General features: G+C 66.2%; 40 protein-coding genes and 2 pseudogenes. 23 read left to right on the plus strand and 19 right to left on the minus strand.

The genetic code is table 11. The features are described 5' to 3' along the window. Positions 1-143: 143 nt before the first annotated feature. From QH196_RS03210 to QH196_RS03225, 4 genes and pseudogenes are all read right to left on the minus strand, one after another. Positions 144-836: pseudogene (locus QH196_RS03210) on the minus strand (TetR/AcrR family transcriptional regulator); the annotation flags it as partial. Positions 837-863: 27 nt separating this feature from the next. Then, positions 864-1,709 carry an enoyl-CoA hydratase/isomerase family protein gene (locus tag QH196_RS03215; RefSeq protein ID WP_280414237.1) on the minus strand — a complete coding sequence of 282 codons (846 nt, stop codon included), beginning with the start codon at positions 1,707-1,709 and terminating at the stop codon, positions 864-866. Beyond that, complete coding sequence (locus QH196_RS03220; RefSeq protein ID WP_280414238.1) at positions 1,696-2,907, minus strand: cytochrome P450; 1,212 nt, start codon at positions 2,905-2,907, stop codon at positions 1,696-1,698. The genes QH196_RS03215 and QH196_RS03220 overlap by 14 nt, the downstream gene beginning before the upstream one ends. A gap of 190 nt (positions 2,908-3,097) precedes the next feature. After that, a complete protein-coding gene (locus QH196_RS03225) occupies positions 3,098-3,883 on the minus strand; it encodes a coniferyl-alcohol dehydrogenase (RefSeq protein WP_280414239.1) in 786 nt (261 codons plus the stop codon). A 157-nt stretch (positions 3,884-4,040) separates the two neighbouring features. Between QH196_RS03225 and QH196_RS03230 the strand changes: the two genes are divergently transcribed. Beyond that, positions 4,041-5,276 carry a cytochrome P450 gene (locus QH196_RS03230; protein WP_280414240.1) on the plus strand — a complete coding sequence of 412 codons (1,236 nt, stop codon included), beginning with the start codon at positions 4,041-4,043 and terminating at the stop codon, positions 5,274-5,276. A 181-nt stretch (positions 5,277-5,457) separates the two neighbouring features. Here QH196_RS03230 and QH196_RS03235 read toward each other — a convergent pair whose 3' ends face one another. The 4 genes from QH196_RS03235 to QH196_RS03250 all read right to left on the minus strand — a co-directional run bounded on the left by QH196_RS03235 (position 5,458) and on the right by QH196_RS03250 (position 9,655). After that, entirely contained in the window at positions 5,458-5,853 is a 396-nt protein-coding gene (locus QH196_RS03235; RefSeq protein ID WP_280414241.1) for a peptidoglycan-binding domain-containing protein, read from the minus strand. A 112-nt stretch (positions 5,854-5,965) separates the two neighbouring features. Beyond that, positions 5,966-7,102 (minus strand): BTAD domain-containing putative transcriptional regulator, encoded by a 1,137-nt coding sequence (locus QH196_RS03240; RefSeq protein WP_280414242.1) that lies wholly within the window; start codon positions 7,100-7,102, stop codon positions 5,966-5,968. Next, the gene (locus QH196_RS03245) at positions 7,084-8,568 is read right to left on the minus strand and encodes a serine/threonine-protein kinase (protein WP_280414243.1); all 1,485 of its coding nucleotides are present in this window, start codon (positions 8,566-8,568) and stop codon (positions 7,084-7,086) included. Before QH196_RS03245 ends, QH196_RS03240 begins: the two co-directional genes overlap by 19 nt. A gap of 268 nt (positions 8,569-8,836) precedes the next feature. After that, positions 8,837-9,655, minus strand: a complete 819-nt coding sequence (locus tag QH196_RS03250; protein WP_432279425.1) for an enoyl-CoA hydratase/isomerase family protein — start codon at positions 9,653-9,655, stop codon at positions 8,837-8,839. 387 nt (positions 9,656-10,042) lie between these two features. Between QH196_RS03250 and QH196_RS03255 the strand changes: the two genes are divergently transcribed. From QH196_RS03255 to QH196_RS03275, 5 genes are all read left to right on the plus strand, one after another. Then, positions 10,043-11,665, plus strand: coding sequence for an AMP-binding protein (locus QH196_RS03255; RefSeq protein ID WP_280414244.1), 1,623 nt, complete (start codon positions 10,043-10,045; stop codon positions 11,663-11,665). A gap of 4 nt (positions 11,666-11,669) precedes the next feature. Continuing rightward, positions 11,670-12,503: an amidohydrolase family protein gene (locus tag QH196_RS03260; RefSeq protein WP_280414245.1), complete on the plus strand. Its 834-nt coding sequence runs from the start codon at positions 11,670-11,672 to the stop codon at positions 12,501-12,503. A 28-nt stretch (positions 12,504-12,531) separates the two neighbouring features. Further along, positions 12,532-13,578, plus strand: coding sequence for an acyl-CoA dehydrogenase family protein (locus QH196_RS03265; RefSeq protein WP_280414246.1), 1,047 nt, complete (start codon positions 12,532-12,534; stop codon positions 13,576-13,578). Between the two features lie 15 nt (positions 13,579-13,593). Then, a complete protein-coding gene (locus tag QH196_RS03270; RefSeq protein WP_280414247.1) occupies positions 13,594-14,787 on the plus strand; it encodes an acyl-CoA dehydrogenase family protein in 1,194 nt (397 codons plus the stop codon). 128 nt (positions 14,788-14,915) lie between these two features. Then, positions 14,916-15,926: an aromatic ring-hydroxylating oxygenase subunit alpha gene (locus tag QH196_RS03275; RefSeq protein ID WP_280414248.1), complete on the plus strand. Its 1,011-nt coding sequence runs from the start codon at positions 14,916-14,918 to the stop codon at positions 15,924-15,926. Positions 15,927-16,045: 119 nt separating this feature from the next. Here QH196_RS03275 and QH196_RS03280 read toward each other — a convergent pair whose 3' ends face one another. After that, complete coding sequence (locus QH196_RS03280) at positions 16,046-16,198, minus strand: hypothetical protein (protein WP_280414249.1); 153 nt, start codon at positions 16,196-16,198, stop codon at positions 16,046-16,048. A 28-nt stretch (positions 16,199-16,226) separates the two neighbouring features. Then, entirely contained in the window at positions 16,227-17,447 is a 1,221-nt protein-coding gene (locus tag QH196_RS03285) for a CaiB/BaiF CoA transferase family protein (RefSeq protein WP_280414250.1), read from the minus strand. Between the two features lie 128 nt (positions 17,448-17,575). On the opposite strand from QH196_RS03285, the gene QH196_RS03290 reads away from it, so the two are divergent. Beyond that, on the plus strand, positions 17,576-18,757 hold the full coding sequence (locus QH196_RS03290; protein ID WP_280414251.1) for a thiolase family protein: 1,182 nt from the start codon (positions 17,576-17,578) through the stop codon (positions 18,755-18,757). Between the two features lie 65 nt (positions 18,758-18,822). Further along, positions 18,823-19,137, plus strand: coding sequence for a hypothetical protein (locus QH196_RS03295; RefSeq protein WP_432279426.1), 315 nt, complete (start codon positions 18,823-18,825; stop codon positions 19,135-19,137). 224 nt (positions 19,138-19,361) lie between these two features. Here QH196_RS03295 and QH196_RS03300 read toward each other — a convergent pair whose 3' ends face one another. Beyond that, positions 19,362-20,156, minus strand: coding sequence for a TetR/AcrR family transcriptional regulator C-terminal domain-containing protein (locus QH196_RS03300; RefSeq protein ID WP_280414252.1), 795 nt, complete (start codon positions 20,154-20,156; stop codon positions 19,362-19,364). A gap of 285 nt (positions 20,157-20,441) precedes the next feature. On the opposite strand from QH196_RS03300, the gene QH196_RS03305 reads away from it, so the two are divergent. Then, on the plus strand, positions 20,442-21,440 hold the full coding sequence (locus QH196_RS03305; RefSeq protein WP_062978262.1) for an MBL fold metallo-hydrolase: 999 nt from the start codon (positions 20,442-20,444) through the stop codon (positions 21,438-21,440). Positions 21,441-21,663: 223 nt separating this feature from the next. Here QH196_RS03305 and QH196_RS03310 read toward each other — a convergent pair whose 3' ends face one another. Continuing rightward, complete coding sequence (locus QH196_RS03310) at positions 21,664-22,308, minus strand: CoA transferase subunit B (protein ID WP_280414253.1); 645 nt, start codon at positions 22,306-22,308, stop codon at positions 21,664-21,666. Then, a complete protein-coding gene (locus QH196_RS03315) occupies positions 22,305-23,066 on the minus strand; it encodes a CoA transferase subunit A (protein ID WP_280414254.1) in 762 nt (253 codons plus the stop codon). The genes QH196_RS03310 and QH196_RS03315 overlap by 4 nt, the downstream gene beginning before the upstream one ends. A gap of 175 nt (positions 23,067-23,241) precedes the next feature. Here QH196_RS03315 and QH196_RS03320 point away from each other — a divergent pair, with 175 nt between their 5' ends. The 3 genes and pseudogenes from QH196_RS03320 (at position 23,242) to QH196_RS03330 (ending at position 25,362) form a co-directional block, all read left to right on the plus strand. Next, positions 23,242-24,027, plus strand: coding sequence for an IclR family transcriptional regulator (locus QH196_RS03320; RefSeq protein WP_280414255.1), 786 nt, complete (start codon positions 23,242-23,244; stop codon positions 24,025-24,027). Between the two features lie 42 nt (positions 24,028-24,069). Beyond that, positions 24,070-24,283: pseudogene (locus tag QH196_RS03325) on the plus strand (SDR family oxidoreductase); the annotation flags it as partial. A 152-nt stretch (positions 24,284-24,435) separates the two neighbouring features. Beyond that, entirely contained in the window at positions 24,436-25,362 is a 927-nt protein-coding gene (locus tag QH196_RS03330) for a siderophore-interacting protein (protein WP_280414256.1), read from the plus strand. Positions 25,363-25,647: 285 nt separating this feature from the next. Here the strand turns inward: QH196_RS03330 and QH196_RS03335 are convergent, their stop codons facing one another. Continuing rightward, on the minus strand, positions 25,648-26,688 hold the full coding sequence (locus QH196_RS03335) for a LacI family DNA-binding transcriptional regulator (RefSeq protein ID WP_280414257.1): 1,041 nt from the start codon (positions 26,686-26,688) through the stop codon (positions 25,648-25,650). A 206-nt stretch (positions 26,689-26,894) separates the two neighbouring features. Between QH196_RS03335 and QH196_RS03340 the strand changes: the two genes are divergently transcribed. The 8 genes from QH196_RS03340 (at position 26,895) to QH196_RS03375 (ending at position 34,438) form a co-directional block, all read left to right on the plus strand. Then, positions 26,895-28,109: a CaiB/BaiF CoA transferase family protein gene (locus QH196_RS03340; protein WP_280414258.1), complete on the plus strand. Its 1,215-nt coding sequence runs from the start codon at positions 26,895-26,897 to the stop codon at positions 28,107-28,109. Positions 28,110-28,134: 25 nt separating this feature from the next. Continuing rightward, positions 28,135-29,484, plus strand: coding sequence for an MFS transporter (locus QH196_RS03345; RefSeq protein ID WP_280414259.1), 1,350 nt, complete (start codon positions 28,135-28,137; stop codon positions 29,482-29,484). Beyond that, positions 29,481-29,948, plus strand: a complete 468-nt coding sequence (locus tag QH196_RS03350) for a MaoC family dehydratase (RefSeq protein ID WP_280414260.1) — start codon at positions 29,481-29,483, stop codon at positions 29,946-29,948. The genes QH196_RS03345 and QH196_RS03350 overlap by 4 nt, the downstream gene beginning before the upstream one ends. Next, positions 29,945-31,333 (plus strand): aldehyde dehydrogenase (NADP(+)), encoded by a 1,389-nt coding sequence (locus QH196_RS03355; RefSeq protein ID WP_280414261.1) that lies wholly within the window; start codon positions 29,945-29,947, stop codon positions 31,331-31,333. Before QH196_RS03350 ends, QH196_RS03355 begins: the two co-directional genes overlap by 4 nt. Beyond that, positions 31,330-32,457, plus strand: a complete 1,128-nt coding sequence (locus tag QH196_RS03360) for an extracellular solute-binding protein (protein WP_280414262.1) — start codon at positions 31,330-31,332, stop codon at positions 32,455-32,457. Before QH196_RS03355 ends, QH196_RS03360 begins: the two co-directional genes overlap by 4 nt. Next, a complete protein-coding gene (locus tag QH196_RS03365; protein ID WP_280414263.1) occupies positions 32,454-33,629 on the plus strand; it encodes a fumarylacetoacetate hydrolase family protein in 1,176 nt (391 codons plus the stop codon). Before QH196_RS03360 ends, QH196_RS03365 begins: the two co-directional genes overlap by 4 nt. A gap of 105 nt (positions 33,630-33,734) precedes the next feature. Next, positions 33,735-33,995, plus strand: coding sequence for a hypothetical protein (locus QH196_RS03370; RefSeq protein ID WP_280414264.1), 261 nt, complete (start codon positions 33,735-33,737; stop codon positions 33,993-33,995). A gap of 155 nt (positions 33,996-34,150) precedes the next feature. After that, the gene (locus tag QH196_RS03375; protein ID WP_280414265.1) at positions 34,151-34,438 is read left to right on the plus strand and encodes a hypothetical protein; all 288 of its coding nucleotides are present in this window, start codon (positions 34,151-34,153) and stop codon (positions 34,436-34,438) included. Between the two features lie 113 nt (positions 34,439-34,551). Here QH196_RS03375 and QH196_RS03380 read toward each other — a convergent pair whose 3' ends face one another. From QH196_RS03380 to QH196_RS03400, 5 genes are all read right to left on the minus strand, one after another. Further along, positions 34,552-35,709, minus strand: coding sequence for a glycerate kinase (locus QH196_RS03380; protein WP_280414266.1), 1,158 nt, complete (start codon positions 35,707-35,709; stop codon positions 34,552-34,554). 41 nt (positions 35,710-35,750) lie between these two features. Then, positions 35,751-36,554 (minus strand): ABC transporter ATP-binding protein, encoded by an 804-nt coding sequence (locus QH196_RS03385; RefSeq protein WP_280414267.1) that lies wholly within the window; start codon positions 36,552-36,554, stop codon positions 35,751-35,753. Between the two features lie 17 nt (positions 36,555-36,571). After that, positions 36,572-37,612: an ABC transporter substrate-binding protein gene (locus QH196_RS03390; protein WP_280414268.1), complete on the minus strand. Its 1,041-nt coding sequence runs from the start codon at positions 37,610-37,612 to the stop codon at positions 36,572-36,574. A 43-nt stretch (positions 37,613-37,655) separates the two neighbouring features. Next, a complete protein-coding gene (locus QH196_RS03395) occupies positions 37,656-38,432 on the minus strand; it encodes an ABC transporter permease (RefSeq protein WP_280414269.1) in 777 nt (258 codons plus the stop codon). Positions 38,433-38,654: 222 nt separating this feature from the next. Continuing rightward, positions 38,655-39,695 carry a LacI family DNA-binding transcriptional regulator gene (locus QH196_RS03400; RefSeq protein WP_280414270.1) on the minus strand — a complete coding sequence of 347 codons (1,041 nt, stop codon included), beginning with the start codon at positions 39,693-39,695 and terminating at the stop codon, positions 38,655-38,657. Positions 39,696-39,868: 173 nt separating this feature from the next. On the opposite strand from QH196_RS03400, the gene QH196_RS03405 reads away from it, so the two are divergent. From QH196_RS03405 to QH196_RS03415, 3 genes are all read left to right on the plus strand, one after another. Next, positions 39,869-41,032 carry a Gfo/Idh/MocA family protein gene (locus QH196_RS03405; protein ID WP_280414271.1) on the plus strand — a complete coding sequence of 388 codons (1,164 nt, stop codon included), beginning with the start codon at positions 39,869-39,871 and terminating at the stop codon, positions 41,030-41,032. Beyond that, positions 41,029-42,219 carry a dihydrodipicolinate synthase family protein gene (locus QH196_RS03410; RefSeq protein WP_280414272.1) on the plus strand — a complete coding sequence of 397 codons (1,191 nt, stop codon included), beginning with the start codon at positions 41,029-41,031 and terminating at the stop codon, positions 42,217-42,219. The genes QH196_RS03405 and QH196_RS03410 overlap by 4 nt, the downstream gene beginning before the upstream one ends. Then, positions 42,216-42,921, plus strand: a 706-nt coding sequence (locus QH196_RS03415; RefSeq protein ID WP_280414273.1) for a sugar phosphate isomerase/epimerase family protein, incomplete at its 3' end; no start/stop codon positions are given. The genes QH196_RS03410 and QH196_RS03415, both read left to right, overlap by 4 nt.

Raw genomic sequence — 42,921 nt, forward strand, 5'->3', positions numbered from 1 at the left:
GCAGCCACAATAGCCTCCCGACGCCGGCACTGTCCTGCCGCATCAAGGAGGCTCTCCGACGATGACAGTGCCTCGGCTGCGACGGGTATCAGGCCGGTCAACTCGGGCCCTTCGCAAACTGCGGCTCCTGGTCAGCGCTCGCCGTCGATCAGGCGGGCGACGTGGTCGAGGATGCACTGCAGGCCGTATTCGAAGTTGTGCTCGTCCGGTGCGCCCGATTTGCGGCCCTTCGACATCGCCTGGGACAGCAGCGGAGTCTTCTCCGGATCGATCCGGATCTCCTCGTAACAGGCGCGGGCCGAATCGCCCAGTTCGGAGTTCTTGTCGTACAGCCGTTGCAGGACCACCGAACCCCGGATGTGCAGGTTCACTGCCGAATAGGTGTCGAAAGCCTGATCGACGGTCAGCCCCGCCTGTACCAGCGCCGCCACCGCACGTTCCATCCCGCGGGCGCCGAGGCGGGCGGCGGGCGGGCTCAGTGCGGACCGGATGAGCACCAGATCGCACAGGATCGGGTTGCCGAGGAAGGCGTAGCGCATGGTGCGGGCGTGGTGGGTCAGCGAGTCGCGCCAGTCGGCCGGGTCGATGAATGGGGTGCCGAAGACGTGCCGGCTCAGTGCGCGGTCGGTCATGGCGTTGAGCAGATCGTCCTTCTTACGGAAATACCAGTAGATACTGGTGACTCCCACATCGAGGTGCTTACCGAGCATCGGCATGCTCAACCCGTCGATCGAGACCTGCTCGGCGAGTTCGAAGGCACCGTTGATGATATCCTCCGGGTTCAGCGAGCCACGCTCCCGCCGCCGGCGTTTCACACCGGTCGCTCTCCTGTTCACAGCGGCACCTCGTTTCTTACTTCCGGGTCACGCACCCGCACCGGGCGTGGTGGTGTACACCGGATCGCGTTTCTCGCTGAACGCCGCGAACGCCTCGAGGACATCGGGGCAGGTCAAGTTGATTCGCTGGGCGTGACCCTCGCCGAGCAGCGCTTCGCGCATGGTGCGGTCGGCGCCGCCGTTCAGCAGGGACTTGGTTTGGGCGAGGGCGGTGGGCGGGCCCGCTGCCAGACGTGCCGCTGTCTCGTCGACGAATTCGTCGATGGTGTCCTCGGGTCGTATCCAGGTGACCAGTCCGAGTGACCGGGCTTCCGTCGCATCGATGGTGTCGGCGAACATCGCGAGCCGCTTGGCCTGCTGGAGCCCGATCAGTTTGGGCAGCAGCCAGGAACCGCCGCAGTCCAGTGAGAGGGCGCGGCGGGTGAAGATCTGGCAGAACGTGGCTTCCGGTGTCGCGACAACGAAATCGCAGCCGAGTGCGAGGTTCCAACCGGCGCCGACCGCGACACCGCGCACCTTCGCGATCGTGGGCACCGGCAAATCGTGCAATTGCAGCACCGCCTCGTTGATCGCGCGGATCTCCGTGGCGGGATCGGGGAATTCGTCCATCCCGGAGGCATCCGCGATATCGGCGCCGGAACAGAAGGAGCCGCCGGCGCCGGTGAGAACGACGGCACCCACCTCACCGCCATAGGTGACGTCGCGGAGTTCGTCGCGCAGGGCCGACCACATCGCGCGAGAGATGGCGTTCTTGCGATGCGGCCGGTGGAACGTCAGCGTTCGCACGCGCCCGGTCTGTTGACTGAGCAGTACGGGATCATCGGTCACGATCTGGTCCTTTCCACTACCGCTGCGTGATTCACGCGACGACATCGAAGGTCACCGGGAGCGCATTCGGCGAGCGGAACGGCTGGCCGAAAATATGCGGATCACCCTCATCTTTCAGTTCGAAACCGGTCAGGCGGGTGAGCAGGCGGTCCAGTGCGACCCGGGTCTCCATCCGCGCCAGGTGCAGGCCGAGGCAGGTATGGGCGCCCGCGGTGAAACTGATGTGCGGGATGCGGCGGCGGTGGATATCGAATTCCTCCGGGCGGTCCCAGCGGTTCTCGTCCCGGTTGGCCGAGCCCAGGCACAGGTCGAGCACCGCGCCTCGGGGGATCGCGACGCCGTCGAGTTCGGTGTCCTCGGTGACATACCGTTGCACCAGGGTGAGCGGGGTTTCGTAGCGCAGCCCCTCTTCGATTGCCGGCGTGAGCAGTCGGCGATCGGCCTGGACGGCCGCGAATTGGTCCGGATGCTTCAGCAGCAGGTAGAGCAGATTGCCGGAAGACCGGTAGGTGGTTTCCAGGCCGGCCGGCAGCAACAGCCGCAGGAAGGAGTAGATCGCCTCATCGGAGAGTTTCTCGCCGTCGATCTCGGCGGTCACCAGATCGCTGATGATATCGCCGGTGGGATTGCTGCGGCGCTGTTCGATATGCCCGAGGAAATACTCCTGCAGGTCCTTCGACGCCTCCAGTGCGTGCCCCACGTTCCCGGCGTAGCTGATGATGGCCACCGCCGCCTTGCGGAAGAACGGCAGATCCTCTTCGGGCAGGCCGAGGAGCCGGGCGATCACGCGGGTCGGGAATTCGAAGGTGAACTCGCGGACCAGATCGGCATCACCGCGTTCGGCGAATTCGTCGATGAGCGCATCGCAGATCGGCCGGACGATTTCGGGCTCCCAGGTGAGCAGCGATTGCGGTTTGAACGCCGCCGAGACCAGGCCCCGGTGCGCTTTGTGCCGGGCGCCGTTCATCGCCAGAATGGTCGGCCCCATGAACACGCCGATCGTGGAATCGTAGAGCGCGGTGCTGAACACCTGACTGTTGCGCAGGGCGGCATTGACCGCGTCGTAGGAGAACGCCGAATAGCTGTCCTTGGGGCGCAGCGATTCCGGGGTTCTCGAATAGTCCATCACCGTCCCGTGCGAAACCCCGCTCTCGGCGCGCCGGGCGGCGAAGTACGGGTAGGGGTCACGTAGGTCGAGGGCGTCCCCGGCCGGTGTCCATTCGTCCTGAACAGGGCTGTTCACAGCTCCACCTCTAGCGTCGTCGGGACCTTGTGATATCTGCGATTCTTCACTTACTGTAATGCATACAGTAAACCGATTTATCAGTAACAGCAATCTTCGGCGGTGTGGTGGACATCCTCGGTGGCCCGTTGCGGAACCCGGAAACCGCCGATGTCGAATCGGTTCCGCGGCGGCGGATCCCGGGGGTGTATCAGAGTTGGATCGGCGCCCCCGCCGCCATCGGTGCCACGAAGCCGCCGTCCACGTGTACGTCCTGGCCGTTGATCCAGCGCGCGGCCGGTGAGGCCAGGAAGATGATCACAGGAACGATATCGTCGACGCTCGCGTGCCGGCCCACCGTGGCCTTGACCATGTCGAGTACATCTTTGCCCATGCTGGTCTCGAAATCGGTGAGGATCGGTGTCTCCGTGGGCTCGGGGCTCACTGTGTTGATTCGCACCGCGTACTTCTGCCATGCCGCCGGAGCCAGGCGCTTGGCGTGGATGATCGCGGCCTGTTTCGATGTGCTGTACACCGGATAGGCGGGATCCTGGGCGTCCTGCCAGGCGCGGACCGTCTCCGGATCCGTCGCATCGAGGAGGCCGGCGAGTTCCTCGACCCGCTGCTGCCAGCCCAGTGCGGCCACCGATGCCACGGTGACGATCGCGCCGCCCTCGCGCAGGCGCGGGAGCATTCCTTCCGTCGTCAGCCGCATGCCGAGGTAGTTCACCGCCAGTACATCGTGGGCCGGCGCGGTACCGGGCACGCCTGCGACGTAGGCAAGGACGTCCCAGCCGTGGCCGATTCGTTCCAGTAGCCCGTCGATCGCCGCGGCATCGCGCAGATCGCACTGTTCATGCCGGGAGGCCGGGGTGTCGTTCGGGCGGAGATCCACCGCCAGGACGAAATCGCCCTGTCGATGGTAGTGCTCGGCGGTCGCCGCGCCGATACCCGATCCGGCGCCGACGACGACGATCTTGCGTTGTTCAGAGGACATGACTACCACCGCTCCAATGCCCGGTACGACTTATAGAATGCTTGACAGTAAGCCGGACTATAAATCACTCTGGTGGGCGACACAACGCGCCGGGCCGGCCCCTGGGCGACGGGTCCGACCAGGAGTAACACGAAGATACGGAACGGAAGAACCGCATATGAGCATGCCGATCGTCGACGATGCCGCGAAGGTACTTGCGGACCCGGCCGCCTACGCCGATGAGGCGCGATTGCACGCCGCACTGAGCTCGCTGCGAGCGAACGCACCGGTGTCGCTGGTGGACGTGCCCTCCTACAAACCGTTCTGGGCGATCACCAAACACGCCGACGTGATGGCCGTCGAACGGGCGAACCAGGTGTTCACGAACTGGCCGCGGCCGGTGCTGATGCCCGCCGCCTCCGACGAGATGCAGGCCGCGGTCGGCATCAAGACGTTGATCCACATGGACGACCCCCAGCATCGGATCGTGCGGGCGATCGCCGCGGACTGGTTCAGCCCGAAATCCATGCGCGCCATGGGGGAGCGGATCGAACAGCTCGCCGTGCGCTACGTCGACCAGATGCGTGACGCGGGCGGGGAATGCGATTTCGTCCAAGAGGTCGCGGTCAACTACCCGCTGTACGTGATCATGTCGCTGCTGGGTGTTCCCGAAGCCGATTTCCCGCTGATGCTCGAGCTCACGCAGGAACTGATCGGTAGCGACGACGACGAGTACAAGCGCACGATGTCGGAAACCGAGACGATGACGGCGCTGGCGGAAATGTTCGCCTACTTCAAGACATTGACCGATTCCCGGCGCGCGAACCCGACCGACGATCTCGCCTCGGCCATCGCCAACGCGACCATCGACGGTGAACCGCTCTCGGATATCGAGACCATGTCCTACTACGCGATCATCGCCACCGCCGGGCACGACACCACCAGCGCCACGATCGCCGGCGGAATGCGGGCTCTTATCGAACATCCCGCACAGCGCGAAGAACTGGCCGCCGACCTGGGTCTGATGCCCCGGGCCACCGAGGAGATGATCCGCTGGGTCACGCCGGTGAAAGCGTTCATGCGCACGGCGGCGCAGGACGCGGAGGTCAACGGCGTGCCGATCGCGGAAGGCGAGTCGCTGCTGCTGTCCTATGCGTCGGCAAATCGCGACGAAGACATTTTCGACGACCCATTCCGCTTCGATATCCACCGCGAACCCAACAAGCATGTGGCCTTCGGGTTCGGCGTCCATTTCTGTCTGGGTGCGGCGCTGGCGCGGATGGAGGTCGGGAAATTCTTCGCCGAATTACTGCCGCGGCTGGAATCGGCGGAGTTGGCCGGTGAGCCCGAATTGATCGCGACGACATTCGTCGGCGGACTCAAACACCTGCCGATCCGCTACTCGCTCACCTGAGCGACCACTCCGATCAGCACGCTGATCAGCTTTCCGCCACCTCCGATTATCGCGCAGCGCTCACCGATGGAAAGGGATTCCAGCCCCGCCTGGTCCCGTCTCGGGAAATGCGATACCGGACTTCAGCCGGCCGCCGGCTGCCACGGATTCGGCGAGCCGACGGCCGGAGTGACCGTCCGGTTCAGAAACCGGGGAGCGCCGAGTCGTCGATGAGTGCGGCCCAGGTGCCGCCTCCGACGATGCCGTCGGCCTCGAGCCCTGTCGATTCCTGGTACGACTGCACGGCCTGTTCGGTGATGGGACCGTAGATGCCGTCCAGCGGCGTGCCACGGAAACCTCTGTTGTAGAGGGCCAGTTGCACGATATAGACGCAGTCGCCGGTCGAACCGCGCGACAGCGTAGGTCGCGTGTTCGCGCATTCCTCGGCGATCTGCGCGTCGGTGGCGGATTTCGCATTCCCCGGCCCGGCCTGAGCGAGCGCGCTCGAACCGCACGCGATGCTCAGCGCGATACCCGCGACCACGAGTGCTCGAACCCCGCGGCCGGCCGGGTGCATGGTGGATATCTTGTTGTTCATTCGAACTCCGTTCCGCTGTGACAACCGCTGTTCGGCTGTTCCCGGGCAGCGAAAACGAAGGTATCCAGTGCTGCCAACGTTGCACTCACGTCACGCCAACGTGGCTGGATGGTCAGTGGGCGGAGTCGGCGAGGCGCACCGTCACCACGGTGGAACCCACGCGAATGGTGTCGCCCGGTTCGAGCGAAGTCGCCGAGCCGATGCGGCGGTCGTTCACGTAGACCCCGTTGGTGGAGCCGAGATCGGTGATGTGCGCGAGGTCGCCGTCGCTTTCGACCCGGGCGTGCCGGCGGCTGATCTTCGGATCTGCCAGGCGCAGATCGTTACCTTCGCCGCGGCCGATGTTCACTCCGGTCTCGGTGACGGCGATTATCCGGCCGTCGCCGCAGGCCAGCGCGATCGCCGACATCGATTCCTGCAGAGTCGGCCGGTCGTCGTCCGGCACCGTGAACCGGAAATCCGGAACCCCGGGCAACGATTCGTGCCGCAGGATCCGCTCCTGCAGCGTCCGGAGGGTCTGCGGCGCCTCCCGGCCCTCGTCGTGCAGCCGGCTCAGGATCTCTCTGCAGGCCTGGGCGGCGGCGTCGGCGCAGTCACCGGTGTAGAGGGCGGTGATATAGCGTGACCACACCGCGACCCCGGTGGGTGATTCCTCGGTCATGGCCCGCAGGTCCCCGATGACTTGCCGGGCCCGGCCGCACTTGATTTCCATATCGATTCGATCGATCACCGTCTGGCGGCGTTCCTCCCGCATGCGCACCCGGAAGCCGTCCACGAACCGGGAGGCAGGCAGCCCGTCGAGCGGATCCCCGGACCACTCGGCCGGTGCCCGCCGGAAGTATTCCGACGCGACCTCGTACTCACGCCGGTTCTGGGCCATCAAGCCTTTGGTGCGATCTTCGGTGAAGCGGTACAGATCGCAGTCGCCGGCGCGGATGTCCAGGCGGTAGCAATCGGAGTCGGTACGGAGCAGGCCTGTGTCGGAGACACCGGCCTTCCGGAGGTTCTCGCGGATTCTCGAGATCATGTTGTGCAGGCTGCTGCGGAAGCTGCGCGGGGGGTCGTCCCAGACCCGTTCGCCGAGCGTTTCCGACGACAGCGCGACTCCGCGTTCGACGGCGAGTACTGCCAGCACGGTATTGGTCCGGGGACCGTTCAGATCGAGTCGGCGACCGCCGGCCAGCAGTCGCACCGGACCGAGTAGCCGTATATCGATGGGTATCGGTGTGGTCAATCCAGACGCCGGCATCTGCCTGCGAACCCTCCATCCGTTTCCCGGAACACCGGCCACTGCAGAACAGTGGCACGAGTCCTCGGGCCGTAGATCCCGTCGGCCTCGGCGCCCGCGGCCTCCTGTAGCTGTTGGATCGTGGACTTGGTTGTAGAGTCGTAGACCCCCGACTCGTCGACGGGGATGTGATGACACAGGGTGATCGCGCGCTGGACGACGGAGACGGCGAAGTTGCGGTCGCCGAGATTCAGGATGCAGTTCGGTTCGTCCCGGGAGCCGTGACCTGTCGGCAGTTCCACGTAGGTTCGATCGCTATCGAAACGCCGGGTGGTCCAGTGACAACGATCGGTGAGGTAGCCGGGAGTCGTGACGGTCGGTTCGGGGGTGTGAGCAGGCGGGGGAGCCGGCGGATCGGGTTCCGCCCCGCCGGAGAATGCCCAGACGGCGGAGAGCGACGCGGACACGGCGAGCGCAGCGGTGGCAAGCAGCCAGTACTGTCGGCGAGGGACTCGGGCAGGAGGAACAGCGCTTTCCGGAGTATCAACCGTTTCCGTCCCCGTGACCGTGTCGGCACGGTCCGGCTCGGGTGCCGTGGGCAGCGGCGGCGGTTCGCCTCGGCCGGGGTGGTACACCGCGGCCGACACCTCGCCCGACAGTGCGGCGCGGGCGTCGGCGGCCAGTTCCGCGCAGCTCTGGTACCGATCGCGGGGGTCTTTGGCCATGGCCTTGGCGATGACGGAGTCGAACCGTTTCGGCAGGTCTGGGCGGATCAGGCTGGGCACCGGAGCGGGTTCGTGGCGATGCGCGTCGATCAGTTCCCGTTCATTGCGGTTCGGATATGGGTAGGAACCGGTGAGCAACCGGTGCAGCGTCGCCCCGAGGGAATAGATATCGGAGCGGTGATCCGGCAGCGAACTGGCGAAACGTTCCGGAGCGACGTAGTGCGGCGAGTATTCGCGCCGGCCGGCGCCGGTGACCGTGGCTTCGTCGTCGAGACTGCGGGCGATTCCGAAATCGGCGACCAGCACCTGTTCCCGGCCGTCGATGGTGGAAACCAGCAGGTTGGACGGTTTGATATCGCGATGCACGACCTTGTTCTCGTGGGCGTGATCGATCCCGGCGGCGGCGTCGGCGATGAAGCGAACAGCGCGGTCGGGGTCGAGTCCAGCGGACGCATTGCGCACTATCTCGGTAAGGTCGGGGCCGTCGACGTACTCCATTTCGATCCAGTTCAGCCCGTCGGTGACATTCCGGTCGTTGATCCGCACGATGTTCGGATGTGCCAGCCCGCAGACGAGTTCGGCTTCCCGTCCGAACAGGTGCAGCCCGCGGGGTCCACCACGCGCAGGGTCGAACACCTTGAGCGCCACCATCTTGGACGGCAGCCGCGGGTGTACGGCACGGTAGACCACCCCCATCCCGCCCCGGCCCAATTCCCGGTCGATCCGGTAACCCGCGAATTCCACACCGATCCGCAGAACCACATCCGCCCTCTGCTCCGGCCGTCACCCGCAACGCGGTCGCAATCTTGCGGCGCACGCGTAACGCCGGTTCCACTCCATGCCAACACGTTTCGTGCTGAAACTGTGCGCAGAGAATATCAGGCCTCGAGCCGTCGCGTGGTCGACCGGATACCGTCGCACGACGATTCCGCTACGAACACCACGGCCCTATCGTCAAGAACTCGTGGATACGCGTTTTCCTGCGGCGCTCTCCGTTTCCGGACAGGCGGCGGTCGCCGCCGCCGGACGGTCAGCGTCCCCGGAATTCGGGGTCCCTGCGCTCCCGGAAGGCGGCCAGTCCCTCCTTGAAATCAGCTGACCTGCACGCGACTTCGAGTGTGAGCAACTCGTGTGTCAATGCCTGCGGCAGGCTCGCGGCCTGGTTGTCGTGGATGGCCTGTTTGCTCAGTCCCAGTGCGACCGTCGGCGCCGCGGCGAGCCGGTTCACCAGCGCGGCGCTGTGCTGTTCGAGCTCGTCCGGTGCGACGGCCTCGTGGATCAGTCCCCACTCCGCCGCCGCGCTGCCGCCGACCTTCTCGCCGAGCAGCAGCATCCGTTTGGCGCGGGCCATCCCCACGAGCCGGGGGAGTAGCCAGGTGGAGCCGGTATCGGGGCTGAAGCCGCGGCTCAGGAACGGCTCCCAGAACACGGCGTCGGTGGCGGCGACGGTGAAATCGGCGGCCAGGGCCAAGTTGCAGCCCATGCCGGCGGCCCACCCGCGCACGGTGCACACCACCGGGAGATGGAGGGTGTGCACGAGCTCGATCAGCCGGTTGGCGGTATGCGGGATACGGCGGACCAGATCGCCGGTGCGGGGACGGCGGCCGTCGCTGTTGGTGGCCACCCAGTCCACGCCGGAGCAGAAGTCGGTGCCGGCGCCCTCGATATGCACCACCCGCAGGCTTTCGTCGGTCGCCGCCCGGGTGAGCGCATCGATGAGCTCGGTGAGCATGCCCGGCGCCAGCGAATTGCGCCGGGCCGGCCGGTCGATGGTCAGCCGCAGTACCGGACCGTCCTGGTCGTGATGGACCGCTCCCGCTGCGGGCGTGGCCTGGGTGTAATCGCTCACTGCTCTCCCCGCATCTTCCTGGGCTTCCGCTGGGTTTATCGTAAATACCGTTGAGCATACCGTAACTGCGTCAGTAAAGCTTCGTGGGTTGTGTCGGGCCGGGTCGGCGCTGCTGGTGGCTGTAGCAGTGTTCCCGAGGGTCAGGGGGTGGTCTGGTCTGGTTTTCGGTAAAGCTTGCACCAAGCTGTACTGATAGCTATACAGTAGGGACAACTATTCGGTTGTGACAGGTAGGCGCGGCAGTGCCCGCGCGTCCCCGGCTCGGCCGGCGCGCTGTCCGGACGAAATGAGAGGACCTGCCATGAAGGCGATACCTCCACCCATACTTCGGGGCCGTGCTGCCGGTACACCCCTGGGACTTGCGGCATCGATGACCGGAGGTGCCCGGTGACCGAGTGGAGCATTGCGGTTGTCTTCGACGCGGTCGCGGCGGCGGCCGGGGACCGCACCATGACCGTCTGCGGCGACCGCCGGACCACTTTCGCCGAATCGGCTCTGCTGACCCGCCGGTTCGGTAACTTCCTGGCCTCCCGCGGACTCGGCGCGCACACGCCGCGCGAGGGGTTGGAGCGCTGGGAATGCGGCCAGGACCGGGTCGCGCTCATCATGCGCAACGACCGGTACCTCGACGTGATGATCGGCTGTATGAAGGCGCGGACCGTGCCGGTGAACGTCAACTACCACTACACCGAGCACGAGATCGCCGACCTGCTCGCCTATATCCGGCCGAGCGCCGTCGTCTACCACCGCTCGTTCGGGCCGGTGGTGGCCGCGGCCGCACCCGGAGTGGAGCTGCTAGTTTCGGTCGACGACGGCAGTGATGTCGACGAACAACCGGGTGCGGTGCGGTTCGAGGATGCCGTGGCCGCCGGAGACGCCGACGAGGTCATCGAGACCTCCCCGGACGATGTGGTGATGCTGTGCACCGGCGGCACGACCGGGCGGCCGAAGGGCGTGCTGTGGCGGCAGGGCGATATGTACGTTTCGTCGATGAACGGCGCCGACCACGAATCATTGGAACCGCTGGCGCAATTGGTCGCGGCGACCGGGTACGTCTGGTTCGCGGTCTCCCCGCTGTCGCATGCCGCCGGAATCTGGACGTCGTTCGCCGGTCTGCTCGCCGGTCAGACGATTCTGCTCTACGACGATCGGGAAAAGTTCGACGCCCGCACCGCGCTGACGGCGGCGCAGCGGGAGCGGGCCGCGTTGATGACCATCGTCGGCGACGCCTACGCCGGCCCGCTGGTCCGCGAGCTGCGGGAGCGGCACTACGACCTGGGTTCGCTCATGGCCATCGGAACGGGTGGCGCCGCAACAAATCCGGTGCACCGGCACGATCTGCTCGAACTGCTTCCACACGCGACTGTGGTCGAAGGCTATGGCTCCTCGGAAACCGGAGGGATGGGCTTCGGCCGTAGCAGTAAAGGCGCCGAGGTCGATACGTTCGCGCCCATGCCCGGGGGTACCGCGGTGTCGCAGGATCGCAGCCGCTTCCTGGAGCCCGGCGACCCCGAGATCGGGTGGGCGGCGCGCACCGGTCGCGTCCCGCTCGGCTATTTCGACGATCGGGAGGCGACGATGCGCACCTTCCCGGTGATCGACGACTGCCGCCTGGCCATCCCCGGTGACCGCGCCACCCTTGCCCCCGACGGAACCCTGCGGTTGCTGGGCCGGGATTCGCTGGTGGTGAATACGGGTGGCGAGAAAGTCTTCGTCGAAGAGGTCGAAGAGGTACTGCGGGCCCAGGCCGGCGTGCACGACGCGCTGGTCGTCGGGCGGCAGAGCCCGCGGTGGGGACAGGAAGTCGTAGCCCTCGTGTGTATCTCGGGGGGCCTCGAGATCACAGAACTGGTGCTGCGCGAAGCCTGCAAATTGCGGCTGGCGGGGTTCAAAGTGCCCAAGGAGATCATCTTCGTCACCGAGATCAGACGGCTCGGCAACGGCAAACCCGATTACCGCTGGGCGTCCCGGCGCGTGACCGTACCGGTCGCGGAAGAAAGCGAGGTCTGACCTCATGCGCAAGGTCATCGACTGCCTGGTCAATGTGCATTTCGGCGAGCAGGAGCAGCCGGGGTGGATGCTGAAGGTTCGCGACGACTACTTCAAAGGCCCGAAAAATCTGTACCAGCAGGTGGAACTCGGGGCGCTGCTCGAGGAGATGGACGAGCAGGGCGTCGAAAAAGCCATCCTGATGTATTCCATGAAGAAGCCGTCGGCGACCGCACGGAAATTCGCCGAGGCTCATCCGGAACGATTCCATCTCGCGGTCAACGGTGTGGATCTGCTGCACCCGGTGTCGGCCCTGCGGGAACTCGAGGCGCTGGTGCGCGACCTTCCCGTCGCCTACACCACTGTGGGAGCAAGCTTCTGGGGTGACGGACAGTATCCGCCCACGGATGCCGTCTATTACCCGCTGTACTACAAATGCGCGGAAATGGATCTGCCGCTGTGCATGAACACCGGTCTGCCCGGACCGCCGATTCCCGGCGAGGTGCAGAACCCGATCTATCTCGATCGGGTCTGCTACCGCTTCCCGGAGCTGCGGCTGTGCATGATCCACGGGGCCGACCCCTGGTGGGATACCGCGATCCGGTTGCTCATGAAATACCGGAATCTGCGGCTGATGACCTCGGCCTGGTCACCGAAACGCCTGCCCGAGAGCCTGATCCACTTCATGCGGACCCGGGGCAAGGACAAGGTGATCTTCGGATCCGACTGGCCGGTGCTGACCATGCGCCGCGTGATCCCGGAAGCCGAGGCTCTCGACCTTCCCGGCGACGTCCTCGACAACTACCTCTACAACAACGCGCAGGAATTCTTTTTCGGCGACCGATCCGCCGACGACTGAGTCGCGCACCATACCAAGGAGCACGCAAATGGATCGCTACGAATTGCGCCGCCAGGACTACAGCCTTTCCGAGGACCAGACCGAATTGCAGGCCACCTACGCGAAATTCTTCAAGACCCGCTGCCAGCTGGAGGTCGTCCGGGCCGCCGAGGCCACCGGTTTCGACAAGAACCTGTGGGAACAGCTGTGCGGTACCGGCGCGACCACGATGGCGCTGCCCGAATCCGCGGGCGGTGACGGCGCGACCCTGGTCGATCTGACACTTGTCGCGGAGGAACTCGGCCGTGCCATCGCCCCGGTCCCGTGGATCGACCACGTCTGTGCGTCCCGGTTGCTGGCGCGGCTGGGCGCGCTGGATTCCGATGGCGATACCGCGATCGTGGAGGGCCGGGAGCTCGTCGGACTGGAACCCCGGATCGGGGTGGCCGCCGGCGCCCGGCTGATACCTGCCGGTGCGGTCGCCGACCATATCGTGATCCGCGAGGGCGACGAGATCGTGCGCCTCGGTTTCGATACCCGGCCGACCCGCGTCGACAATATCGGCCGGCTGCCGATGGCGTGGATCGATCCGGCCGCGGCCGACCGGCGCACCGTGCTGGCCGCCGGCGCCGAGGCGATCGCGGAGCACGATCGGGCGCTCGACGAATGGCGGGTCCTGACGGCGGCGGCGCTGGTGGGCCTGGTCGAGGAAACGCTACGTATCGCCGCGGAATTCGCGACCACCCGGTACACGATGGGGGTCCCGATCTCCACGCTGCAGGGTATTTCGCACCCACTGGCCAATATCGCCATCACCGTGCAAGGGGCACGCAATCTGGCCAGGCGCGCGTCCTGGTTCCTCGAATTCGAGCCCGATATCCAGCGGGCCCTCGCGCCGGCCGCGTTCGTGTACATGGCCGAGGAAGCGCCCCGGGCCGCCACCATGGCGGTCCATGTCCAGGGCGGACTGGGTGTCGCGGCGGAGTCGGCGGCCAGTGCGTATCTGCTGCGCGCGAAAGGCTGGCCGCTGGCCGGGGGCGATGCCGCGGCCGCCGCGGCACGTACCGCCGAACTGTTCGCCGCGGCCCAGAGCTAGAAACGGAGTACACCGATGGACTTCTCACTGGTCGAACTGTCCGACGAGGACCAGGCATTCCGCGACCGCGCCAGGTCGTTCCTCGACACCCATGTCACCGACGAGGTCCGGCGCCGGGATCGCGAAACCGGCGACAACTTCGACGAAGGCGTTCACCTGGCGATGGGCACCGAGGGCTGGCTGACGGCGGAACTGAGCAAACCGGCCGACGGCGGGCTGAACCGGTTGCGGCGCCGCATCTGGGATCTGGAGAAGCGGCGCGCCCGGGTGCCGTGGGTGACCTGGGGTACCACCGCGATCGTGGTCGGTTCGGTGCGCGACTACGGTTCGCCCGAACTGCAGGAAGAGGTGCTGCCGAGGGTGGCCAGTGGCGAGGTGCGGCTGTGCCTCGGCTATACCGAACCCGAGGGCGGATCCGATGTCGCGACCTGTAAAACGCGCGCGGTACGGGACGGGGATCAGTGGGTGATCAACGGCTCGAAGATGTTCACCACCGGCGCGCACAACTGCCAGTACGTCTTCCTGATCACCAATACCGATCCGGAGGCCCGGAAACACAAGAGCCTGACCATGTTCCTGGTTCCGCTCGACACTCCCGGTATCGAGATCCAGGGCATCCGCACCGTCGACGGCGACCGCACCAATATCGTCTACTACAGCGATGTCCGGGTCGACGACAAGTACCGGCTCGGTGAGGTGAACGGGGGCTGGTCGGTGCTGATGGGCCCGCTCAACACCGAGCACGGTGTGGTCGACGCCGCGGGCGACGGGCTGCAGGACGTATCGATCATGACCCACCAGGGCGCGATGATGGCGGTGGCGGTCGACGGGATCGCCGCGCTCGCGGCGCAACCGCGCCCGGACGGGAACCGTCTGCTTGATGACGCTTCGGTGGCGTACCGGCTGGGGCGCAGTGTCGCCCGGATGGAGGCGGCGCTGTCCGCGCCGCATATGTTCGGCCGGGTGGCCATCGCGCAAGCGATGCGCGATATCTCACCGGATCTGATGGACCTGCTCGGGCCCGCCGCTGCACTGCCGGTGGAGACCGAGGGCGCCGCCGACGACGGGGGAGCGGAATACATCTACCGCTGGGCGCCGCTGTGCGGTATCTACGGCGGCACCCTCGAGGTGTTCCGCAACATGATCGCGCAGCACGTACTCGGCCTGGGGAAGCCCAACTACTCGCTTGCGAAGCCGAAGGCCGCCTGACAGTCCCGGAAACCGACGAAGGAGCGTGTGATCATGCCCGGAAACCGCGCCGGCGCACCGGCACCGTCTTCTTCACCGCCTGCCCGCGCTTCGTGACGCGTCGATCTCCCAGACATCGGAGGTGTCTCGTGAAGGTTCCCTTCACCTGGAAAGTGACCGGCTGGTTCATGGTCGGCTGGTCCGCCGAGTTCGCTCTCGGCGAGGCACGTCCGCTGCGTTATTTCGGCGAAGACCTGGTGGCCTATCGCGACGACGCCGGCGAACTGCATATTCTCACCGGCCATTGCCGTCATCTCGGCGCCCATATCGGCTACGGCGGCAAGGTGGTCGGCGATTGCGTCGAATGCCCGTTCCACGGCTGGCGCTGGGGCCCGGACGGGCGCAACCGAAAGATCCCCGGCGAGGAACGGGTCAATCGGGGCCTGCGGTTGCGGGTATACCCGGTGAACGAGCAGAACGGCTGCGTGTTCATGTGGCACCATCCCGAAGGGAAGGAACCGCACTGGGAGATACCGGATATCCTGCGTATGTTCCCCGACCTCGGTAGTGACCCGGACAGCTACTACCGTCCCTATCCCGAATTCTCCCGTAAGGCCGAGCGGGAGCCGGTGCATCCCCAGGTGGTCCTGGAGAACGGCCCGGACAGCCTGCATTTCGAATACGCCCACGGCGCCACCGTGACCCCGCAGATGCTGGACTACAGCGCCGACGGCCATACCTGGTCGTTTCTCACCGGCTGGCCCGACACCCGCAGCGGCGATCCGGACAAGATGGCCTTGAAGATCCACGCCCAGATGTTCGGTCTCGGTGGTTCGATCAGCGCCTTCGAAGGATCGTCCGATCACCGGCTCATCTTCGCGACCACACCGGTCGACGACGAATGCTCGGACCTGTTCTACTCGATCTGGTGGCCCAAGGACCCGGGCGACGAGTCCGATGTCCCGCCGCCCGAGGTCCAGCAGCGGGTGGAACGGCAGTTCCTGGTCACGGTGTGGGAGGACCTGAGAATCTGGCGGTACCAGAAGTACGTAGAACATCCGCCGCTGTCGCCCAGGGACGCAAAACCCTATCTGTCGCTGCGCAAATGGGCGCAGCAGTTCTACGACGTCCCACCCGTGGAAACCGGCAGCCCGGCATGAACGCCGGGCACGGTTACGGACTGGGCTCGAATCCGCCACGCGAAACTGTTCACGGTCGGGCGCCGCGGGGTCGCGGTGCCGCCGGGCAGCCCCGGGGCGCAGCTGCTCCCCGAATTCGGTCACGACTCGGCGGTTGTGCCGCTGACCGCAGCCACGGCCTCGGACCGGATCGAGGGCGGAGTCGCGCTGTGTCGGGCGGAATCGTCCGCGACGGCGGCGGTCCGGCCGGGATCTCCGGCGGCCGCCATCTCGAGCAGTGTCGGGATACTCACCGCGCCGGCTGCACGCCGCGCCGCTCGGTCAAAGAACGGCTCCCGCATCCTTGGCGGCGATGATCTCGTCCCAGTCCATCCCGAGCTCCAGCAGGAGGGTCTCGGTGTGTTCCCCGTAGGCCGGCGCCCGGGTCGGCGCGGCGGGAGTTTCGTCGAACTGCACCGGGGCGGCGACGGTGCGGTACTTGTGGCCGGCGTCGTCGTGCACGGACATCAGGTAGCCGTTCGCCGTGACCTGGGGGTCGTCGAGGACTTCCTGCGGGCTGGCGATCGTCGACCAGACGCCGGGCTCGTCGGCCAGGACCCGCTGCCATTCGGCCAGGTCGCGTTCGGCGAAGATCTTGCGCAACTCGGTGGTGGCCGCTTCCTGGTTCAGGACCAGGTTCGCCAGTGGTACGAACCGTTCGTCGGTGCCGAGATCGGGCCGCCCGATCCGGTCACAGAAGCCCTTCCAGTAGCGGTCGGTCTGCAGGAACATCAGCTGCACCCAGCGGTCGTCGCGCGTGCGGTAGCGGTTGACGGCCGGATTCAGCGCTGTACCCGCCGGACCGGCGGGAATCCGGTCGATACTGTAGTAGTCGGCGGCCGAGATATCCGGGGCCACGGCCCACATGCCCTGGGCGAGCAGTGAACTGTCCACGATCGGTGCGTGCCCGGTTCGCTCGCGGTGGAACAGTGCCGCTGTCACACCGCCGGCCAGGGTGATCCCCCCTTGGAGATCGCCGAAGGCGGGTCCCTGGGCCACCGGGTACTCGGTGTCCGGTGGGCTCAGCGCGTACGCGACGCCGGCCCGCGCAAGGTAGCTGGCCCCGTCGAAGCCGCCGCGGTCCTTCTCCGGGCCGCGGCTGCCGTGGCCACTGCCCCGGGCGATGATCAGGGCGGGGTTCAGCTCGCGCAGGTGCTCGACGGTGAGACCCGCGCGTTCGAGCGGTCCCGGCAGCCAATTGGTGAGGAAGACATCGGCCCCCGCGAGCAGCTTCGCCAGGATCTCCCGGCCGAGTTCGGATTTGATATCCACGCCGATACTGCGCTTGCCGTGGTTACCGATCTCCATCATGAAACTCGCCTGCACCGGCGAATCGTCGACCGTCAGTCCCCCGACCACGAGATTCCGGCACGGGTCGCCGCCACGGGTGTCCTCGATCTTGATCACGTCGGCGCCCCAATCCGCCAACGCGGCACCCGCGCTGGGTACATAGGTCCACGAGGCCAGTTCGACCACCCTGACACTGTTGAGCAAGCCGGTCATCGGCGCTCCCTTCCTGAACGAACGACTGTCTTGAAGTACTATACGGTAACTATTACAGTTGAGGCATCAGGAGTGAAATTCCGTATATCGCTACACCCTGGGTGTGGCTCGAACAGAGGTTGAGAGATATGGCCGAACCAGTCATCGTCGGCGCCGTCCGGACAGCGATCGGGCGATCATTCAAAGGTGCGCTGGCGAACGTGCCGACCGAAACTCTCGCGACCACAGTGCTGCCGGAGGTGGTCCGCCGGGCCGGCCTGGATCCCGCCGCGGTCGACGATGTGGTGTTCGCCGAACTGAACTACGGCGGTGGCGATCTGGCCCGGCACGCCGCGGTGGCCTGCGGGATGGAAACCGTTCCGGGGCAGGCGGTCAACCGGCACTGTGCCGGCAGTCTCACGGCGATCGCCAACGCATCCGCGCATATCCGTTCCGATATGGAGCGCGTCCTCGTCGCGGGCGGTGTGCAGTCGCTGTCCACCGCGCCGTTGATGAAGTGGCGTAAACCGGATTCGGGACCGGAAATGGAGTTCATCGAACCCTGGATCCCGCCGTCGCACCCGGAAACCCCCGACGCCCCCACCATGGATATGTCGGTCACGGTGGGCTGGAACACCGCGAAAGCGGTCGGTATCAGCCGGGCGGAGATGGACGCGTGGGCGTTACGGTCGCATCAGCGCGCCTGTGACGCCATCGAAGCCGGGAAATTCGTGGACGAGATCGTGCCGTTGAAGGTCACCCGGGCCGATGGCACCGTCATCGACTTCGCGGTGGACGAACACCCGCGACGTGACACCACACTCGAGCGCCTGGCCGCGTTGCCGGTGCTGCATCCCGAGATCGAAGGCTTCTCGATCACCGCCGGGAACAGCAGTGGAATCAACGATGCCGGTGCCGCGGTGGCGCTGGTCGGTGACGACTACGCCGCAGCCGTTGGGCTCGAGGTGATGGCGACCGTGCGCGCCTGGGCGAATGTCGGGGTGGCGCCGCGGGATACCGGCCTGGGTGCGGTGAAGGTGATCGGCAAAGTGCTGGAGCGGGCCGGGCTCGCCGTGGGCGATGTGGCGCTGTGGGAGATCAACGAAGCCTTCGCGTCCACGCCGATCGCGGCTTGCCGGGAATACGGGATGGACGAAGAGCGGGTGAACTTCTCCGGCAGCGGATGCAGTCTGGGCCATCCGATCTCGGCCAGTGGCGCCCGCATGGTGACCACGCTGATCTACGAGCTGCGCCGCCGCGGCGGCGGTATCGGTGTCGCCGCGATGTGCGCGGGCGGCGGTATGGGCGGTGCCCTGGTGATCGAGGTGTGAGATCCCGGCACCGCCACGCCGGGTGCACCGGGCATCCGGCGACGGTACTGGACCGAGGACGAGATGTGGCCATCGCCGACGTCGCCGGCGAAAAGGCCCAGGATCTGGCCGACGAGCTGGGCAACAAGGCCGTCCACGTGCGGACCGACGTGCTGGACGAAGACGCGGTGAACGCGGCGCGGTACGCCGCCGCGGAACTGACTCTCACCGGCGCCCGCGATCTCAGCTCGGTTGGGGTCCGGCTCGACAGTATCGTCCCCGGCACTATGCTGACGCCGATCATGGAGCTGATCGGCGAAGAGGGCCTGTCGATATTCGCCTCGCCGGTGCCGTTCCCGAAGCGGCTGGGGACGCCGGACGAATACGCGGACCTGGCCTAGCATCTTCTGGAGAACCCGTATATGAACGGGGAAGTCGTGCGGATCGACGGCGCGCAGCGTTTCCAGCCCCGCTGACCTGCCGCGGAAGCTGCGGGCTTTGGTGCGAAGCGCGCAGCGGTGAGGAGGAGCTACGGTGCGCTCACGCCGCGGCGCGGCACGAGAACTCGGCCGGGCGGAGCTGCGGCGCCGGGCACCTGCCGTAGCTCCGCCGAGGCCATCGGGTGCTACTTGGTGGCCGCCCGCGTCCGAGGCTTGCTGGTCTTCGTGGTTGCCGAACGGGTCGCGCGCCGCGCCGTTGTGGATTTCTTCTGTGTGCGGTCTTCGCCCGAGAGCAACCGGGTCGCCTGGTCGAGGATGGAATCCAGCCCGTACTCGAAGTTCCGGTCGTCCGGTGCCCCGGAGTGGTACCCCTTGGCGGCGGCCTGGGCCAGCAGCGGAGTGGTCTCCGGATCGATGATGACGTTCTCGTAGTACGCGGTGGAATCGGGACTGAGCTCGCGGTTCTTATCCGAGAGCCGTTGCAGTACAACGAGACCGTGCACATGCAATTGGACACGGGAATATGTCTCCACCGCGTCCTCCAGGGAGAAGCCCGCCTCGACGAGGCTGGCGATCACCTGCTCTGTCTGTTTACCGCCGAGTCGTGCCGCTTTCTCGCTCAAAGCCGACCTGATCAGGATCAGATCGCACAGGATGGGGTTGCCGAGGAAGGTCTGCCGCATGGTCTGCGCGTGCTTTCGCAGCGTTTCGCGCCAGTCCTCGGCCTCGATGAAGGGCGTTTCGAATGCATACTGCCGTAGTGCTCGGTCGGTCATGGCATTGAGCAGCTCTTCCTTCTTACGGAAGTACCAATAGATGCTCGTGACACCGACGCCCAGATGCTTACCCAGCAGTGGCATGCTCAGATTGTCGATCGAAATCTCTTCGGCGAGTTCGAATGCGCCCGCGACGATATCCTCCGGGTTGAGAGAGCCACGTTCGCGTCTCGGGCGCTTCGTCGCGGTTCCCTGCTTCGCCATCTCGACCCACTTCCTCGCTCGTATGATTTCGGCGCAGGCATGGTGCGGGGTCTGTCAAGGCGAGCCGGCCATGAAGCCTCCGTGGTGCGCTACTTTGCCGAAACTGTCACTGTTGACGTTACCACAGGGTATTCTGTCGAACCTTTTACGGCCGCGCCGTATCGGACTGTACGGCTGGGGGCGGCGGAGAAGTCCAGGAAGCCGGCCGGTTCGACGCGGCCCCGCGGTCTCGCCTACCGGGAGCCCCGAACAGTGCTTTCTTTACCTAAGGAATATGGTGACCTGATGGACGGCGCGATTTCTGTGGGCGATGGTATCTTCCGCATTCCGGTTCCGATCACAGGTAATCCACTCGGGAATACTCTGATCTATGTGCTGGAGTCACCAGGTGGCATCGTACTCATCGATGCCGGTTGGTACGACGACAACGCGTGGGACGGGCTCACAGCGGGGCTGGCGGCCATCGGCCATTCGGTGAACGACGTCGAAGGTGTCGTTCTCACGCATTTCCATCCGGATCACAGCGGTCTGTGCGGACGTGTCCGGGAGGCCTCGGGTGCGTGGATCGCGATGCACGAGGCGGACCACGATCTGTTTGCGGGGATGACGGCGGATCGAGACGAGGCCTGGATGGCGGCTCAGAAGGAGAACCTGGCCCAGGCCGGTGCTCCGCATGCCGACGTGACGGCATACGAGCTCGCCGTGAACGAGGAAACCCGGGTGAGCCGCGATTCGGCGCCGGACCGCACCCTTGCCGACGACGAGCGGATCGCGCTCACCGGCCGCGACCTGCGGGCGATTCACACTCCCGGCCATACCCCCGGCCACGTGTGCTTCTACCTGGAGGACGCCGACGTGATGTTCACCGGCGACCATATTCTGCAGAAGACGACACCGCATGTCGGCAGTTTCGTCTACCCCCTCGAAGAGCGTGACGCCTTGGCCGAGTTCACCGACTCGTTACGGCGAGTGCAATCGATGAACGTCACTCGCGGGCTCGGCGCCCACGGTCTCCCGCTCGACGACGTCGCGGGGCGCGCTGCGTTCCTGATCAAACATCACGAAGAGCGACTGGATCACCTCTACAGCGCATTCGGCGACGATCAGATCACCGTATGGGAGGTCGCCGCGCGGATGAAATGGTACAAGCCGTGGGCGGAGATCTCACCGCTCGGAAAGAACATGGCATTGTCCGAGGCGGCTGCGCACCTGCGGCACCTCGTCGCACGCGACCTGATCATCCAGCTCCCAGGCGGCGAACCGGCACGCTTTGCCCGTAGGTGAGGGGCTGCTCATAGGCCGGCGGATACCTCTGTGGCGGCCGACGGCAAATCATCGTCGACCGGGACCGGGTTCCGCCGGCCGCCGGACTCCGGCAACGCCCGAAGGGGACCGACATTGTCCGATCGCCGGTACGCCCGACACGTGTACTGCTGCGAGTGTCTCGGCGAGTACGCCGGTCCGGGCGAAGTGTCCGGGCATCGCCGGGTAGGGGTGGTCCGGGATGTCAGGCCGGGACGGTCTCGGTAACGAGCGGTGTCCCGGTCGCCTGCCGCACCTGCTCCACGCTCACCCCGGGCGCGGTTTCGCGCAGGATCACCTGTCCGCCGGTGATATCGAGGACGGCGAGATCGGTGATCACGCGGTGGACGACGGCTTGACCGGTGAGCGGCAGGGTGCAGGTTTCGATGATCTTGGGGGAGCCGTCGCGGGTGGTGTGTTCCATCAGCACGATCACTCGACGGGCACCGTGGACGAGGTCCATCGCGCCGCCCATCCCCTTGACCATCGCGCCGGGCACCATCCAGTTGGCCAGGTCGCCGGTGCGCGAGACCTGCATACCGCCCAGGACTGCGGTGTCGATATGGCCGCCGCGGATCATGCCGAACGACAGTGCGGAGTCGAAGAACGCGGCACCGGGTTCGACGGTGACGGTTTCCTTTCCGGCGTTGATGAGGTCGGCGTCGACCGCGTCCTCGGTGGGGTAGGGGCCGGTGCCGAGGATGCCGTTCTCGCTGTGCAGGACGACTTTCACGCCATCGGGCAGGTGGTTGGGGATCAGCGTGGGCAGGCCGATGCCGAGGTTGACGTATTCGCCGGGGACGAGTTCGCGGGCCGCACGGGCGGCCATTTCGGTGCGTGTCCAGCTCATCGGGTGGCCTCCTGCCGTACGGTGCGCTTCTCGATTCGTTTGCTCTGCGGTCCGCTGTGCACGATGCGCTGGACGAACACTCCCGGCAGGTGCACATGCGCCGGATCGAGTTCGCCGGGGGCGACGAGTTCCTCGACCTGGGCGATGGTGACCCGCCCGGCCATCGCGGCCAGCGGGTTGAAGTTCAGGGCCGTCTTCTCGAATACCAGGTTGCCGTCGGTATCGCCGACAGCGGCATGGACGAGGGCGTAATCGGCGACGATGCTCTCCTCGAGCACGTAGCGGCGGCCGCCGAACACCCGGACCTCTTTCGGTGGTGATGCGACTGCCACCGACCCGTCCGGCGCGTACCGCCACGGGAGTCCGCCCTCGCTGATCGGTGTCCCGACCCCGGCCGGTGTGTAGAAGGCGGGGATACCGGCGCCACCGGCGCGCAGACGCTCGGCGAGCGTGCCCTGGGGGAGGAGTTCGACTTCCAGTTCGCCGCCGAGGTACTGCCGGGCGAACTCCTTGTTCTCCCCCACATAGGAGGCGGTCACTCGGGCGATCCGGCCGGCGGACAGCAGAATTCCCAGCCCGTAGTCGTCGACCCCGCAGTTGTTGGAGTACACCTCGAAGCCGGTGGCCTCGCCCTCGGCGATGGCCGCGATCAAGGCATCGGGGACCCCGCACAGCCCGAATCCGCCGACCGCCAGAGTCGCTCCCGAACCGATATCGGCCACGGCAGTGGCGGCGGTGTCCACCACTTTCGGTTCCATTCCAACCTCGCCTCTCGTCTTATGTGTTCACTCAGCAAACGTCTATACCCGAGTTGGTCAACGAGAACATTTATCACTGTGAGCTGGCAAGTAATCACTTTGATCGAAGTCTAAATTGCTCATAGAGTGAACGGTGCAATGAGTGATGTCCACTCAATGAACGTATAATGGAGGGATGAGCGCAGAGCCGAACCCGTCGGTCCTCGGGCGCGCGGCAGCCCTACTGCGCGCGGTCGCCGCAGAAGGTGAGCAGGGAGTGACCACCAGCGATCTGGCGCGCCGGACCGGTTTGGCGCGGCCCACCGTCCACCGATTGCTCGCCGCGCTCGCCGAAGAAGGCTTTCTGGATCGCGACGCCGGAACGGGGCGATGGCTCCTCGGCCCGGAGCTGTTCCTCATGGGCTCACTCGCCGCCGAACGCTACGATATCGGCGACGCCGCCCGGCCCGTGCTGCGGGAACTCGCCCGCGAGACCGGCGAGAGCGCGTTCCTCTCCGCCCGACGCGGTGACGAGACGGTATGCCTGGCCGGTGAGGAAGGCAGTTTCCCGCTCCGCTCCCATGTGCTGTACCCCGGTATCCGCTTCCCCCTCGGTGTTGCCTCGGCGGGGTTGGTGATCCTGGCACACCTACCCGACCGAGATATCGCCGACTATCTCGCCCGTACCGACCTGAGTACGGACTGGGGCCCCACCCATGCGCGCCCGGAACTCACCCAACGCATCACCGCCACCCGGGAATCCGGTTGGTGTGTGAATCCGGGCCTGCTCGTCGAGGGCAGCTGGGGTATGGCGGCGGCGGTCTTCGACCAGCGCGACGAACCCCGATGGGCGCTCAGTCTCACCGGAGTCGAGAGCCGGTTCCGCGCAGACCGCCGCGGCGAGCTGGGCGGTCTGCTGCTCCGCCATGCACACGGCCTCTCCCGGGAATTACGCCGGCGCCCACCGGGCCACACGCGCTGAATCCGGGCCCGACTCGACCGGCCCGCCGAACTGCTGCGGTGCATGAACGAAGGAACGATGAAACTGTTCCGGCCGGACCTGGAGAACCCCGGCCCCGACGACTTCGCCCCCGTTGCCCAATTCATGCAGGTCCGGCCTGGTGGGCTGGGCGGAACCCGTGGACATCAGCAACGCGGTGCTGTTCCTCGCGTCCGACGAAGTCTGCTACATCACCGGGCTTCCGCTACCGGTCGACGCGGGAAGTCTCCTGAAGTAGCGAGCCGCGAACCGGCTGCCGGACAGTTGTGCGGGGTGCGGCGACGCCGGGGTGAAAGGTGAGATCGCCCCGTGTGGTGCCGGATGTGCACCTGAGTTTGCGTTACCATCTAAATTAGGGTTACCTACCCTAATTATCGAGAGGTCGGTGCGGTGGAGTCGATCAAGTCCGGAATCTGGGAGCGATCACAGCGTCGTCGGTTGTTGTCGCTCGAGTTGTCCGTCGCGGGGGTCGAGCCCCTGACCCCGGGATACACCCGCGTGGTCCTCGAAGGGTCGGATCTGGACGACTATCGCGACCCGCATCCGGCCGACGCGTTCAAACTCATGCTGCCACCTGCGCCGGATTCCGCTGTGGCAACACCGGTACGCGGCGAGTCCGGGCTTCCGGAATGGTCCGCCGATACCGTGCAGCCGAGGCTTCGTGCCTTTACCGTCCGTGCATTCGATCCGGTGGCACGCCGCTTGACCATGGATGTGGCGCGGCACGACCACGGTGTGGGAATCGACTGGCTCACCACCGCGCGCCCCGGCGACCCGGTATCGCTGTCCGGGATGCGGCCCGAGTGGGCGGTCGGTGCCGGAATCCGCGACCATGTGCTGATCGGCGACGGCACCGCCCTCCCGGCCATCTCCGCCATCCTCGACGGTCTCGACCCCGACCATGCCGTATCGGTCTACATCACCACCCCCGATCCTGCCGATATCGAACTCGTTCCGGCGCATCCGAAACTGACACTGCACCACCTCGCTGATATCACCCGGACTCGCGACCACATGCCCGTCTCGATAGCCGACGGTCGCCGAACCCAGGTCTGGATCGCTGCCGAGGCCGCCCAGGTTCGCAGTATCCGCGCGCATGCCGTCGGTGCATGGGAAGTCGACCGCTGCGACCTCCTTGCCCGCGCCTACTGGAAATGTGGCGTCACCAGCACCGAGAACGATTCCGTGAACCTGATCGCCTACCGGCATGCCGCGACTGCCGGTGCCGATATCCGCGATCCGGAATTGGCCGAGTCCATCGACCTGGGCGACGGCGGTCATGATCTTGTTCTCGGGTCCCCGGCGATTTCGCGCTGACCTCGGTCACCACGACCCCGGGCTCGGTGGTAAGGGTCTCGGACGCCGCGCCGGCGACCGCCACCTCGACGGGATTGTGTCAGCAGTCGGGCCCCGCTTCGGCCTCCGCGATCGGTTGATCGTTGCGGGGCCGCCTCCTGCCGTGATCCAGGAGTCTCACGTCCGAGGTGGGTAGGTCGAGCAGGTCCTTGCAGGTGCCCGGTTTCGATCGTTGCCGTTCTGTTCCATCGGTGTCATCGCCCCACCGCCGGGCCGGGTTACCCGCAATTACGAAGAAGCTGGTACTCAGGCGCTTTCGCGGGTGACGATCCGGTAGCCGACATCTACGGTGGCCGACTCGACCGCGGTATCGGCCAACCGGGCCAGCAGCAATTCGGCGGCCCTGGTACCGATTGCGTCGACATCGACGCTCACCGTGGTGAGGGCCGGGTTGAGATGCCGGGACATCTCGAAATCGCCGAACCCGGTGATGGCCAGGCGATCCGGCACGGCGATCCCGCGGCGCTGTGCGGCGAGAACGGCGCCGGTGGCGAGGACATCGGTGGCGAACATGATCGCTGTCGCTTCCGGGAAGCGTTCCATGGCTGCGTCGAGCAGGTCGACACCGGTGTCCATCGAGATATCGCGGTCCGGTAGGTCGATGATGCGGACGGGCTGGTCCGGCAGCAATTCGCCTATAGCGCGGGTGAATCCGTCGCGGCGCCGGAGGGCACGGGCGTCGCCGGAGCCGAAGGTGCCGGCGAAAACCAGTGCGCGGTGCCCGCGGTCCACGAGATGCCGGACCAGGTCACCGGTCGCGGATTCGTTCGAGAAGCCGACCAGGGTATCCATCGGTTCGTCGATCCAGTCCCAGGTTTCGACGACGGGCGCACCGTAGGCGCGTAACAGCCGCAGCGTCTCCGGAGTATGCAGGGTCCCGACGATGAAGAAGCCGTCCGGGCGTCGCTGGATGAAGCCGCGCACCAGGTCTTCTTCGCGTTCCGGGTGGTAATCGGTGTAGCCGACGATCAACTGGTATCCGGCAGGGTTGAGCCGGCCTGCGGCGGCGCGCAGCGTATCGGAGAAGATCGAGGTCGAGATGACCGGCAGGATCGCGGCGATGGTGCGGCTGCGGTTCGACGCCAGGCTGCTGGCGGCCAGATTCGGTAGATAGCCGGTGTCGGCGATGGCGCGTTGCACGCGGCGCCGGGTCTCCTCGGAGACCTGATCGGGGAAACTGAGGGCGCGCGAGACGGTTTGCGCGGAGACTCCGGCCGCCCGACCGACATCCTGCATGGTGACCGATTTCGTGGACGATTTGGCGCGAACGCGCCGTCGTCGTTCCACTCCGGCCACGCCACCTCCCGAAACGCTGTCCTTGCTGTGTGCGGAGCATACCGCTGCGCACGGTCCGGTTCGTGCGCGGAGTGTTCACCGATCTGTAGCCGGTCGAGCGGGCGCTATTGCGTTACCGCTAACGTTACCGCTAACATCCGTGGCGCAGAACACCATGTGACTACTCGTACAGTGGTCCCGAGGCAGGGAGTAGCAGGATGAATGTGCTGGACGGTATCCGGGTACTGGATCTGTCGATCGCCATGGCCGGGCCGTTCGCCGCACAGAAACTGGCAGATCTCGGAGCTGATGTGATCAAGGTGGAGCCGGTGACGGGGGAGTGGCAGCGCCATGTTTCGGCCGGCGGCGCCCGCGGGAACGAGGTCAATGCCTCGTTCCTCTCACTGAACCGCAATAAACGTTCGCTATCGATGAATCTCAAGGACCCGGCGGGTCGCGAGTTGCTGTACGAACTGGTGCGCGGTGCGGATGTCTTCCTGCAGAACTATCGCCCGGGCGTGGCGGATCGACTCGGTGTCGACTACGAAACTCTCCGTGCGCTCAAGCCCGATCTGATCTACGTGTCGATGTCCGGTTACGGAACAACCGGACCGTATGCCGACCGGCCCGGCCAGGACGTGCTTCTCCAGGCGATGAGCGGCGGCCTGGCCAGCGCCCGCCGTCACGGCGAACCGCCGCGCCCGGCGCCGTTCTTCCTGGCCGACGCCATCACCGCCTACTCGGCCTTCGAAGGCGCCATGGCCGCGCTGTTCCACCGGGAACGCACCCGCGAAGGTCAGCTGGTGGAGGCGAATATGCTGGATTCGATCATCGCGGCGCAGATGCAGGAGATCAGCGTGGCGACGGTCGGCGGGGTCCGGCAGCAGCCGACCGATCAGATCCACGCCCACTCCTATATCCGTGCTCCTTACGGCGTTTTCCCCACCTCGGACGGTTATCTCGCGCTGTCCTTTGCTGAAATGGACGCACTGGCGAAGGTTTTCGGTGACGACCGATTCCTGGCCTACGACGCCGAACGCGACGGGTTCACTCACCGCGACGAGATCTCCGCGCTGGTCACCGAGAACCTCGCGGCGAATACCACCGCGCACTGGCTCGACGCTCTGGGCGACGCGGGCGTATGGGTCGGCCCGGTCTACGACTACACCCAGCTCCGCGACGACCCGCAGGTCCGGCACAACAACTCCTTCGTCGAATACGACCACCCGACCGAGGGCACCGTGGTGACCCCCGGTTTCGCGTTCCGGCTGAGCAACCAGGCCCAGAAGGTCTACCGGCCGGCGCCGCTGAACGGCCAGCACACCCAGGAAGTGCTGCTGGAGCTCGGCGTGAGCATCGACCGGATCGAGGAACTCGAATCGACCGGCACCATCCACCGCCACCGGTCTCCCGTCGTCGCGCGCAATTCCTGACGACGCATCACCGAAAGATCCCTTCATGAGTACAACCGCCCCACCGGTTCAGCAGGCACGCCGCGCGGCAGCGGCGTCCGCGGTCGGCAGTCTCGTCGAGTGGTACGATTTCGCGCTCTACGGCGCGGCCGCGGCCCTCGTCTTCAACAGTTACTTCTTCGTCGACGCCAGTCCCACGACCGGTCTGCTCGCCTCGTTCGCCACCTTCGCCGTCGGCTACTTCGCCCGGCCCTTCGGCGGCGTGGTTTTCGGGCATCTCGGCGACAAGATCGGCCGGAAACCGGTCATGATCGTCACGCTCGGCATCATGGGTGTGTCGACCGCGCTCATCGGACTGCTACCCAGCTACCACTCGATCGGACTGGCCGCCCCGGTCCTGCTGGTATTGCTCCGGATCATCCAGGGACTCGGCGCCGGCGCCGAATACGCCGGTGCGGTGGTGTTGTCATCGGAGGCCGCACCGCGCGGGAGTCGCGGGTTCTACGCGTCCTGGTCGGGCGGGGGTGTGTGGCTCGGCTCGGCCCTGGGACTGGGCACCTTCCAGATCGTGCTCTGGCTGACCGGCGACAACTTCGAGCAGTGGGGCTGGCGGATACCGTTCCTGCTCAGCCTGGTCATGCTGGTGATCAGCCTGTACATCCGGCGCCGGGTCACGGAGACCGAGAGCTTCGAACAGGCGAAGAAGGACGATACGAAAATCCCGCTGCTGGAGCTGTTCCGGACGGCCAAGGGCCGGCTGGCGCTCAGTCTCGGATCGAACTTCATGCTCTCCGGGTTCTCGTATATCCCGCAGGTGTGGGCACTGAGCTACCTGACCAACGATATCGGCCTCGCGGCCATGGCCGGGCTCGGTATCAATGCTGTGGTGCTGGTGGCGGGCGCGGCGTTCATGCCGGTGTTCGGCCGGGTCGGCGACCGCTTCGGGCGGCGCAGATTGTTCCTGTTCGGCGCCGGATTCGGCATCGTCTGGGCCTTCCCGATGTTCGCCCTCATCGACACCCGGGTACCCGCGTTGATCATCCTCGCGCTGGTGATCTGCTTCGTCGGCGCGGTGGCCACCTGCTATGCGGCGCAGGCCGCGTTCCTGGCGGAAATGTTCCCGCCGGCCATGCGGTACTCGGGAGTCGCCTTCGCCCGAGAGGTGAGTGGCGCTCTGCTGGGCGGCACCACCCCGTTGATCGCCACGGCCATGTTCGCCGGTTTCGGGCACTGGTGGCCGGTGGCGGTGTGGATGGTGATCATGGCAACCGTCGCGTTCGTCTCCGTCTACCTCTCCAAGCGCTACCGCAGTGATGCGGATCAGGACAGTGACGACCACTTCAACCATGTGACCACCCAGCCGACCGGAACCGTCATCGCAGGAGTGAAGGTATGACCATCCCGCAGTTCGAGGACCGGTACTTCGAGGAGTACACGCTCGGGGAGACCGGCGCGGGTGGCACCAGAGTGATTGCCGCCGCCGATATCGCCCGGTTCGCCGAGCTCACCGGAGACCACCATCCCGCCCACACCGACCCTGGTTTCGCAGAGCCGAGGTTCGGCAGTGTGATCGCCCACGGCGTCCTCACCTTCGGTGTGGTGGTCGGGCTCACTGTCGAGTACAACGGCCGCGCCGTGGCCTACGGCTACGACCGCATCCGCTTTCCCCGCCCGGTACTGCCCGGCGACACCGTTCGCGCGACCTCGGAAGTCGTCGACCTCGCCGAACACCGCAACCCGCGCATCGGGCTGGTCACCAAGCAGTACACGGGGGTCAACCAGCGCGGCGACACCGTGCTCGTCTGCAAGCACGTGCTCGCCGTCGACCGCACACCGCATTTCGAGGAGCCCAACTCATGACCGACACCGCGGCCGTCGAACACATACTTGCCGCAGCCCATCTCGCCCGCCGGCCGGCCCGCCGCGCCACGGCCGCGCAGCGCGCGATCCAGCTGCGCGCGATCGCCCAGGGACTCGACGACGGCGCCGCCGAACTCGCCGAACTCGCCCACCGGGAAACCGCGCTGCCGCTCCCGCGACTGCGTAACGAGCTGGTGCGCACCGCCTTCCAGGCACGGCTGTTCGCGGAACGGCTCGAACAGGGCACGTTGTTCGAGGTGCGGATAGATCCGGCCGATCCGGATTGGCCGATGGGGCCGCGCCCCGATATCCGGCGTAGCCATGTGCCGATCGGCCCGGTTCTGGTGTTCGCGGCGAGTAATTTCCCGTTCGCGTTCTCCGTCGCCGGAGGCGATACCGTCAGCGCGCTGGCGGCGGGCTGCCCCGTGGTGGTCAAAGCCCACGAGGGCCATCCCGAGCTCTCCCGGGCCACCGCCCGCATCGTCACCGAACGGTTGCGTGACGCCGGGGCATCCGAGGGTGTGTTCGGCCTGATCGAAGGGAAACAGGCGGGTATCACCGCTGTACTGGACAAGCGGATCCGCGCGGTCGGGTTCACCGGTTCGGAGGCGGGCGGACGCGCCCTGTTCGACCTGGCGGTATCGCGTCCGGACCCGATCCCGTTCTACGGGGAACTCGGCAGCACCAACCCGGTGCTCGTCACCCGGGCGGGGTGGGCGCAGCGGGCGGACGAGATCGTCACCGGGTTCACCGAATCCGCGACGATGGGAACCGGACAGTTCTGCACCCAGCCGGGAGTCGTGCTGGTTCCGGACGTGGCCGGGTTCCTGGACCGGCTCGACCTGCCCGCTGTGGGACCGATGCTCAATCCGCGGATATCCGACGGGTTCGGCGCGGCCTTGGCGGCGGTGGCGAAGCACCCGGATATCGAAACCGCCCGGACCGGGCCGTCGGCGCCGGACGCACCGGCCGCGCATATCCTCACCACCACTGTGCGCGCCGTCCTGGCGGACCCGGCGCTCGTCACCACCGAGATCTTCGGACCGGCGTCGGTACTGGTCGAATACGACGACCCCGGCCAGGCACTCGCGGTACTGGAGCTGATCGAGGGCAGTCTGACCGCAACAGTTCAGGGCGCCGACGGGGTCGACGATCAGGCCGCCGCCGCGATCGACCTGCTGACCGAACGGACCGGCCGGATCGTCTGGAACCAGTGGCCCACCGGTGTCACGGTGAGCGATGCCCAGCAGCACGGCGGTCCTTGGCCCGCCACCACCGCACCCGTTTCGACCTCGGTCGGCACCGCGGCTGCGCTGCGGTTCGCCCGACCGGTCGCCTACCAGAACCTGCCCACCGCAATGCTTCCCGAGGAGCTGCGCGGATGACGAGCTGGACCGGCCTGACCTGGGACCATCCGCGCGGCTACCGGGCGCTGCGTGCCGCGACCCAGCACCCGGCCGCACCCGCCTGCGATATCCGCTGGGATATCCAGCCACTGGAGGGGTTCGAATCGGCGCCCATCGCCGAGACCGCCCGGGGCTACGACCTGGTCGTACTGGACCACCCGCATATCGGTGAGGCGATCGAGACCGGGGCGCTGCAACCGCTCGATGCGCTTTTCACGGCTGCGGAACTCGCGGCGTGGCGAGCCGCGAGCGTCGGGCCGTCGGCCCGGTCCTACGAGATGGACGGACATATCTGGGCCTTACCACTGGACGCCGCCACGCAGGTTTCGGTCCGGCGCGACACCGGTATCCCTCTTCCACGGACCTGGGCCGAAGCGGTCGAACTGGCCGGTGAAATTCCCGCGGCATTACCGACCTCGGGGCCCCACCTTTTTCTCACCCTGTGCGGTATCGCGGTGGGGGACGGCGCCACACCCGGCGCCGGTGACACGTTCCTCACGGAAGCGGAATACGGCGACGCGATCGATATCCTGCGCCACTTCGTCTCCGATCGCCCGGTCGAGGGCAACGACAACCCCATCGCACTACTGGAGCGGATGTCCGGTGGCGACGGGCCGGACTTCTGCCCGCACATCTACGGCTACGTGAACTACGCCCGTCGGGCTCGCCCACTGTGGTTCGCCGATACGCCGCGCGGCCGCGCGGGTCGTCACGGATCGGTGTTGGGCGGCACCGGCATCGCGATCAGCGCCCGCTGTACACCGGACCGGACGCTGCTCGATCATCTGCGCTGGCTCATGGCCGCCGACACCCAGCGCCGATTCATCGTCGAAGAGGAGGGTCAGCCGGGGCTCACCGACGCTTGGGACGACGACGCCGTCAACGCCGGCAGCCACGACTTCTACCGGACGACCCGGGCGACCATCGACGCCGCCTGGGTCCGACCCCGCCACGCGGGTGCCATCCCCTTCCAGAACGCGGGAGCCGAGGCCGTGCGGGCCTGCCTGTTCGACCACCGCAACATCGGCCGGCTCACCCGCGAGGTGAACGAGAGCTACGAGCGTAGCCTCGCATCGGCCACGACATCGAGGACCGCATCGTGACTCCCACCTGGCCACCCACCGCCGACACCCTCCTGCCCGCCGACCACGAGCGCTCAGTTCTCGTCGGGCGGGTGATGGGCCCCGAAGGCCCCTGCGTGGTCACCGTGCGCGGCGGTCGCCTGATAGATATCACCGCACGGATCGCCACGGTCCGTGATCTCGCCGAATACGACGATCCCGCCGGATTCGTCCGCGACTGTGCCGGACCGGACCTCGGATCGCTCGCCCAGATCGCCACCTGCACTCCGGCGGAATTCCGGCGGCCCGAGACCCCCCGGCTGCTCAGCCCGATCGATCTGCAACCGATCAAGGCCGCTGGCGTCACCTTCGTGGTCTCCTTGATGGAACGGGTCATCGAGGAACGCTGCCGCGGTGACGCTACTCTGGCCGACCGCGTCCGTGAGCAGATCACCGAACATGTCGGCACCGACCTGGCTGCGCTGGAACCGGGTTCGGCCGAAACCGTCCGCCTGAAGGAACTGCTGGTCGCGGAGGGCTGGTGGAGCCAGTACCTCGAGGTCGGGTTGGGACCCGACGCCGAGATCTTCACCAAATCCGCACCGCTGGCCAGTGTCGGCACCGCCACCGATATCGGTGTGCATCCCCGTTCGACCTGGAACAACCCGGAACCCGAGGTAGTGCTGCTGATCTCGTCCGCCGGCCGCGCTGTGGGCGCCTGCCTCGGCAACGATGTCAACCTGCGTGACTTCGAGGGCAGATCGGCACTGTTGCTGACCGCGGCCAAGGACAACAATGCTTCGGCTGCCGTCGGGCCGTTCGTCCGATTGTTCGACGAGACCTTCGATCTCGACGCGGTGCGCAAGCTGACCGTGACGTTGCAGGTCCGCGGGACCGACGGTTTCATCCTGCGCGCCGAATCGTCGATGGCCGAGATCAGTCGCGACCCGGAGGATCTCATTCGCCAGCTCATGGGCCGTCACCACCAGTACCCGGACGGGGTCGCCCTCTTCCTCGGCACCATGTTCGCTCCCGTCCAGGACCGCGCCGAACCCGGACTCGGTTTCACCCACCATATCGACGATCTGGTCACGATCAGCGCGCCTGCTCTGGGGGGCCTGACCAATCGGGTACGCACCAGCGACCACTGTGAACCGTGGCAGTTCGGCACCGCTGACCTGTTTCGCAGCCTGGCCCGCCGAGGGCTTCTCTAACCGTAACGTTCCGAAAGTCGTCCGCACCAGAACGTCCTCGATGGCGGCGCCGGACCTCCGGAATATGTGCTCGACGCCGGTAGACCACCGGTGTTGGATCAGTGCATGGGCTTGGCGCGTAAAGGGACGCGGATCATCGCCGTCGACGGTGTGCGGTATCGATGGGCTGTCGCCGCGAAGGACGAACCCGAAATGGCCATTGTCGCCGAAATCGCAGACGGGCAGGGCCAGCGCATGGCCACCATAGTCGGTCAGGGCGCGGTGATTGCTCCTGGTCTGGTTGCCCACGTGATCCGGACTGCACTCGGGCGAGGCTGGCTTCCGCATCGGCGCGGTACCCAGGTGACCTACTGGTCTCGCTCGTAACGGCCACCGACGCTTGTCGAGGGTCACGACAAACAACGAACCGATCGGTCGAATTGCCGGCGTGCTTCGGACATGATCAGAGGAGGGAGTTTCAACTGGCGGTCACGGCCCCACCGGGCAGCCACCAATTCTCGATCATCGTCGAGCCGGAGGCGATGACATATGAGTTCCCGGCGGCGGGCAAGGTTGTCCTGACGTTCCGCGGGCCGGATTCCATGCTGGCCGAGCTGTCCCACTATCCCGATCTGGTGGTTATCTGGCGACCCGCAGACACCGAGGTCTGGGCTGGGACCGCGGACGGGCAGAGTGAGCAGATCGGTGGGTTCGCCGATAATCCGGCGCCCGGATTCGACAGCGGTGGGAAACGGTTGGATCGACCGCTCCGAGAGACGGTCGAGCGGATTTTCTACGACCGGCCGCCGACGGACAATTCGTCCCGATAAGAAGCTCATCGGCCTGCTCCCATCAGCAGTCATTCGACGGAAGTGGGCCCTCGGCTCCATTGCGCTCCTGCCTCAGGCGCGCACCGAGCCCGCGAATCGGGTTCGGAGGCCGATCATCGGCGGAGGATCGACTGTTTGTTGTCGGCGACTACGCCCAGACCGTATCCGGCGGCCCATCCGATCTGCCGGCCGATCCGGGTGAGTAGTTGCCGAGTCAGGCCGGGGTCAGCGGCGGTGTCCCGGTCGGTGTAGTCGCCCAATGCGTGAATATCGGTGAATCCGGCAGCACCCCAACGGTTCCGGGGCAGGGTGTTCCGGCCGGCGACAGCGACGACCGGAACGGGATATGAGCGTCGGGCCACCGCCGTGGGCAGCTTGCCGTTCGCTGTCTGCTCGTCGATACTTCCCTCCCCGGTGACCACCAAGTCGCAACCGGGTAGATGGCGGTCGAATTCGAGCAGATCGAGGAAGTAGCCGGCACCCGATACGATCTCGGCGCCGAGCATGAGCGCGGCGAAGCCCATTCCGCCCGCGCTGCCCGCTCCGGGGGCGCCCGCGGCAGCTACCGCCTCCGGATAGCCGCTGCGGGCGAACGCTTGCACAAGGTTGTTCAGACCGGTGTCGAGAAACCGCACCTCTTCGTCGGTGGCCCCTTTCTGCGGTCCGTACACCGCCGCAGCACCGTCCGGCCCGAGTAGGGGATTGGTGACATCGCCGGCGACCACGATCTCTACCCCGGTGAGGTTCGCGGCCCGCGATGAGTCGATCGTATGGATTCGCCCCAAAGACCGTCCGCACCCGCGCAGTCGTACCCCACTCGCATCGGCGAAGGTGTAGCCGAGCGCCGCGAGCAGCCCCATCCCGCCGTCTGTGCTGGCGCTGCCACCGAGGGCGAGGACCAATCGGCGCGGCCGATATCGCAGTGCCTGCGAGATGGCCTGTCCCATACCGAGGCTGCTCGCATCCAATGGCAGCTTGCGGCCGTTCGGCAGGGTGGTGAGGCCGCAGGTATCGGCGACCTCGACCACCGCGGTGCCGTGGCCGACGGCGATCCGCCCGTATTTCGGAGTACCGGCGGCCCCGGCCACGGTCACCGGATGCGGAGTGAATCCCGCGGCGAGCGCGGCGTCGACGCTCCCGTCACCGCCATCGGCCAGCGGCATCCGGTAACTGTCGACCCCCGCCGCCGCCAAGCCCTCCGCCAGCCGGTCGGCCACCTCGGACGCCGAGAGGCTTCCCTTGAACTTGTCCGGGGCAACCAAGACTTTCACGCGGTCGACTTCCTGTCGGCGAGTGGGCGGGGGATCGGAATTCAGTCCGCGTGCGTTGCCGAGCCGAGAAGTTCGCGGACGCGGTTGGCAACCCTGATGAATTCCGGCTGCTCCATCGTCGTGGCGTAATCCCGGTGCGCGGGCAGGTCGACGTCGAGTAGTTCGACGATCCGGCCCGGCCGCGGGCTCATCACGACCACCCGATTGGCGAGGTAGACGGCTTCGGCCACCGAATGGGTGACCAGCAGGACCGTTGTGCCCGTTTCCCGCCAGATCCGATGCAGTTCGATATTCATCCGTTCCCGGGTGAGTGCGTCGAGCGCGCCGAACGGCTCGTCCATCAGCAGCACTTCCGGTTCGTGCAACAGGGCCCGGCACAGGGAGACCCGCTGCTGCATACCGCCGGAGAGTTCGTGCGGCAGGGCGTTCTCGAATCCGCCGAGCCCGGTCATCTCGATGAGGCGCGCGCATTCGGCCTCGGCTGCCCGTTTGTTCAAACCGCGCATTTCGGCCTGGAGCAGGATGTTCTTGCGGACGGTCCGCCATTCCAGCAGTGCCGCGCGCTGGAAGACGTAGCCGATATTGCGCTGCGGCCCTCGCACCGGGGCACCGCCGAGTTCGACGCTGCCCCCGCTCGGATCGGTGAGGCCGGCGACAACCTTCAGCAGTGTCGATTTACCGCAGCCGGACGGGCCGACGATCGACACGAATTCGCCCCGCCGGACCTGCAGCCCGACATCGTGCAGCGCGGTGACCTCGCCGCGTTTGGACGAGAACCGTACGGTCAGATCCTCCACCGCGACGGCGGTATCGGTGCGGGGGAGTGTGTCGGTGGGTGTGCTCATATCGTCACCTGCTCCGGTCACGGCTTGCTGGTGGGGGTGAACTTCGATTCCCAGTACTTGGCCGGGTCCTCGGCTTTGTCGAGGAGCTTTGCACTGCTGAGGACCTCCACGGTGGCGCGCCAATCGGCTTCGGAGTTGGTGCCCGGCGCTTCACCTTCGGTTTCCGGGGTGGCGAGCAGCGGGACGGTCTGCTGCCACTGCTGCAGCAGTACCTCCTGCGGCGGCAGTTGCGGATCCTTGCCTTCCATCGCCGCCACCGCGGCCTCCGGGTTTGCGACAGCGGCGGCGAAGGCCTCGCTGGTCGCATCGACCATGGCCTGTACCAGCTCGGGCGACGATTCGATGGTGGCCTGGTTCGCGATCAGCCCGTTGCTGAAGAAGCTCAGGCCTTGGTCGGAATACCGCAGATAGCGGACCTCGCGGCCGCTCTTGTTCGCGATGGTGGGCCCTTGGTCGTGCGCGAATCCGATGAGGCCGTCGACGCGGCCGGAGAGCATCGCCGACATCTTGCCCGCCGAGTCGAGGCTCTGCTGGGTTACCTGATCCGCCGCAACGCCGGCTTTGTCGAGGTATACCGGGAAGGTCGTCGTCGGCGCGTCACCCGCGGAGACGGCAATGGTTTTACCCGCCAGGTCTGCCGGTGTGCGGATATTCGAATCGGCGAAAACCTGAACTGCCGAGGGCGTGGTCTGGAGGAAGACGCCGACGCTCTTGACCTTGACGCCCTTATCGATGTTGCTCAGGACGGCCGGGGTATCGGCCCAGCCGAAGTCGGTCTGCTGCGAACCGGTGGCCTGCGTGGTCTTGGTGGAGCCCTGGCCGGCCGAAATGTTCAGATCGATGCCGTGCTCGGCGAATATTCCTTCTTGTACCCCGTAATAGAAGGGGGCGTGCTCACCATAGGGATACCAGTTGAGCATCAGCGACACCGCGGTGGTCTCCCCGTCGGTGCCGGGGTCCTTCGCCTCGTTGCCGCTGCCCCCGCAACCGGTCAATACCAGGAGTGAAGCAGCCGCGGCGGCGGCCATTGTCGTGAGTCTGCGAGTTGCGAATTTCATGCGAGTTCTCCAGCTGTGGCGTGAATACGATTGTTCGACAGGCTTATGCCGCGCCGACGGCCGAGGCCGTGGATCGGCGCGAGGCGTGCCATGGAATAAGGAATTGTTCGGCGATTTCGATAATCGCGAACAGGATGATGCCCAGCAGGGACATGATGATCAGGGCGGCGAACAGCATAGCTGTGTCGATATTGCCGTTGGCTTGCAGAATCACGTAGCCGAGGCCCTCGTTCGCGCCGACGAATTCACCGACCACGGCGCCGGTGACCGCGAGAGTGGCAGCGATTTTGAGGCCGGACATCAACTGCGGCAGCGATGCCGGAAAACGCACCTTCACGAACGTCTTCCAATTGCTTGCGCCCATGGTGGAGGTGAGCTCGAGTATTTCGGGATCGACCGAACGGAGCCCGGCCATACCGGCGATGACGATCGGGAAGAATGCCATCAATACGGCGACGAGAATCTTGGGGCTGGTGCCGAATCCGAGCCAGACGATGAACAGTGGTGCGATCGCGATCTTGGGGATGACCTGCGCGAAAAGGATGAGCGGGTACATCGTCCGCTCGACACCGCGGGAGTAGATCATCACCAGTGCGACGGCTTCGCCGATCACTGCGGCGATAACGAAGCCGACCACGGTTTCGTAGGTGGTGACCCAGGTGTTCTGGAGCAGATACGCCGAGTTGTCGGCGGCGGTGCGCCAGGTATCCGCCGGCGACGGCAGAATATACGGCTCGACGAGCTCGAATTCGGTGACGGCCCACCACGCGGCGACGAGCGCTGCCACCAGGGCGAGCGGTCGCCATACGGTCGACCACATTGTGGATGGGGATGGGAGTTTCCGGCGCCGAGTGCGAACGGGTTGCGTCGCTTTCGGTGCGGAGGAACCGGCCTCGACGGACGTGACTACCGCCATCTGGAGTCCTAAAGCTAGTAGTGGAGCGGGGTTCGCACTACACCCGCCGGGAATGCGCTTTCCGACGCTGGAACAGAGGCTAGTGTGACCGGCCACACAGTGTCAAGGGTTTCCTGTCGGTGCAGGTCAGGACCGTCGCAAAACACTGCTGTCGCGCAGGATCACGCGGCCGGGCACGAATTCGTGGACCTGTGCGGCCGTCGCGGAGTCGTCGAGTGCGAGTGCTACGGCACTTTCGCCGATCTCGACCAGCGACAGCGCCACCGTCGAAAGGCCCGGCACATGGTCGCGCAGCGTCGGGATATCGTCGAACCCGGCGACGCAGACATCATCGGGCACCGTGAGGCCGAGTTCGCGCCACGCCGCGATCGCTCCGATCGCCATCACGTCGCTGACGGCGAAAACGCACGGCGTTACGTCGCCGGCCTGTCCGGGTCGCAGATCCAGCGCTGCGGCCAGGCGGCGAGCGGCGCTGAAACCACCATCCCGGGAGAAGTCGCCCGCGATCTCCACCAGCGGTGTCATGCCCTGTGTCGCGAGAGCTTCGACGAAGCCGTTGCGCCGGTCGACTGCGGTCCTGATATTGCCCGGACCGCCGATAACGGCGAAATCCCGGTGGCCCTGCTCGAGCAAGGCGTGTGCCAGTTGCGCAGAGGCCGAATGGTTCTCGGGCTCCACGGCAGCACCGAATGGTAGCGGCTGTCCGATGACGACCACCTTGCCGTTGTTGTCCAGATACCGCGCACAATCTTTCTCGAGATCGCGGTCGAGATCGCCGCTCTGGCGCGAGCCCGCCAGGATGATCGCATCGGCGCGATGCGAGATGAAGGTGCTCACGGATTCGCGTTCGATATCGAAATCGCGTTGCGTGCTGGACAGCAGGACGAGTTTGCCGGCTCTGCGTGCCGCCGCCTGGACGCCCTGGACGATCGAGGAGAAGTAGGGGTCGGCGATATCGTGCACGACGAGTCCGATGAGGCCGGTAGAGGCGCGTGCAAGGGCCTGGGCCTGGGCGTTTGCCACGTAGCCCAGTTCGGCGGCGGCGGCGCGAACCCGGTCGGCGACGCCTTCACCGGGTACCCGTGACGAACCGTTGAGTACCCGGGACGCGGTCGCCTGGGAGACGCCCGCCCGGGTCGCGACATCTTGCAATCTCACAGCCGCCATGGCTTCGTGCCTCGTTTTCTCGTGTGCGCGGGGTTGACCGGACTTCGGGACTAGCATAGCTTGGAAAGCGCATTCCGACGCTGACTCGTCCACTCGGCAGGTGCGGCTCTCCGCACCGTCCACGACCCCATTCCGCGGTCGTCGGCCACGCACATCAGAAGAGGCACCCAGCCATGCCCGATTCCACTCCGCAGCGCACGCTCCGCATCGCCATGAACGGCGTCACCGGCCGCATGGGCTACCGCCAGCACCTCGTGCGCTCCATCCTCCCGATCCGCGACAGCGGCGGACTGCTGCTCCCGGACGGTACCCGTATCCGAGTGGAGCCGGTCCTCGTCGGCCGCAATGCCGCCAAACTGGCCGAACTCGCCGAACACCACGGCATCGCCGAATGGAGTACCGATGCCGCCGCCGTGATCGCCGATCCGTCGATCGATATCTACTTCGACGCGCAGGTCACCTCTCGTCGCGTCGAGGCCCTGGCTGCCGCGATGAAGGCGGGTAAGCACGTCTTCACCGAGAAACCGACCGCCGAAACCTCGACCGAAGCCGTCGAACTCGCCCGGATCGCCGCGAATGCCGGCATCACCGCGGGAGTCGTCCATGACAAGCTCTATCTACCCGGTCTGGTGAAGTTGCGCCGGCTCGTCGACGAAGGATTCTTCGGTCGAATCCTCTCGCTGCGCGGCGAATTCGGATACTGGGTTTTCGAAGGCGACGGCCAGCCCGCCCAGCGCCCCAGCTGGAACTACCGCGCCGAAGACGGCGGCGGCATCGTCGTCGATATGTTCTGTCACTGGAACTACGTACTCGAGGGTTTGCTCGGCAAGGTCGAGGCAGTCACCGCCAAGGCGGCCACGCACATCCCCACCCGGTGGGATGAACAGGGCAAGCCGTATCCGGCCACCGCCGACGATGCCGCCTACGGGATCTTCGAGATGGAGAACGGCGTGATCGCCCAGATCAACTCGTCGTGGGCAGTACGCGTATACCGCGATGAGCTCGTCGAGTTCCAGATCGACGGAACACACGGATCCGCTGTCGCCGGCTTGCGCAAATGTGTTGCCCAGCATCGCTCCCACACACCGAAACCGGTCTGGAATCCGGATCTCCCGGTTACCGAGCCGTTCCGTGACCAGTGGTTGGACGTGCCGGCGAACGCGGAGCTCGACAACGGGTTCAAGGTGCAGTGGGAGGAGTTCCTCACCGATGTGGTGAACGGACGGCCGCACCGCTACGGAATGCTCTCCGCCGCCCGCGGGGTGCAACTCGCCGAACTAGGACTGCGCAGCTCCGCCGAAGGTCGCCGGATCGAGATCCCGGAGGTGACCCTGTGACCGCGGCATCCACAGGTGTGTCGGTCGCGCTGCCCCTCGACGAACGGCTGGAATCGTACGTTCTCGGCGCGCCGGGTGCGTGGACACGGCCGACACAGCCGATCATCTCGCGCGTGGCTTTCGCTGCCGCACACGTGATTCCGCGCGCTACGGCAGACAACACACCGGGTGCGCCCGCAGCCGTCGATTGGGACGCGACGCTGGCCTACCGCCACGAACTGTGGTCCTACGGACTCGGCGTCGCCGACGCCATGGACACCGCGCAGCGCGGAATGGGCCTCGACTGGCAGGCGACCGCGGAATTGATCCGGCGATCCGGTGCCGAGGCGGCATCGGCGGGAGGCCGGCTGGCCTGCGGAGCCGGGACCGACCAGCTCGACCTCGCCGGCCTCCCCACCGGACCGGCCGGGCTCGCCGCGATCGTCGACGCGTATCGCGAGCAGATCGACGTGGTCACCGACGCCGGAGCCCAGGTGATCCTGATGGCGTCGCGGGCACTGGTCCAGGTCGCGCGCTCGGCCGCCGACTACGTATCCGTCTACGAGAAACTGCTGGCCTACGCGGACCGGCCGGTGATCCTGCACTGGCTCGGCACCATGTTCGATCCCGCGCTGCACGGATACTGGGGCAGCGCCGATATCGACGCCGCCACCGAAACGTTCCGCACGCTCATCGAGAACAACCGATCGAAGATCGACGGAGTGAAGGTTTCACTGCTCGACGCAGCACACGAGATCGCATTGCGACGCGCACTACCCGAGGGCGTGCGGTTGTATACCGGCGATGATTTCAACTATCCGGAACTGATCATCGGTGACCGGCATGGGCATTCGGATGCACTGCTGGGTATCTTCGCGGCGATCTATCCGGCCGCGTCCACCGCGCTACAGGAACTCGACAACGGCAATACGACCCGTGCCGCGGATATCCTCACCACCACACAGGAACTCGGGCGCCACATTTTCGCCGCACCCACGTACTACTACAAGACCGGTATCGCGTTCTTGTCCTGGCTCAACGACAAACAACCCGGATTCTCGATGGTGGGCGGGCTGTCCACGGGTCGATCCGTACTCCATCTGGCCGAACTTTTCCGGCTCGCGGACAAGGCCGGGCTCCTGTCGGATCCGGAACTGGCCGCGCACCGTATGCGGGTCTACCTCGAACTGAACGGATTGACATCATGACTTCTGTTGCGGCACAGCAGCGTGCTTTCGATCCGGCCGATCCGTTCCGGTCGCTGTCGCTGAACACGGTGACGACGAAGCGGTGGACCCTGGCAGAGGCAGTGGACGGTGCCGCCCGGGCCGGGCTCGGCGCCATCGGGCTGTGGCGCGACCGGGTCGACGAAATCGGCGCCGCCACCGCCGCGAAGATCGCCGCCGACGCGGGGTTACGTGTCTCGAGTCTGTGCCGCGGCGGCTTCTTGACCGAGCCCGGCGACGGGCGGGCGGCACTCGACGACAACCGCCGTGCCATCGACGACGCGGCGACACTGGGTACGCGGGAATTGGTGATGGTGGTGGGCGGTATGCCCGATCGCGACCTCCCGGCCGCCCGGGCAAGGGTGGGTGAGCAGCTCGAACTGCTCGTCCCGTACGCCGCCGCACGCGGTGTCCGCCTCGCTCTCGAGCCGCTGCACCCCATGTTCTGTGCCGACCGAGCTGTGATTTCCACACTGGCACAGGCGCTGTCGATGGCGCAGCCGTACCCGGCAGAGACCGTAGGTGTTGTAGTCGACACCTTCCATATCTGGTGGGATCCGGCTCTCGAAGAACAGATCGCACAGGCCGGTGCCGCCGGACGGATCAGCTCCTACCAGGTCTGTGACTGGCTGAACCCGATGACCGCCGATCCGCTGCTGTCGCGCGGCATGATGGGCGACGGTG

The organism is Nocardia carnea (assembly GCF_029868325.1).
GTDB lineage: Bacteria > Actinomycetota > Actinomycetes > Mycobacteriales > Mycobacteriaceae > Nocardia > Nocardia carnea_C.

Bases quoted from the DNA above. Each gene is read 5' to 3' on its own strand.
- QH196_RS03215 (WP_280414237.1), bottom strand. From the start codon at position 1,709: ATGTCGTCGCGTGAATCACGCAGCGGTAGTGGAAAGGACCAGATCGTG.
- QH196_RS03225 (WP_280414239.1), bottom strand. From the start codon at position 3,883: ATGTCCTCTGAACAACGCAAGATCGTCGTCGTCGGCGCCGGATCGGGT.
- QH196_RS03230 (WP_280414240.1), top strand. From the start codon at position 4,041: ATGAGCATGCCGATCGTCGACGATGCCGCGAAGGTACTTGCGGACCCG.
- QH196_RS03235 (WP_280414241.1), bottom strand. From the start codon at position 5,853: ATGAACAACAAGATATCCACCATGCACCCGGCCGGCCGCGGGGTTCGA.
- QH196_RS03240 (WP_280414242.1), bottom strand. From the start codon at position 7,102: ATGCCGGCGTCTGGATTGACCACACCGATACCCATCGATATACGGCTA.
- QH196_RS03260 (WP_280414245.1), top strand. From the start codon at position 11,670: ATGCGCAAGGTCATCGACTGCCTGGTCAATGTGCATTTCGGCGAGCAG.
- QH196_RS03265 (WP_280414246.1), top strand. From the start codon at position 12,532: ATGGATCGCTACGAATTGCGCCGCCAGGACTACAGCCTTTCCGAGGAC.
- QH196_RS03270 (WP_280414247.1), top strand. From the start codon at position 13,594: ATGGACTTCTCACTGGTCGAACTGTCCGACGAGGACCAGGCATTCCGC.
- QH196_RS03285 (WP_280414250.1), bottom strand. From the start codon at position 17,447: ATGACCGGCTTGCTCAACAGTGTCAGGGTGGTCGAACTGGCCTCGTGG.
- QH196_RS03290 (WP_280414251.1), top strand. From the start codon at position 17,576: ATGGCCGAACCAGTCATCGTCGGCGCCGTCCGGACAGCGATCGGGCGA.
- QH196_RS03300 (WP_280414252.1), bottom strand. From the start codon at position 20,156: ATGGCGAAGCAGGGAACCGCGACGAAGCGCCCGAGACGCGAACGTGGC.
- QH196_RS03305 (WP_062978262.1), top strand. From the start codon at position 20,442: ATGGACGGCGCGATTTCTGTGGGCGATGGTATCTTCCGCATTCCGGTT.
- QH196_RS03310 (WP_280414253.1), bottom strand. From the start codon at position 22,308: ATGAGCTGGACACGCACCGAAATGGCCGCCCGTGCGGCCCGCGAACTC.
- QH196_RS03315 (WP_280414254.1), bottom strand. From the start codon at position 23,066: ATGGAACCGAAAGTGGTGGACACCGCCGCCACTGCCGTGGCCGATATC.
- QH196_RS03320 (WP_280414255.1), top strand. From the start codon at position 23,242: ATGAGCGCAGAGCCGAACCCGTCGGTCCTCGGGCGCGCGGCAGCCCTA.
- QH196_RS03340 (WP_280414258.1), top strand. From the start codon at position 26,895: ATGAATGTGCTGGACGGTATCCGGGTACTGGATCTGTCGATCGCCATG.
- QH196_RS03345 (WP_280414259.1), top strand. From the start codon at position 28,135: ATGAGTACAACCGCCCCACCGGTTCAGCAGGCACGCCGCGCGGCAGCG.
- QH196_RS03350 (WP_280414260.1), top strand. From the start codon at position 29,481: ATGACCATCCCGCAGTTCGAGGACCGGTACTTCGAGGAGTACACGCTC.
- QH196_RS03355 (WP_280414261.1), top strand. From the start codon at position 29,945: ATGACCGACACCGCGGCCGTCGAACACATACTTGCCGCAGCCCATCTC.
- QH196_RS03360 (WP_280414262.1), top strand. From the start codon at position 31,330: ATGACGAGCTGGACCGGCCTGACCTGGGACCATCCGCGCGGCTACCGG.
- QH196_RS03370 (WP_280414264.1), top strand. From the start codon at position 33,735: ATGGGCTTGGCGCGTAAAGGGACGCGGATCATCGCCGTCGACGGTGTG.
- QH196_RS03375 (WP_280414265.1), top strand. From the start codon at position 34,151: ATGACATATGAGTTCCCGGCGGCGGGCAAGGTTGTCCTGACGTTCCGC.
- QH196_RS03385 (WP_280414267.1), bottom strand. From the start codon at position 36,554: ATGAGCACACCCACCGACACACTCCCCCGCACCGATACCGCCGTCGCG.
- QH196_RS03390 (WP_280414268.1), bottom strand. From the start codon at position 37,612: ATGAAATTCGCAACTCGCAGACTCACGACAATGGCCGCCGCCGCGGCT.
- QH196_RS03395 (WP_280414269.1), bottom strand. From the start codon at position 38,432: ATGTGGTCGACCGTATGGCGACCGCTCGCCCTGGTGGCAGCGCTCGTC.
- QH196_RS03400 (WP_280414270.1), bottom strand. From the start codon at position 39,695: ATGGCGGCTGTGAGATTGCAAGATGTCGCGACCCGGGCGGGCGTCTCC.
- QH196_RS03405 (WP_280414271.1), top strand. From the start codon at position 39,869: ATGCCCGATTCCACTCCGCAGCGCACGCTCCGCATCGCCATGAACGGC.